The sequence below is a fragment of the Paraclostridium benzoelyticum genome (genome assembly GCF_001006285.1).
Classification (GTDB): Bacteria; Bacillota; Clostridia; order Peptostreptococcales; family Peptostreptococcaceae; genus Paraclostridium; species Paraclostridium benzoelyticum.
The window spans coordinates 1-42,830 of the sequence record NZ_LBBT01000013.1 but is presented as its reverse complement, the minus strand read 5'-3'; the positions used below and the strand labels follow the sequence as shown (position 1 = coordinate 42,830).

The following is a 42,830-nucleotide window of genomic DNA, read 5'->3' as shown; positions in this document are numbered from 1 at the left end:
TTATCATCTTATCTATAAAAATTCCATATCCTATTTTAGAGTTATCTATAAAAACATGCGTCACAGCTCCAATTATTTTATCATTTTGTATAATAGGTGCTCCACTCATTCCTTGAACTATACCTCCAGTATAATTTATCAATCTCTTATCTACTACTTCAATCACCATATCTTTATCATCTTTTTTGTTATTATATTTAATTTTTTTTATGTTTATTTGATATTGACCTATTTTTCCATCTTTATTTTGAAATAAAATTATTGCTGGTCCAAGCTTTATATCTTTACTGTCACCAACTTCTAACATTTTTTCTTTTCCTTCATTATCATATGTCGTTAAATTGCCACTTATTCCAAAACTGTTATTTTTCTTAAAATTCCCTATAGATTTATCGCCATCAAATTCAGCTTTTATTTGCCCCACATGTTTAACTCCTCCCTTTTCAATCGAAATGTCTTCAGCATTATATATATTTCCACTCTTAACTTTTATCAGTTCATTTGTATCTACATCTTTTATTGGATGTCCTAATGCCGAAAATGTATTGTTTTTCGGGTTATAAAATGTCATAGTTCCTATTCCAGAAATTTTATCTCTAATCCAAATTCCAAGTTTATATTCGCTATTTTCTTTTTTAACTGGAACTTGCTTTGATATTCGCTCTCCATCCCTGTCAATTATTATCTCAACTAAATCTTTATTATAGTTGCTTAAAATCTTTTTTACATCTTTACTACTATATACATTAATTCCATTTATACTTATTATATTATCTCCAGCTTCCACTCCATCTATATAATCAACACTTGAATCTTCATTATCTAATACTAACATTCCATCTGTGTTAGCTCTTATGCCTACCACATTACCAAGTGGAACTAAATATCTTGTTTCTCTTTTATTTTCTGACTTCGATATTCCCAATATAAATATAGGTATTATTAAGACTAAAGATAAAACTATATATATTTTTCTCATTTTATATCGTCCCTTCATAAATTTATATACATATAGTTCCATTCTTCATTTATTTTTATCCAACTTAATCCAAATATAATTTTACGAAAAAAAGCACCTAATTAATTAGGTACTTTTTTTGCCAGTTCTATTATTTCACTAGCATGTTCCATTGTTTTTTCAGTTATATTACTTCCTGCTATAAGTCTTGCTATTTCATCTTTTCGTTCATTATCATCAAGTCTACTTATAACAGTAAATGTTCTTTCATTAGATGTCTTTTTCTCAATGCAATAGTGAGTATCTGCATTTGCTGCAATTTGTGGTAAATGTGTTATACAAATTATTTGCTTTTTCTTAGCTATCAATGATAATTTTTCTCCAACAATCTGAGCTGCTATACCACTTATACCTGTATCTATTTCATCAAATACAAGAGTGTCTATTTCATCTATGTCTGCTAAAATCGTCTTAAACGCTAGCATAAATCTAGACATTTCTCCACCTGATGCTACCTTATATATAGGCTTTATATCTTCTCCTAGGTTAAATGAAATCATAAATTCTATATCATCTTGTCCTTTTGTATTAAATGTAGATTTTCCAAACGACACTTCAAATACTACATTTTTCATGTTTAAGCTTTTAAGCTCATACAATAGTTTTTCTTGAAGGTTTCTTGCTACTTCTTTTCTTTTATGAGTTAATTTTTCAGATTTAATTTCTAAAACATCTTCCACTTTTTTAAGATTTAATTTTAACTCTTCAACCTTTTCATCTCTATTTAAAATTTCATCTAATCTTTCATTTATTTTATCTTTATATACTAGAATTTCTTCTATTGTATCTCCGTATTTTCTTCTAAGAGTATTTATTTCATCCACTCTCTGCTCTATTTGTTCTAATTCATAAGGTGAAAAATCAATATTTTCTTTATAACTTCTAATGTCTCTAGATATATCTTGAAGCTCATACATTATTCGCTCTATTGTATCATTATAATCATTTAATTTTTCATCATATTGAGCTATGGCACCTAAATCACCTAGTGATTTAGATATAAGATCTACAGAATTTATACTTCCATCATATAAATTTAAATATGCATTATTTAAGTTAGTAAAAATCTTTTCACCGTTTCTATAGACGTCTCTTTGTTTTAATAAATCTTCATATTCATTTTCATTTAAGTTTGCTGATTCTATTTCATTTATTTGAAATTTTATCAAGTCTATCTCTCTTTGAATTTGCATATCATCTTTATTTTCCGTTAGTACATTTAAAGCCTTTTTTACTTCATTGTATTCAATATATGTCTTTTCATAATCACTTTTAGATTCATATAAGAGTTCTTCTCCAAATAAGTCTAAAAAGTCAATATGAGTATCTTTATCAAGTAAAACTTGATTTTGATGCTGTCCATGTATATCAATTAAATAGTTAGAAATTTCTTTTAAAAATGATACTTTTACATTTCTTCCATTTATTCTTGATATACTTTTTCCATCATTAAATATTTCTTTACTTATTATTATTTGATTATCCTCTTCTATATCTATTCCATTTTCTAGTAGCTTCTCTTTAAGTTTTTGATTATTAACATCAAATAAAGCTTCTACTAAGCCTTTTTCTGTGCCTTTTCTTAAAAAGGATCTATCATATTTTCCACCTAGACATAAACCTAAGGCTCCTATTATTATAGATTTACCTGATCCAGTTTCTCCAGTTAATATGTTTAGATTCTTGTCTATATCTAGCCTTAGTTCCTCTATTAATGCACAGTTTTTCATATATAATTCAAGGATCAATTTAAATCCCCCTCTTTATTACATTAAATTATGTGAATTATCTACAACTTTATCTATAGTTATTTTAAACTCTTCTTTATTGTATTCATAACCTTCATTAGAGTTTTTTAAATGAATTAAATATTCAATGTTACCTTCAGGTCCTTTTATAGGAGAGTAATCTAATCCTAATATTGCAAACCCGCTTTCTGCTGCAAAATCTGCTATTTTTTCTATAACTTCTATATGTGTAGATCTTTCTCTTACTACACCTTTTTTACCAACCTTTTCTCTTCCGGCTTCAAATTGAGGTTTTATTAATGCTACTACTTGTCCACTTGGATCTAATAATTCTTTCGCTTTTGGTAAAACTAATTTAAGAGATATAAAAGAAACATCTATTGATGCAAATTGTCCAAATTCTTTAGTATCTTCTATAGTTACATGTCTTATATTTGTTCTCTCCATACATACAACTCTATCGTCTTGTCTAAGTTTCCAAGCGAGTTGTCCATATCCTACATCTATCGAAAATACTTTTTTCGCTCCATTTTGAAGCATACAGTCAGTAAATCCACCTGTTGATGCTCCTATATCTAAACAGACTTTATTTTCTAATGTTATGTCAAAGTTTTTCATTGCCTTTTCAAGCTTTAGCCCACCCCTACTAACATACGGTATAGGATTCCCTTTTACTTCTATTTTACTATCTTCTTTAACCTCTGATCCAGCCTTATCACATCTTTGATTGTCTACAAATACTAACCCAGCCATTATAGCTTTTTTAGCTCTTTCTCTACTGTCAAAATATCCTTGTTCAACAAGTAATACATCTATTCTTTTTTTCATATAAATTACCTTTCTATCTTAATAAACTCTCAATTTGTTGAGCTATACCTGAAGATGAGATTCCACATTGTTCATATAATATGTTTACATCACCATGAGGAATAAATTCATCTTTAATACCAATATTTATAACCTCATTATCAAGTTTATTGTCTATAATAAATTTATTTATCCTACTTCCAAATCCTCCAGTAAGTACATTGTCCTCTACAGTAACAATATATTTATGATTTTTTACTAAATCAATTATTAGTTTTTCATCTATAGGTTTTAAAAATCTTGCATTAACTAAAGTCGGATTTATGCCTGATTTATTTAATATATTTACCGCTTCCATTGACTGTTTAACCATATTACCTATTGCTAATATAGCAATGTCTTTACCTTCATTTAACAATTCATAAGTTCCAACTTTTATAGGTTTGTACTTACCCTTATCCACAAAGTAACTACTTCCTCTTGGATATCTAATAGCCATAGGTCCTTCTATTTCTAACGATAAGTCCATCATTAGTTCTAATTCCTTTGTATCTTTAGGAGCCATTACAGTCATGTTAGGTACATTATTTAAATAGCTTAAATCAAATATTCCATGATGTGTTTCTCCATCATTACCTACAAGCCCCGCTCTATCTATAAGTAATGTTACATTCTTACTAGTTATAGCAATATCATGTATTACCTGATCATATGCTCTTTGCAAGAAAGATGAGTATACTGCAAAATATGGTTTCATTCCAGCTTTTGCTAGTCCTGAACTAAATGTCACTGCATGCTGTTCTGCAATTCCAACATCATAATATCTATTTGGATATATTTCAGAAAACTTATTTAAACCTGTTCCTGATGGCATTGCAGCTGTTATAGCAACGACATTTTCATCTTTAGTTGCAAGATCTATCAACTTTTCTCCTACTACTGAAGATATACTCTTTGATGAAGATGGCTTTAATCCAGTTTTTATATCAAACTTAGAAACTCCGTGGTATTTATGAGGCTCATCTTCTGCAAACTTATAACCTTTACCTTTTTTTGTTATTACATGAAGTAATATAGGACCATTTTGTTGTTTTGCTTTTTCTAATGTTTTTACTATTTCATCTATATCATGTCCATCTATAGGTCCTACATAAGTTATTCCTAAAGAATCAAAAAAAGCACATTCTTGCAATGTAAAATTCCCCTTTATACTATCTTTTACTTTGCTTGCCGTTTTAGATAGTATATTTCCTCCAGGAGTAACACTTAATATTTTTTCAACTTCATCTTTAACCTTGTTTACAGTTGAATTTTTTATAATAGCTGATAAATGTTTAGACATTCCTCCAACATTTTCATCTATAGACATTTCATTGTCATTTAATATTACTATCATATTAGTATTTATGTATCCTAGATGGTTAAGAGCTTCTAAAGCCATTCCACCTGTTATAGATCCATCTCCAATTATAGATACTACAGAAAAATCTTCACCTTTTATATCTCTAGCACATGCAATTCCACTTCCTACAGATATAGATGTACTACTATGCCCTGTATCAAATATATCATGTTCGCTTTCACATTCTTTAGGAAATCCACTTAACCCATTAAATTGTCTCAATGTGTCAAATTGATCTTTTCTTCCTGTAAGTATCTTGTGAACATAAGCCTGGTGTCCTACATCCCATATAAATTTGTCCTTTGGACTATTAAATACTTTGTGTAGTGCTAAAGTAAGCTCTACAACACCTAAATTAGATGCTAAATGTCCACCTGTCTTAGAAACTGATCTCACTAAAAATTTTCTTATGTCTTTAGCTAATAAATCTAGCTCTTTAGTGCTCATTTTTTTTATATCTTTAGGAGAATTTACATTATTTAAATAATTATACATAACTTTCTCACCTTTTATCTAAGTAGTTTTTAGCATTAGTACTTTAACTAAATACCAATGCTGTAATAATTCCTAAAATAGCGCCAAAAAAAACTTCTACTGGCGTATGTCCTACTAATTCCTTTAATTTTTTTTGTTCAATATGCTTTTTATGCTGTAAATCATCTACAATTTGATTTAATATTACTGCTTGCTTTCCAACTGCACGTCTTACTCCAGATGCATCATACATTATTATCATAGAAAACACTGCAACTACCGCGAATTCTGTTGAATTAAATCCATACTCCATTCCTACTAATGTAGATAAGGATGTAACAAAAGAACTATGAGAACTTGGCATACCCCCAGAAGTAAATATCCTAGATATTTGAATCTTTTTTTGATCTCCTGTAAAAATCTTAAAAAGTTGTGCCAAGAAACAAGCAAACATACTTATAAGCAACACTTTGTTGCTAAAAATTTCTGAAATAAAGCTCATCGTTCCTCCTTAATACTCTCTATCTACTATATAATCAGCTAAGTTGTTTAAAAACTCACTATCTTTATTTATATAATCAATACTCATTTTAGCTTCTGCTATTAATTTATTAGCAGTTTCTTTTGACTTTTCAAGTCCTATAAGTGATGGATAAGTAGATTTTTCATTATCTATATCACTTCCTACTTTTTTGCCAAGTTTAGCCTCATCTCCAACAATATCTAATATATCATCAACTATTTGGAATGATAACCCTATGTTTTTTGCATATTTAGTTACATTTTCTAACTCTTCTTCACTTGCTCCACCAATTATAGCTCCTGCTCTCATACATCCAATGATTATTGCCGCTGTCTTATTCATATGTATAAAGTCAAGTTTTTCCATATCTATTGATTTACCTTCACTTTCAATATCAACAACTTGTCCACCAATCATACCATATATCCCAGAAGCTTTAGCGATTTCATTTATAGCTTTTAAATATTTTTCTGGTTCACCTTTACTTAAAGACTCTCTAAGCATTATTTCATAAGCATAGTTTAAAAGTCCATCTCCTGCTAAAATAGCCATAGCTTCTCCATATACTTTATGATTAGTTTTTCTTCCTCTTCTAAGATCATCATTATCAAGAGCTGGAAGATCATCATGTATTAAAGAATATGTATGTATCATTTCTATAGCTACAGCGAATGGATATGCATCTTTTTCATTTCCCCCAACTAGTTTACAAGCTTCTAATGTAAGTATTGGTCTTAGTCTTTTTCCTCCAGCTTTTAAACTATAATTCATTGAGTCAAATATAGTTTTTTGATATCCTTGAACTTTAGGCATATAATCATTTAATAAATCTTCTATATTTGCAACTCTATTTTTTAATTCTTCTTTAAAATTCATAACTACTCCTCCTCTATACTAAAGGGTACCTCTTTCCCATCTTTGCTAAACTTATCTATTTTTAAATTTGCTTCATCCAATAATTTATTACAATGACTATAAAGTTTTATTCCCTCTTCATATAAATTAAGAGAGTCATCTAAGCTTGTAGTTCCAGACTCCAATTTATTTAAAATTTCTTCCAGTCTTTGATAAGCTTCTTCATAAGATAAATTCATTTTTATACCTCTTTAATCTTTAATTTTTTCAATTATACAATCAGCTGTACCATCTTTAAATTTAATTGCTATACTATCCTTTTCTTTTAGGATATTTATTGTATTTATAGTAGTTTTATCCTTTTGTACTATACTGTACCCTCTATCTAATGTAGCAAGTGGACTTAAGCTATGCAAAAGAGATCCACTACTATCTAAACTTCCTTTTTTAAGTTTTACTACATCATTAATCTCATTAGTTATTTTATCATATATTATATCGATTTGTATAATTTTATCTCTTATTATATAGGACTTAACAATAGTATTTAATCTATCATAAACATTATTTAATTTATTTTTATCTAGCTTAGATTGATTTATAAGAGCCTTATCTAATCTATCTTTAGAGTTTTTTAACTTGTATAATAAATCATCTAATTTTGGGGTTGCTATTTCTGCAGCTGCAGATGGCGTAGGTGCCCTCATATCAGCCACAAAGTCAGCTATTGTAAAGTCTGTCTCATGTCCTACAGCTGAAATTATAGGTATGTGCGAACTAAAAATTTCTCTTGCAACGCTCTCTTCATTAAAAGACCATAATTCCTCTATGGATCCCCCACCTCTTCCAAGTATTATTGTATCTACATTATTAGCATTATTAAAAAATTTAATTCCTTCACATATCTGTTCAGAAGAGTTTTTTCCTTGAACTGAAACAGAATAAAGCTTTATATTTACTTTTGGATACCTACGCTTTACAACATTAATTATATCTTTTATAACTGCTCCTGTCTCAGATGTTATTATACCTATGTTTTTAGGCATTTTAGGTATAGTCTTTTTATATCTATAGTCAAATAATCCTTCTTTTTCTAGCTTTTCTTTTAATTTTAGAAATTCTATATACAAATTTCCAACTCCATCTAATTCTACATTTTCTATATATAATTGATATGATCCATCTCTTTCGTACACAGATATATATCCTGTTGCTATAATCTTCATCCCATCTTCTAAGTTTAGTGAACTATCATAATTGTTTTTGAAAATTACGCAGTTTATTTTAGATGATTTATCTTTCAGGGTCAGATATACATTTTTGCTACTATGAACTTTAAAATTTGAAATTTCACCTTTTACTTTTAAGTTATATAAAACTGCATCATTAGTTAAGATTCTTTTTACGTATGAATTAACTTCACTTACATCTAAAGCTCTTAATTTCATAGCTATTCTCCTATAAATTTATTTAATCCTATAAGTGCACAACCTAATGCATTATCTGTGCTATATTCAGGTTTTGTAAAAAAGCTTGTTACTTTATCTTTATATAGTTTTTGACTTAAGCTTTTTTTTATATATTTGCTTGATGCAACCCCTCCAGCAAATACAACTTCGCTTATATCATACTCTTTACATAAAAATTTAAGCGCTTTATACAAACTTCTCACTATCGAGTCCATTAGTGACTTAGATATATATTTTTCATCAAAATCATTTTTCAGCTTAGTGATTTGATTTTCTATTCCAGATAGATTCATATACCCATCTTTTACAGATGTCTTTATTCCTACATCTATATTTTGATTACATTCTGAAGCATTTTTATCTATATATTTTCCACATGGAAATTCATACCCTAATTGAACACCTAATCTATCTATTAATTGCCCAAAACTTATATCTTTACTTCCACCTATTATTGTAATGTTTGAGTCATCATTATTTTTTTCAACTAATAATATTTCTGTTGTTCCTCCGGACATATGAACAGAAATAAATTTATTACGTTTTAATTTTTTTTCATACAAGCTGGCTTCAATATGATTTTCTTGATGAGTTGTTGAATATAAATTAATATTATTCATACTGCTAAATAATTTTGCAAAATTATATCCTACTGTAAATGCAGGCATATATGAATCTTTTATGGGCCTTGGCTTTTCAGATGCACATATTGCACATATATTATATCCGTTCATTATATTTTTTAATTCTTCACTTATTTCCCCCAAATTATTTACATGTTGAAATACCATTTCGCTTTGTCTTAACCCTTTTGAATCTTTCTTTACTTTTAACATGATTTTTTTATTAAACACTATACTTTTTTCTAAAGATATAGCTGCTATAGAAGTTGTATAGCAGCTAGTATCTATTCCTATTATTATATTTTTATTTTTCTCCAATTTCACTTACAACACTTCCTAATATTCCATTTATAAATTTAGGAGATTTGTCATCACAGTAAAGCTTAGATAATTCTATCGCTTCATTTATAGAAACTTTAGTAGGCATTTCTGCCATGTATAGTATTTCACAAATAGCAAGTCTAAGTATTGCTAAGTCTACTTTAGCCATTCTATTTATAGTCCAGTTTTTAGCATATTTATTTATTAAAGAATCTATGTTTTCTTTATTTCCGTTAAAGCTTTCAACTAGTTCTTTGCTATATTTTAAATCAATAAACTGACTTAAATCTGTTTCTCCTAATTCAACGTCCGCTTCATCTGAAAATTGTAATTTTAATTCCTCGTATCTATTCTTTATGTATTCAAAGTTATCATTTAAGAAGTTTTCTAATTTAACATTTAAATCAGTTAAATCCTCTTTATTCATGTCTATTTGGTATATAAACTTCATCATATACTCTCTCGTCGTTATCATTTTAGCTTTTCTCATTTGCTTATTCCTCCTTTGAATTTAGTATATACATATTTACTCGTAAAAAATTCGCTCCGCTCATGCCGCTCAAATTTCATGTCGTCAACGTCCACTCGGTAAACTCGTGTCCCATTACTCAGACGACTTCGTCCGTTGCTCAAAAACTTTTTTTACGCTCAATACGAAATAATTGATATGTCTATATCTTATAGTTTATCCACATTTTTTTGTTTAATGTAATTTCTTTAAGCGTAAAAAAACCCTCTGATTTTCAGAGGGAAATATTAATTTATCGTAGATGATTACTTTGCTTCTGCCTTATCAACTTTTTCTTTTTTAAAGTTGATTCCTTGAACATGTATATTAACTTGAGAAACTTTTAATCCAGTCATTGTTTCAACTGTATTTTTTACATTTTCCTGTACTTTAAAAGCTATATCAGGTATAGATATTCCATAATCAATTATTATCATAACATCTAGGATAACTTCGTCTTCCTCTATTTGTATCTTAACACCATTATTCTTTAGTAATTTATCTGTGAATGTCGATGTAGTTCCTACTCCTTCTACTTCAATAGCTGCTAATCCTGCTATAGTAGCGATGACATCATTTGATATCTTAACTTGTCCAAAGTTATTATTTTCCATCATATATCACATCCCTATATAAACTATTTTATTATATAATAATACCAAATAGAGCTTTAATTTGCAATAAAAAGTTCGATTTGCTTAATCTAGTATTTATGTCACTCATTTATTTCTCCACATAAAAAAGCCCCAGTATAACTGAGGCATTTATACTTATTTAGAATTACTGCTCATAAGTTTTATATTATCATAGTTAACTTTTGACTCATTTGCAACTAAATCGAATATTTTAGCTGCATCTTTTTGTTGCAATTCTTTGTTTACTACTACATTAACAGTTTCTTCACTTATGTACACTAATGAATCTTCAAATCCTTTTGCACCTAATAAATCTTCTATTTTAATTTCTAATTCTTGATCTTTTACAAGCTGTAATTTCATATTAGAGGCTTGCTTTCTAGTTTCTTCTGATGTAGATGGATTATTTATTATTTCATTTAAATCTTCTGTTAATTCATTTCTTTGTTTTTCTCTATTCATTTTCATATCTACTGCATATGATGCTTTTTTCATGTTTTTATCAGAAGTCATTTTCTTTTCTATCTCTTTGCTAGTTTCTTTAGCTTTTTCATTAACTATAGTGTCTTTACTATCTACAACTTTAACATCTTTTTTCGAATCCTTTTTGTCATCATTTTTTGATAATTGAGCGTCTTCATACATTTCCATTTCTTTAGATGCTTCTAATACAGATTTTTTACTTAAATTATAATTTACTGTCCCAACCACCACTAACATAAGTGTTAATGACATTACGACAAACCCTCTACTTTTAAACATACTTTTGTTAAATTTCATTTATACTCCCCCTAATTAATAATTATATTCTTGTAATATTTATATGTACGAGCTTTTTTATTATGAATATTTTTTTAACTATTTAGAATAAATTTCAACTTGGTGTCCTGAAACCTGAAGTGATGTTTGAACTGCTGAGTATAGACTTTGTTTTACAGTTGGGTCACTAGCCCCACTAGAAACTACTATAACCCCTTTTATTTCTGGCTCTGATGTTTTTATAACTACAGGCTTACTTTCTCCTGAAGTTATCATTGTTTTATTTTCACTTGACGTAGTAACTGTTCTTTCTCCACCTTGAGCATCTTTTTCAGTTGTCTCTTCCTTTGTAGCATTTGAGTTAAATGCTGGTTCTATCTGTTCCCCAGATGAAAAAGTAATCATCACGTCAACTTCTCCCGCTCCCTCGATTTGAGATAATATATTTTTAAGTTGACTTTCTAAATCATTATCTTTTTTTACTTCTACTTGTGCAGACTTTTGATCTTTGTTTTCCTCAAAAGTTTCTTTGTCTTTTTTGTCAACTGGATTTTTTGTAAATATAGCTAGTCCCATAATACACACAAACGACAGCGCGGCTAGAGTGTATATCTTTTTCTTATCGTCTTCCTTTAAGTTTTTAAACATACCTATTCTCAACCCCTATTTATCAATTTCTATATTTTCAACGGATATATCAAGTATGTCTACTAAGCTCTTTTTAACTTCATCTTTTGATTTTGTATCTTTATCATTTGAGCTTTCTTTAAATACTTGTTTATCTTTTTCACCCTCACTAGATTGTATGTCCTTTTTTTCTTCTTTATTACTATTTTTTTCTTTAACCTTAACTTTACTTACATCTGATCCGTCTAATTCAATATCTTCAAGTTCATAACCATATTCATCTAGTTTTAATTCTAATATGCTTTTTAATCCATCTTCATACCCAGACTTTATGCTTTTTCCCCCTGTGTCTTTAGCTAGACTATTCATGCTATCAACATATTGTTGATTATATTTCGTATATGTTTTTAATAATTTGTCCTCTAAACTTGTTCCATCTGAAAAAAAATTAATGACTGGATTTATAGCAATGAATATAAATATAAAGTTTAAAACTAGATTAATATATGACTTTAACTTTGAAGAAGGAAGAATCATATTAACTATGTTAACTATAAAGGCTGCAATTAAAATACTTATTATCCAAGCTTTAATACTCTCTAACATATATTCCTCCTTTTACTGTGCAACAACACTAATAGAAACTACTATTGCTATAGTAACGAAAAACATTATTGTTATAGCTATGATACATGCTAACATTATTGCCATAAGATTTGAAATCTCATTTAAAAAGTTTGAAATGCTATCTTCTCCAACTGGTTCTACTATCATTGCTGAGGTTTTATAAACTAATATTATTGAAATGATTTTTATTATAGGAATTAAGCATATCCCTACTAATATTATTAGCCCCACTCCTCCAAATAAGTTTTTTATAAGTTGAGATGAAGATAATATTATATCAAATGAGTCTGATACAAATCCGCCTACAACAGGTATAAAATTTCCTATCGCAAACTTAGTACTTTTAACTGCAAATCCATCTAAACTCTTAACATACATACCCTGCATAGATACTAAAGCTAAATATATAGTAAATATGGCTCCAATTGTTATCAGATTTATTTGCTTTATAAAAGATGCCAATTTTTTAAGTTTTATACTATTAGATAAATTATTTATAACAAGTATTGCAAACCCTATGGTAATTGACACAAATAGAAAGTTTTTAAAAACTATATTTATAAATGTTACTCCTCCCATAAATATAGGGGTCATAACAGTAGATGTCATAGGAAATCCCATTACCACTAAAAATGTTATTAATATTGGCATTAGTATCTGCATCAAATTGATCATGCTATCAATTGTGGTGTTACATATATTTAAAACATCTTTAAATCCTACTAATGTTAAAGTTACCATTACTATAAATACAATATAGGTTGTTACTTGGCTTATTGCTCCAGATGAAAATGAATTATCTAAACTTTTTAAAATAGATGATAATAGCGCTAAGACAAATATTATTGATGCAACTTTTAAACTTGCTCTCAATTCATCGAATAAGAATAGTTTAAGGCCCTCTTTATCAAATAAATCTAGCATTGTTTTCTTACCAGATATTAAATCTTTCATAAATGTCTTAAGATCTACATCTTCTATAAATTTTTCATCTTTTATTTGGTTTTGAATTTCTTGTAAATTAATTTTATTTAATTGTTCACTTATATATGTATCTACACTTTCTTTTACTTTTTTATCATTTTCTTCTTGTGCAAATGAAACATTTGCAAATGTTAGCCCCATTAGTATACATAAAATTATACTAGTTACAATTTTTTTCATAAGTAATCATTCTCCTATGGAATCAAATTTAAAATCATATCAACAATAGATATTAATATAGGGAATGACATAGTCATAACTATAATTTTTCCTCCGAATTCAAGCTTAGCTGCAATATTTCCTTCCCCACAGTCTTTACATATCTGAATAGCAAACTCCATTAAGTACGCTATTCCTATAAGTTTGATTATTAAAGATATATATATAGTAGGTATGTTAGCCTTATTTGCTAATTCATTTATACTTTCAATTATAAAATTGAATTTATAGGTTACAGAAAGTAAAATCATAATTCCTGTTAATATCCCTATAAACATAGCCATTTCTGGTCTATCTTTTTTTATAATTAAGCATAATATAGTAGATATAAGCGCAAGACCTACCAATTTCATTACATCCAAAAGATCTCCCCCTTAATATAACTGAAACATCGTTCTAACTGCATTAAATAGATCATTTATTTCAGTTATTACCATCGTAAGAACAATTATCACACCTGCAAGAGTTGTTAAGGTAGTCCAATCTTTTCTATCAGTCTTCTCAAGAACCATATTTAAAACAGATATCAATAATCCAATCCCTGCAACTTTAAAAATCAAAGTTATATCCATATTAACCCTCCTATATTAAAAGTATCCCTATAACTAACCCAATTATAGTAGATAGTTTTCTGTATACTATACCTTTTTTCTCTACATCTTCTTTACTTTCTGTTGTGAGTTTTTTTAAATTTTCAATAGATAAATCAATCATCCTCTCTTGAGAATAAACATCTCCTTTTCCAAGAGTAAGTATTAATTTTTTTAATTCATCTACCTCCTTATCTTGAAAGTAACTTTCTTTAATCATAAAATCAGCATTCTTTGATAATATAGTTTCTAATGTTTTGCTATTATCTTCTTTTAGATCTATACTCATATGTTTAAAGAAAGATCCAAGTGAAAATTCTTTATTTTCTCCTATCCTATAAAATATTTCTTCCAATGTGTACAATCCAAATGATAAGTCCATTCTCATTACCTCTAATATCCTTATGAGCTCATTTAACTGTTTATGCCTTTTTGTATAAGCTTTGTATAAATACTCTCCAATCAGATAGCTACATGCTACTAAAATACTTATTAGAGCTATTTTAATTTGCAAAATACCACCTCTTTTCTTCTAAGTCATATATTTTTTCAATTGTCCCTGGTCCATTTTTAGCCGAAAGTATTATTACTTTTTTGAATAATTCTTTATCAAGTAATTTGCTTAATTCCTTTCTTTCCCTTATATCTTCTATGGAATTCCCATGTACTGTCGTTATTAAGCTAACTCCCCCATTTAAAGCTGTGTACAGAGCTTTTATTTCCTTTTCACTACCTATTTCATCCGTTACTATTAAGTTAGGTGACATAGCCCTAAGTAACATCATTATCCCTATATCTTTTGGGCATGTTTCTATTATGTCTGTTCTTATTCCAACGTCCATCTGAGCTATTCCTAAATATGATCCTGAAATCTCATTCCTTTCATCTATAAGAGCTACTTTAATTCCATTAAACCCTTTTTCTTTGTTCCCATTACTTAAATTTCTAACTATATCTCTAAGTAATGTTGTTTTACCACATTGTGGCGGTGAAATTATTAAAGTATTATTTACTTCATTAGAACTCTTAATTATGTGGTTTAATACTTTTTCAGAGCAATTTAATACCTCTCTAGAAATCCTTATATTTAAAGATGATATGTGCTTTATATTTTTAACTTGTCCATCTTCAATTATTACCTTTCCAACTATTCCAACTCTATGCCCACCTTTTAATGTTATAAACCCTTTTTTAATGTCATCTATAAATGAATGAATTGAATATTTGCACATAAGTTGAAATGTCTGTTCTATATCTTCTTTTTTTACAACATACGAATTTGAATTTTTTATATCTAGCTTGTTCATAGAGTTATTATAAAAATAGTCTCTATTATTAGAATTTATTATTAATGGTTTCTCTACTCTAAGTCTTATTTCTTCTATATTTAGATCTTCATATTGTACATTTATTATTTTTTCTCTTAGCTTAGGCGGTAGAGAATTTAAAATTTCATCTGAAAGTTTATTCATAGCCCTTGTCCTCCTTTGTTTATATAATTATATTTTCAAGGTTAAATATTTATGACAAAAAAAACAAAAAGAGTTGCCTATTTTAGGCAACTCTTTTAATAATTATTTATTCATATTTTTTAAATGCTAAAGTTGCATTGTGTCCCCCAAATCCTAAAGAATTTGATAATGCATATCTAACATCTCTTTTCTTACCTTCATTTACAACGTAATCTAAATCTAACTCTTCATCTAAGTTTTCTACATTTATAGTAGGAGGAACATATCCATCACTTATAGCCATAGCACATACGATAGCTTCAACTGCTCCTGCAGCTCCTAATAAATGGCCTGTCATAGACTTTGTAGATGATACGCAAAGTTCATATGCTTGGTCTTTAAAAACACTTTTGATTGCCATTGTTTCAAACTTATCATTATAGTAAGTAGACGTTCCATGAGCGTTTATATAATCAACTTCATCAAGAGGAATATTTCCATCTTTCATTGCCATGCTTATAGATCTAGCTGCGCCTTCTCCATTTTCTGCTGGAGTTGTCATATGATATGCATCTGCTGTTGCTCCATATCCAACTATTTCAGCATAAATTTTAGCACCTCTTTTTATAGCATGATCTAAATCTTCTAGTATTAATATACCTGACCCTTCTCCCATTACAAATCCATCTCTATCTTTATCAAATGGTCTTGAAGCAGTTTTTGGGTCATCATTTCTAGTAGACATTGCCTTCATATTACAGAAACCTGCAAATGAAAGTGGTGTAACACCAGCTTCACTTCCTCCTGCTACCATTATATCTGCATCGCCTCTTTGTATAGCTTTAAATGCGTCTCCTATAGCATGAGACCCCGATGCACAAGCAGTAGATACATTAGTATTTGGTCCTTTTGCTCCTAATGCAATAGATACTTGGCCTGCTGCCATGTTAGAAATCATCATAGGCACGAAAAATGGACTAACTCTTCTATTTCCTTTTTCTAGTAAAATTTTGTGTTGCTCTTCTATTGTAGCAACTCCTCCTATACCAGAACCTATTATAACTCCCATTTTTTCGCTATCTACTTTGTCTAAATCAAGATTTGCATCTTTTACTGCCATTTGCGAAGATGCTATGGCAAAATGAGTAAATCTATCCATTCTTTTTAATTCTTTTTTATTTATATAATCTTCTGGATTAAAATCTTTTACTTCTCCAGCTATTTGTGTTTGAAATGAGGATGCGTCAAAGCTAGTTATTTTATCTATACCACAAACTCCATCTTTTATGTTGGTCCAAAATGTTTCTTTTCCTGTTCCAACTGGAGTAACACAACCTAATCCAGTTATAACAACTCTTCTTTTCATAACATTTCCTCCACTATTTGTTTGCTTCTATATATTTAACTATATCTCCTATGCATACGAACTTTTCTGCTTCTGTGTCTGGTATTTCTATTGAAAATTCATCTTCAAGAGCCATCATTATTTCAACAGCGTCTAATGAATCTGCTTCTAAATCTTTCATTAATGAAGTCTCCATAGTTACTTCTTTATTGTCTATTCCTAATTGATCCTTTATTATTTCTACAACTTTTTCAAACATAATTTAATTCCTCCTAAATTTTATTTAAACTTATATTTTTACTTTTTTATTGCATTACCATTCCACCATCTACATTTATAACCTGGCCTGTTATATAACTTGCCATGTCACTTGCTAAAAACAATACTGCATTAGCTACATCATCAGGCTCTCCAAATCTATTTTGTGGAATGTTTTTTAACATATTAGATTTTAAATCTTCATTTAAAACACTAGTCATATCTGTATCTATAAATCCTGGAGCTATAGCATTTACACTTATGTTTCTTGATGCCAATTCTCTAGCACTTGATTTTGTAAGGCCTATTACACCTGCTTTAGATGCACAGTAGTTTGCTTGCCCTGGATTTCCTATTATTCCAACTACAGATGATATGTTTATTATTTTCCCATATCTTTTTTTCATCATATATTTAGTAGCTGCTTTTGTGCAGTTGAAAACACCTTTTAGGTTTATATCGATAACTTTGTCAAAGTCATCTTCTTTCATTCTCATTAAAAGTCCATCTTTTGTTATACCAGCATTATTTACTAATATATCTACTTTTCCAAACTCTTTAACTACAGATTCTATCATATTGTCAACTTCGCTACTTTTAGATACATCACATTTTACTATCATACTTTTAACACCATATGATTCTATTTCTTCTTTAGTTTTTAAAGCATGTTCTTCATTTGATGTATAGTTTATTACAACATTTGCTTTTTGTGATGCTAGTTTTTTAGCTATAGCTTTACCTATACCTCTAGATCCTCCAGTTACAATTGCTACTTTATCTTGTAAGTTAACCATTATATTTCACCTCTTTTATAAGCCTCAACAAAGTCATTCATAGATTCCATATTATCAATGTTATAAACTTTAGTATCAACTTTATTCTTTTTGGAAATTTTATTTATAAATCCTTTTAGCACTTTTCCTGGTCCGATTTCTATAAATGTATCAAATCCTTCATTTATCAGTTTTTCTATTGAATCTTCCCATAAAACAGATGAGCTCACTTGACTAACTAAAAGATCTTTATAGTTATCTGTATAATAATCTGCATTTACATTTGAAATTACAGATACCTTACATTTTCTTAGTTTAATTTCATCTAATTCTTTTTTTAGCTTTAATCCAGCGGGTTCTAACATAGATGAATGAAAAGGTGCACTTACATTTAACACAACGGCTTTTTTTGCTCCGTTTTCTTTAAATAAACTTATACTATCTTTTACCGTACCTGTCTCCCCTGATATTACAATTTGACCTGGAGAGTTATAGTTTGCAACCTCTATTATTCCATTATCAACTTGTTCTATAACCTCATTTACTTTTTCTCTATCTAACCCTAGTATAGCTGCCATAGTTCCCTTTCCTAAAGGTACACTTTCTTGCATATACTTTCCTCTTTTTTTAACTACTGCTACAGCATCATTAAAATCCATTGCATCTGCTGCTACTAAAGCACTATATTCTCCTAGTGATAGTCCTAAGCATGCATCATATTTCAAATCTATCTTATCTTTTAAACTTTCAAATAGTGCTATACTATGAGTAACTATAGCTGGTTGAGTATTTTCTGTTTTAGCTAGTTCTTCATCACTACCTTCAAACATTATCTTTTTTAAATTTATTCCAACTGATCTTTCTGCTTCATCAATAATCTTTTTAGCTATGTCATCATTATTATATATATCATTTGCCATACCTACATATTGAGCTCCTTGACCAGGAAATACTAATGCAACCTTACCCATACTATACCTCCAATCTTTTATTTATTTTAGATAATATAGATTTTGATTCTTCCATTATATCTTCTATTATTTGTTTGCAAGGCTTCACATCATTTATATAAGATGCTATTTGGCCTGCCATAAATGATCCATTGTCTACATCTCCATTTACAACTGCCATTCTTAATGACCCTACACCTTTTTGATCTATATCTAAAGGATTAGCTCCTTCTTTTTCCATATTTAAAATATCTTTAGCTAATTTATTTTTTAATGTTCTAACCGGATGCCCAGTACTTCTTCCTGTAACTATAGCATCTCTGTCTCTTGATTTTAAAATAAGATTTTTATAGTTTTCATGAGCTATACATTCATCACTACAAATAAATCTTGTTCCTATTTGCACACCACTAGCCCCTAAGCATAGTGCTGCTGCCAATCCTTTACCATCAGCAATTCCTCCTGCCGCAATTACAGGAATATTTACATTATCTACAACTTGAGGAGTTAGAACCATTGTTGTTAGCTCACCTATATGTCCTCCTGCTTCTGTTCCTTCAACTATTACTGCATCTGCACCATGCTTTTCCATTCTTTTTGCTAGTGCAATAGTTGGAACTACGGGTATAATCTTTGTATTTACTTCTTTTAATCGCTCTATATATTTCGCTGGATTTCCAGCTCCTGTAGTTATTACTTCTACTCTTTCTTCTACTATTAAATCCATTATCTCCTCTACAAACGGAGATAATAGCATAACATTAACTCCAAATGGTTTATCTGTTAATTCTCTACACTTTTTTATTTGCTCTTTTATTACTTCTTTTGGTGCATTTCCTGCTGCAATTATTCCTAATCCTCCAGCATTTGATACTCCTGCTGCTAATTCAGCAGTTGCTACCCAAGCCATTCCACCTTGGATTATAGGGTATTTTATATTTAATAATTCACATAAATCCTTCATAATTTCCTCCTTATATACTCCATCTAACTAAAGAAGCTCCCCATGTCAATCCGCCTCCGAATCCTACTAGAACTACATTATCGCCTTTTTTAATTTTTCCTTCTCTATAGGCTTCATCTAGAGCTACTGGAATTGATGCTGCTGACATGTTTCCATATCTATCTAAGTTCACATATACTTTATCCATACTTAAGTTTAATCTTTTTGCTGAAGCTTCTATTATTCTTATATTAGCTTGGTGTGGTATAAGGTAATCTACATCTTGTATACTCAAGTTAGCACTTTCTATACATTTAACAGATGCATCTTGCATTATTCTAACAGCAAATTTAAATACGTCACTTCCTGCCATTTGTATATAATGCAATCTATCTTTAACAGTTTTTTCACTAGCTGGCAACTTAGAACCTCCAGCTGGTACTTTAAGATAATCTTTACCATTTCCATCAGAGCCTAAATTTGTAGATAATACTCCGCCGTCTTCAACTGGTCCCATAACTACTGCTCCAGCTCCATCTCCAAATAATATTGCTGTAGATCTATCTTCATAATCTAATATTGTTGATAAAGCTTCTGCTCCTATTACTAATACATGTTTATATGTTTTAGTTTCTATAAATTGTTTTGCTATTGTTATACCATATATAAATCCTGAACATGCCGCTTCAAGGTCAAAACCTGCTGCTTTAGTTGCATTTATGTTTGCTTGAACTAAGCATGCTGTAGATGGAAATACCATGTCTGGTGTAATTGTAGCTACTATAATTAAATCTATATCTTCTGGAGTCAAGTTTGCATTTTCTATTGCTTTTATAGCTGCTTTAGTTGCAAGATCTGATGTTGCCTCATTTTCATCTACTAATCGTCTTTCATTTATTCCTGTTCTTGTTCTTATCCATTCATCTGATGTATCCATTATCTTTTCAAGGTCGAAATTAGTCATTACCTTTTTAGGAACATAACTTCCAACCCCTAATATACCAGCCTTTGTATTCATAAATTAACCTCCAAGTGGTACTTTTCTATTCTTCTTCGCTATTTTCTTCTATAGTCTTTATAAATTCTTTAATATCTTCGACTACATCTCCCTTTGCAAATTTTATTGCTTGGTTTATAGCATTTTTTATTGCTTTTGCATCAGAACTTCCATGAGCTTTTATAACTCCTCCATTAACACCTAAAAGAGGCGCTCCTCCATATTCTGAGTAATCCATCATAGTTTTTAATTTTCTTAAATCGTCTTTTAACAGCATTGCTCCTAATTTACCTTTTGTACTAGCTAGGAAAGTTTCCTTTAAAAGGCCTAATATTGACATCGCAATACCTTCTGCTGATTTTAATAAAATATTTCCTGTAAATCCATCACACACAACTATATCTGTATATGAGTTTATTAATTCTCTTGCTTCTATATTTCCAATGAAGTTTAAATTTAATTTTTTAAGTTCTTCATATGATTTCTTTGCTAAGTCATTTCCCTTGCCTTCTTCTATTCCTACATTCGCAAGAGCAACTCTAGGGTTTTCGATTCCTAATACTTTGCTTGCATAAATATTACTCATACCTGCAAATTCAACTAAGTTTATTGGCTTACAATCTGCATTAGCTCCTCCATCTGCAATAAGTGTCATTCCACCTTTTACATTTGGTATAGCTGGGCATAAACAAGGTCTATCTATTCCTTTTATTCTACCTACTACAAATAAACCACCTGCTAATAATGCTCCTGTATTTCCTGCTGATACTATTGCATCTGCTTTATTTTCTTTTACCATTCTTAAAGCTACAACCATTGACGAATCTTTTTTAGATCTTATTGCTTTAACTGGTTTATCTTCATTCTCTATAATTTCAGTAGTATGAACTATTTCTAATTTACTTTTGTCAAATTCATGCTTTGCAAATTCATTTTCTAATATTTCTTTATCTCCAGTGATTATTATATCTACACCATATTCTTTTATAGCGTTAACTACACCTTCTACATTAGACTTTGGTGCGTTATCTCCGCCCATTCCATCAATTACAATTTTCATATTATTCTCCTCCTAAACTAACTCTTCAAATATAAATTTTCCTCTAAAAATTTGCTCTTGCGCTTTATTATTAACAACAACTTTTACATAATGTTTTTTATCTATGTTTTTATAAATCTCAGCTTTTGCTATAAGCCTATCTTTTTGTTGTATATGTTTTAGCGTTTTTATATTAGCAAATCTCATTATTACCTTAGGCGCATCTAAAATCGCCATAGCTAATGAATTAGCCATTGAAAATATATATTCATCCTTAAGAGTTCCCGTTTTGGAGTAGATCATATCTTCGGTAATATCCAACATGGATATGCCTAATTGACCTACAGATAAGTCAATTATCTCTCCTGTTATCTCTTTTATACCTAAAGTTTTAACTTTAGATGTTTCAGTTTCAGCTATTTGTTTAACTCTTTCCCTAAGTTCAGGGATATTTAATGCAAGTCTATCAAGTCTTATGGTTTGTATACTTACATCAAAGATGCTTGCTAATTCTTCATCTGTATAAAAAGGATCGTCTTTTAGCATTCCAACAAGTTCTTCTTGTCTTTGTGCTTTGCTCTTCTTTTTCATATTACCTCCAAGTTTTTATAGTTGGAATTAGTACCAACTACTAATAGTAGTATATAATATTAATTATAAATAATCAACTACTTATTTATTTTTTATTTATAATTTTTGCGTACACTTAAATATTATCACAATTTTTTTCATATTTAAGCAAAAAAAAACATGTAGAGTATTCTACATGTTTTTTAGAAGTATTACTTAGAAACAACTTCTTTACCTTTATAATATCCACAATCTGGACATACTCTATGTGGTAACTTTGGCTCATGACATTGTGGGCAACTTACGAATCCAGTTGCTACCATCTTTGAGTTAGCTGCTCTTCTCATTTTTGTATTTGATTTAGATGTTTTACGCTTTGGTACTGCCATTTACGCCACCTCCTTAGTCATTTTTAAACATTTCTTTTAATTTAGCAAAACGGGGATCTATTGTCTCCTCGTCGTTCGCAGTTTCATCACAAGAACAAACTTCTTTATTTAAGTTTGTCCCACAAGTAGGGCATAGGCCTTTACAATCTTCATCACAAAGAACTCTTTGAGGCAGATTAAAATCTAATGTTTGTTCTATTAAATCTATGAAATCAACTTCATCATTTTTATAAGTATAAACATCAAATTCTTCTACTTCATTTTCATCCACTTCTTGTTTAACTAAAAATCCTTGAATAGGATAACTTAATTTTACTTCTACTTCACTTAAACATCTAGCGCAATTGTCAACTATATTAAATTCAACATCGCAATCTAAGAATAAACCTTTATTAGTTTTACTTATTTTTCCGTTTAAATTAAGTGGAGAAGTTAATTTATAAGTATTATCACAATAATTAATACTATCAATTTTTTCGCAAAAATTCAAGTGTAAATTATCAGTTTCTCTTCTTATAATCTTATCTAAACTAATCTTCATTAAGTTCACCTCAATTTATTGCCAAATTTATTATACAAATATAAGCTTTGTTTGTCAAGTATTTTTACTTGATAGTTAATTTATTTCTTGGCAAAAATTAAGGTAGGTTTTAACCTACCTTAATTATATTATATCCAATTGCAATTATTTTACTAATGCAACAGTATCTCTTGCTATCATTAACTCTTCGTTAGTTGGAACTAATAATATCTTAACTTTTGAATCTGCAGTAGATATTACTGTTTCTTTTCCTCTAACTTTGTTAGCTTCTTTATCTAAGTTCATTCCTAAGAATTCCATGTTAGAAGCTATAGATTCTCTTATTTCTATACCATTTTCACCAACACCAGCAGTAAATACTACAGCATCTACACCGTTCATTTCTGCAGCGTAAGCTCCTATATATTTTTGAACTCTTTGAACGTAAGCATCTAATGCAACTTGAGCTTTTTCATCTCCCTTTGCAGCAGCTCCTTCTATATCTCTGAAGTCACTTGATATACCAGTCATTCCGTATACCCCAGATTGTTTGTTCATTAAGTCAGATAATCCTTTAGCGTCTAATCCTTCTTTTTCCATTAAGAATGGTAATATAGCAGCATCTATATCTCCACATCTAGTTCCCATTATTAATCCTTCTAATGGAGTGAATCCCATTGAAGTATCTACACATTTACCACCATCAACAGCAGCTACAGAAGCTCCGTTTCCTAAGTGACAAGTTATTATTTTTAAGTCTTCTACGTTCTTTCCTAACATTTCTGCAGCTCTTTGAGATACATACTTGTGAGAAGTTCCGTGGAATCCGTATCTTCTTACTCCATACTTAGTGTATAATTCATGAGGTAATCCATATAAGTATGACTTCTTAGGCATAGTTTGATGGAATGCAGTATCGAATACTCCAACCATTGGTACTCCTGGAAGTATAGCTTCACAAGCTTCTATTCCCATTATGTTAGCTGGGTTATGAAGTGGTGCTAATTCAACACACTCTTCTAATGCTTTCATAACTTCATCATTTATTTTAACTGAACTAGCAAATTTCTCTCCACCGTGTACAACTCTGTGTCCTACAGCTTCAACTTCGCTTATATCCTTAACTCCACCGAATTTAGGATCAACTACACCTTCTAATACTAATTTTATAGCATCTTGGTGATTTTTCATTGGTTGCTCTACTACAAGCTTACCTTCTACTCCATCTTTTTCTTGCTTTAATATAGAACCTTCGATTCCTATTCTCTCAACTAATCCTATACATAAAACTTCTTCATTTGACATATCTATTAATTGATATTTTAATGAAGAACTACCACAGTTTAATACTAATACTTTCATTAGTATACCTCCTTAAATCTTTAACAATAATATGTAATTATTTTTAATTAACAATTTTAAAAATCGATATCATTACTTGTATACATTAAACAAATTTATCACTATTTACTATACCATTTTTTTTCATAAAAGTACATAGTTTATGATATTTTTTAAGTTATTTATATTTAACTCAAGAATTATTGTTCTCAATTTTGTTTAATATTATAATAGGATATAACTTATTTTTATAAAAAGCAAACAATAAATAATTCTATATATAAACAATAAATCCTTTGTTTTTGTATATATTTAGTATAAAAGGAGGTTTTTATGAATATTTTAGGTCTTATAGTCGAGTACAATCCATTTCATAATGGTCACTTATATCATTTAAAAGAATCTTTAGAAAAAACAAACGCCACCCATAGTATAGCGGTGATGAGCGGCAATTTTTTACAAAGAGGAGAGCCGGCTCTATTTGATAAATATAAAAGAGCTGAAATTGCAGTTTCAAACGGAGTAGATTTAGTTGTAGAGCTTCCTACTCTTTTCGCGTGCCAAAGTGCAGAAATTTTTGCTCACGGAGCGGTAACTCTCCTAAACTCGTTAAATTGTATAGATTCTATATGTTTTGGTAGCGAGGAAGGTGACATAGATTTACTAACTGAGATATCAAAAGTATTAGTTTCTGAACCTGATGATTTTAAATTGCGTTTAAAGAAAAACCTAGATGAAGGAATTTTATTTGCTACAGCGAGAAGCAAAGCTTTGTGTGATTATTTAATTACAAATAATGTTATAGATAATCTAGATAAACAAAATTTAAATACAATATTAAATTCTTCTAATAATATCCTAGGAATGGAATACATAAAAAGTTTATTGAGACATGAAAGCGACATAAAGCCTTTTACAATAACTAGAATACAGGCATCTTATAACTCTGAAGATATTAGTAGTGAAATTTGTTCTGCTACCGCAATTAGAAAATCACTTAAAGATTCAAGAAATATAAATGACATATACTCAGTTGTTCCAAAAAAAACTTTCAATCTAATATCTGATTCTATAAATACAGGATTTAATCCTATGTTTGATGAAGTTTATTTTGATACTATAAGAGAATTAGTTATACGAGATTTTGATATATTAAGCAGCTATTTCGATGTTAATGAAGGTATAGAAAATAAAATATACAAATCAATTTTCACATGTAATAACTTATACGAACTTCAACAAAGCGTTAAATCAAAAAGATACACATTAACTAAAATAAAAAGAATATTGAATAATATATTACTTGGAATATCAAAGAAAGATATGGCGTTAGTAAAAGATATAAATGAAATGCCTTATGTTAGGATTTTAGCCTTTAACGATAAAGGGAGAGAGATAATAAAACAAATAAAATTAAACTCTGATATAAAAATTGTAAATAAATTTTCAGATATAAATTTTGCTGAAAATGAAACTTTCAAAACACTAATCAAATACGATATAAAAGCTACGAACATGTATAATATTCCTTATTATAAAAACAAAAAATCTTCACTTAAAGGTCCTATGGATTATTATATATCACCTAAATACGTAAAGTAACTAATAAAAACCTACCTTTCTTAGGTAGGTTTTTATTAGTTTCAAAGTTAATTTTTTGCTATATGAAGTAATTCAAATGTTTAACTCCTCAAAACAAATGAATTTTATCATAGTTCATAATCACTTTTAATATACTTATTAAAGAGTATATTAAAGTAGGTGATGTTTTGAAAAAAGTAAAGATTATAAAATTTTTAACTCCATCTTTAATAGTTATGTTACTTATACTAGGTATTATTTTATTTCCTAAAGATTCTATTTTAGCAGCTAAAAATGGCTTTTCAATATGGGTAGACACATTGATACCATCCTTGTTGCCATTTATAATAGCTGCCAATTTGATAGTTAGACTTAAATTTGTAGATGTTTTAGGGTTAATAATCAATCCTGTTACAAAAAAACTTTTTAATGTGTCTGGTAAAAGTTCTTTGGTTTTTGCCATATCTACAGTGTCAGGATATCCAGTTGGTGCAAAACTAGCCTCCGAACTTAGACAAAACAATGAAATTTCTAAATTTGAAGCTCAGAGGCTAGTTTCATTTTGCTCGACCTCTGGTCCACTTTTTATAGTCGGCGCAGTTTCCATCGGAATGTTTAACAACCCTTCATTAGGATATTTAATGTTACTTTGCCATTACTTAGGTTCTTTAACTGTTGGAATATTGTTTAAAAATTATGGCAAAGAAAGCATAAGTAACGATAACTTCAATTTTAAATTTGAAGTAAAAAAAATTATGGAATTTAGAAAAAAAGAAAATAAAGGATTTTTTGTTTTATTTGGAGATGCTGTCTTCAGTGGGGTAAATACAATACTTATGGTTGGCGGATTCGTCATAGTATTTTCAGTTGTATTTAAAGTTTTATCTATATTTAAGTTTATAAATTTGATTTCTTACATAATTTACATTCCATTATCTATATTTGGATTTTCTCTTGATTTATGTTCTTCTTTTATAAGTGGTTTATTTGAAATAACAATTGGATGTAATCAAATATCTAGCGTATCTAATATACCTGAAATAATACGAGCTTCATTATGTAGCTTCATAATAGCATTTAGTGGTCTTTCTATATTAGCTCAATGTTGTAGTTTTTTAGCTCAAACAGATATAAATACAGGTACATATATAATTTCTAAATTTTTACACGGAGTATTCGCAGCCGTTTTCACTTTTGCATTTTATCCATTAATAAATTCTAGTAATTTATTTATAAAACTATCTACTACATCTAATGTATTTTATAATAGCTCAATTTGGAGCTTATACATAAATAACTATCATATAATTTTACCTTTACTAGTAATAATTTATTTTATTTCTTCTTTTATGATTTTTAAAAAAATGAAAAATAGCTGACTCAATCGCATTTTGAGTCAGCTATTTTTTATTCACTTAGTTCACTTCTATTTGTTGATATTTCATCCATTATACTTTGAAGATTGTATTGTAATCCCTCTAAAACATCATCTGCATATCTTATAGACCCTATTTTAATTTCTTTAGCCATATATTCTGCTTTCTCCACTATAGACTTAGCTTTTTCTTCGGCTTCAACTACTAAACCATCTGAGTCTATATATGATTTTATTATTTCTTCGGAATTTTTTTTCATATCTTCACTTTCTTTATTTGCTTTTTCAATTATTTGGATAGCTTCTTTTTTTGCTTGTTCTATTAAAATTTCTGCATCTTGGTTTGCATTGTTAAGTATTTTTTGTCTTTCTTTATTTATCCATACAGCTTGTTTAACTTCTTCTGGAAGTATAACTTTTATATCTGATATAATACTTAAAACTTCTTCTTTGTCTATTCCTGATTTATGCGAAAAAGGAATTGAACTTGCATTATTTATAGCACTTTCTAACTCCTCTAATAGTTCCATTATTTCTAAATCTATATTCATGTTATTTCCCCCTATTAGTTTTTCTTTTTAATTCTTCTAAAATCACCTTAGGCACTAAATTCTCTATATTTGCATCAAAATTTAATACTTCTTTTATAAGAGATGAACTTATGTATGAATACTTAGTAGTCGTAGGTAATATTACAGTCTCTATATTTGGATTTAATTCTTTATTCATATGAGCCATTTGAAGTTCATACTCTACATCCGCTCCATTTCTTATACCTCTTACTAGAGTCTGGATACCATTTTTTTCACAATAGTTGACTAAAAGCCCATCAAAACTAACTATTTTTATATTAGAAATATGGTTTGTGCATTCTTTTATTAACTTAACTCTTTCTTCAAATGTAAATAGTCCCTTTTTATTCGGATTATAAAGTACCCCTATTTGTAATTCATCGAATAATTTAGAAGCTCTTTCTATTATGTCTAAGTGCCCATTTGTTATGGGGTCAAAGCTTCCTGCAAATATAGCTTTTCTAACTGTATTTTCCATTATTAATCCTCCATACTATAAAATGTAAGCGTAGTGTTTCCATATTTTTTATTTCTGTTTTTAACTAGGTTCCCCACATTCTCTGGAAATTCTTGTTTTGTATCATGTTCAACAACTATAATACCATCTTCTTTTAGTATGTTTGACTTATCAATTCTCTCTAATGCATCTTGGAACATATCTTTGTAATATGGAGGGTCCATAAATATAACATCAAACTTGTACGAATTATTTTTAACTCTTTCAATTGCCGACTTAAAATCAACATTCATGACTTCACTGTTTTCTTCTACCCTAGCTTTTTTTATATTACTTTTTACTATATCAATACTACTTCTATTTAAATCTACAAATACACATTTGTTAGCACCTCTTGATAAACACTCTATACCTAGAGACCCTGTACCTGCAAATAAATCTAAAATATCTCCATCCATTATGTATGGGTTAATTATATTAAATAAAGATTCTTTAACTCTATCAGTAGTTGGTCTAACATCTTCACTTTTAGGTGTATTTAATTTTAGTCCTCTGGCTTTTCCTGAAATTACTCTCAATATAATTTCTCCTTCCATTTTATTTTATCACAAATTATTTCCTAATTTAATGATATTTCTTCCAATCTATTTTCAAATTTCTTCAATATTTCTTTTTTTATTTTTTCATTTTCATAATTATTAAGTTTTGGATCTTCACTTATTATATATCTAGCCTCTTGTTGAGCTATTTTCAATATTTTCATATGCTTAAATATATTAGCTACTTTTAGCTCTGGCAACCCATGTTGTCTTGTTCCAAAGAACTCACCTGGACCCCTAATCTCAAGGTCTTTTTCTGAGATTTTAAATCCATCTGTTGTTTCTTCCATGATGGACATTCTTTGAGAGCACACTTCTGATTTAGACGAATAGATCAATATACAATAAGACTTATGACTTCCTCTACCAACTCTACCTCTTAACTGATGTAGTTGAGCTAATCCAAATCGTTCTGCATTTTCAATTATCATAAGGGTTGCATTAGGTACATTTACTCCAACTTCAATAACAGTTGTCGATACTAGTATATCTAATTCTTTGTTCTTAAATTTTTTCATTGTTTCATCTTTTTCACTAGGTTTCATTTTACCATGCAAAAGACCTAATCTCAAGTCACTAAAAAATTCACTCTTTAGCTCCTCTACTAAATCTACAGCAGCCTTAGCCTCTATAGCTTCACTTTCTTCTACCAAAGGGCATACTATATAAACTTGTCTACCCTTTTGAACTTCAGACCTTACTAAACTATTATACGCTTTTTCCCTCTTATCCTTATACACAGCTAAAGTTTCAATAGGTTGTCTTCCTGGTGGAAGTTCATCAATTATAGATATATCTAAATCTCCATACAAGATTAAGGCTAAAGTTCTAGGAATTGGAGTAGCTGTCATAACCAAAATATCAGGATTATATCCTTTTTCAGAAAGTTTATTTCTTTGTCTAACTCCAAATCTATGTTGTTCGTCGGTTATTACTATTCCTAAGTTGTTAAACTCCACCTTATCTTCTATAAGCGCATGCGTTCCAATTAAAATATCAATTTCATTCTCTTTTACTCTTTGTAATACATTCTCTTTTTGTTTTTTCGTTAAACTACCTACCAGTAATCCTACATTAATTCCAAACGGTGATAGCGTTTCATTTAAAGATATAAAGTGTTGTTCTGCTAATATCTCAGTAGGTGCCATCAAAGCCCCTTGATAGCCATTTAAAACACAATTTGCCAATGCTAAAAGTGCTACTACTGTTTTACCACTTCCTACATCTCCTTGAACCAATCTATTCATTACTTTTTCACAGTTCATATCATCAATAATTTCATTTAATGCTCGATTTTGCGCGTTTGTAAGTTTAAATGGTAAAGAGTTTAAGATTTTAACAAGATTTTGCTCTTTTTCGAACTTAACACCACATTTTTCAGTAACACCATTTTTGAATAGAAATAGCCCTAGCTGAAGCATTAAAAATTCTTCAAATACTAATCTGTATAGTGCTACTTTTAAACTTTCTTTATTAGTCGGCGAATGTATATTTTTAACTGCAAAATCAATACTGCAAAGTTTATACTTTTGTATAATTTTATTTGGAAGGTATTCCTTAATATAAATTTGCTCATTACTAAAAACAGTTTTTACTATGTTTATAAGCTCTTTATTTGTTAATCCATAGGTCAATGGGTATATAGGCATTATTCCACATGTATTTTTAGGATTGTTGCTCATTTGTTCAACTTCACAAGAACTCATCTCAATTCCATAAGAAGTTTTCTTAACCTTTCCAAATACAAATACAGTATCTCCTTTTTTCAAAGTAGAACTTATATACTCTTGGTTAAAAAATACTAATCTAGCGAAACCCGTTTCATCCCTTACTCCTACTTTAGTTATCACTAGACCCTTTCTAACATTAGACGTCTCTATACTACTTACAATAGCTCTTATAGTTACTTTTTCTTCATCTTTTAGTTCAAATATTTTTCTTAGATTATTTCTATCTTCATATTGTCTCGGAAAATAAAAAAGCAAGTCAGATACAGTAAATATACCTAATTTACTTAGTTTATTAGCACGTTTTGGACCAATTCCTTTTACATATTTAATTTCTTTATTTAAATTATTCATATTTATCACCCTAAAAAAAATCCTGTATAATTTAACTTACCTAATAGTAAGATTATACAGGATTTCTGAAATATTATTCAACAGATATTAAATAATAGTATATTGGCTGGCCGCCATAATAAAGTTCTATATCTATATCTTCGTATTTTTCTTCTAATATCGATTTAAACTCGTTAGCTTCTTCTTCAGTTACTTCTTCTCCATAGAATAAAGTTATAATTGCGCTGTCTTCGTCTACTAATTTTTCTATTAATCCTAAAGTTATATCTTCTTTCTTTTCTCCTGCCGATAATAGCTTTCCTTCACCTATTCCTATGAAGTTTCCTTCTTTTACTTCTATATCATTCATAACAGTATCTCTAACTGCATAAGTAACTTGCCCTGATTTTACCATTGATAAAGCTTCTACCATTGTAGCTTCATTTTCTTCAACACTTGCATCAGCATTAAAACTTACAAGAGAAGTAAATCCTTGTGGTACGTTTTTACTTGGTATAACTATTATGTTTTTGTCACTTAATGCTTTAGCTTGGTTTGCAGCCATTATTATATTACTATTGTTTGGGAGTATTATAATATTTTCTGCATTTATAGACTCTATAGCTTTCATGAAATCCTCTGTACTAGGATTCATTGTTTGCCCACCTTCTATTATGTAGTCAACTCCAAAGTCTTTAAATATATCTGCCAATCCACTACCCATTGATGTAGCTATAAACCCGTATTCCTTAGCAGGTTCTTCTGATACTGCTGTCTGATTTTCAACTAAAATATTTTCATGCTGAACTTTCATGTTCTCTATTTTTATAGTAACTAATTGTCCATATTTTAAAGCCTCTTGAAGTACTGCTCCAGGTTCATTAGTATGAACATGAACTTTTATTAACCCTTCATCTCCAACTACCGCTAAACTGTCTCCATAATCTAGCATTATATCTCTGATTTTGTCATAAGTTACTTTATTGCTTTCTAATATAAATTCTGTGCAATAGGCAAACTTTATATCATCAGTGTTTATTTCACCTTGTGCAACTTCTACTGAAGAGGAATTTGAAGATCCAGATCCATTAGCTGTAATCATATTACCTTTTAATGCTTCATACATACCTTCATATATAAGTACTAATCCTTTACCACCTGAATCAACAACTCCAGCATCTTTTAAGTTTTTAAGTAAATCCGGAGTCCTATCTAAAGACTCGTTAGCTTCTTTTATAACTAACTCTAAAAATTTCAGGATATCTTGCTCTTTTTTAGCAGCTTTGATAGCGTACTCTCCACTTTCTCTAACTACTGTTAATATAGTCCCTTCTATTGGTCTTATAACAGCCTTATACGCTGTATCTGATCCATTTTTAAATGCTTGAGCTAAATCCATAGAACTTAGTTTTTCTTTTCCTTCTATAGATTTTGTAAACCCTCTTATTATTTGAGATAATATAACACCTGAGTTTCCTCTAGCTCCCATTAAAGACCCTTTTGCTAAAGACTTACCTATATTAGTTATATCATCATCACTAACTTTTGATAATTCTTTCATAGCATAAGATATCGTAAGAGACATATTTGTACCTGTGTCTCCATCTGGAACTGGGAACACGTTCAGTTTATCTACATAATCTTTACTGTTTTGAAGATTATTTGCACCAGAGACAAACATGTCTCTTAAATTTTTCCCATCAATATATTGAATCATATTTTTCCTCCTAAATTACTTAACTCGTATACCTTGAACATTAACATCTATTTTACTTACTTTTAACGCAGTTATTTTCTCAATTGTATATTTTACTTTATCTATTATGTTATTTGCAACAGTTGATATATTTGTTCCATATTGCATTATTACGTAAAGCTCTATAGCTATACTGCCGTCTTCTAGTTCTTGTACGCTAACACCTTTAGTAGCATTTTCTCCTTTTAATAGTTCAACTATGCCTTTTGTCTTATATGCTAGTCCTACTAATCCATAACTTTCCATAGCAGATTGATATACTATTTGTGCTATAACATGCTTGTCTATTTCTATTGTTCCAAATTCGTTGTTTATTTTAGCGCTCATGGTTTGACCCCCTAAAATTATTTTTAATTTTATTTTTAACTTTAATATTTACTTTATATAGAATTATATATATAATTTTATATGATAACAAGAATTTCTTCAATATGTGTAAGACAAATATATATTTCTATTGCATTTTTTAGAGATTTATGTTAATATAAACTGTGTTTTCAGTGTTATAGTTATCATTTAAGGAGGTGTACGTAAAATGGCAAAGGTATGTAACGTATGTGGTAAAGGTAAAGTTTCAGGAAACCAAGTGAGCCACTCAAATAAACATAGCAGAAGAACTTGGTCTGCTAACTTAAGAAACGTTAGAGCGATAATAGATGGTACTCCAAAGAGAATAAAAGTTTGTACTAGATGTTTACGTTCTGGAAAAGTTGAAAGAGCTTAGTTTTAGTAAAAAAGCCTACACGCAGTAGGCTTTTATTTTTTTGTCTCAAGACTATTTTTTTCTCATAAAAAAAACTATTATCTTGGATAAAAATTTTGGACATTTAACAGTTATTACCTTCATTCCAATATCCCCCTTAAAAATAATATTTATTTTACATAAATAACATTACTCCACACCCTATAAGGACAATAGCTAGTAGTATCATCCACATCCAATTTGGAAGTATCAACGCTAAAATTACAGTTAATCCCGTTGCTAAGCATAAAATTCCAAGTAAATTTCTGTATTGATTCCTCAAACTATTCCCTCCTATAAATAACTTCCTACAATATCATATTCATGATTTCTTTTCTTTAATACAAATTACTAAAAATAGGCCAAGCTATACGATATTTTATTAAAAATATAGAGCCAGCATAGCTTAAACTATACTGGCTCTATATTTTTAACTATCAACAAAGTTCCTTTCTCGACAGTTATTCTACATTTATCACTTTCCATTACATTTGATACACCTATCGGATCTCCATATTCTATAGTTGCATCTTTAAGTGGGTATTCAAGACCTTCCAGAGTTATACCTGTCGTATCTCCATTAACAGGTATAACAGATATCGTATCTCCTTTTTTACCGAATATATCGATATACTCACTTTCTATCATATGTAAATCTTCTTTATTGTTTTTTATTACAGGATTTAACCCTAATTTTTTTATATAATACATAAGGTTTATATTAGCAATAGTATGGTCTATACGCCCTCCTAATGCCCCTAGAAGGTCTATATCAACAACCCCTAATCCTTTAGCTAAATGTATACATAATTGAGTATCTGTTTCGTTTTTTCTTTCAGGGAATTTTTTAAAATCCACACCTTTTTCTTTGAAGTAGTTTTTAACTTTTAATTCTAAAGAATCTAAATCTCCTAATATATAATCCGGAACTACTTCTATTTTATATAAAAAATTAGCTCCTCCATCTGCACAGATTATATAATCGTAATTTTCTTTATCAATTGTCTTTTTTAAAAAGTTTAAATCTTCTATTTTACCGTTTAATAAAATACACGCTTTCATAATATCCTCTTACTTAGATGCATTTAACCTGAACTCTTTAACAGTAGCTTCTATATCATCACTATTAAATATAGCTGAGCCTGCTACTATAACATTAGCTCCTGCTTTTACAACTTCGCTCACGTTTGAAGGTTTTATTCCTCCATCAACTTGTATATCTACATCTAATCCTTTTTCATCTATTAATGTTTTTAACTCTTTTATTTTATCTACCATAGTTCCTATAAATGATTGTCCCCCAAACCCTGGATTAACTGTCATTATAAGTACCATGTCTATATCATTTAGTATATATTTAATATTTTCTATAGGAGTTGCTGGGTTTAATGCAACACCAGCTTTAACATTAAATGATTTAATATTTTGTATAGTTCTATGTAAATGAGTACAAGCCTCTTCATGAACTACTATCATATCACATCCAGCATCTACAAAATCCTTTATGTAGTTATCTGGATTCTCTATCATTAAATGAGCATCAAATACCATATTTACATCTTTTCTTAATGATTTAACAATAGCTGGACCTAAAGTTATATTCGGAACAAAATGTCCATCCATAACATCTATATGTAAATATTCACAACCTGCTCTTTCCACTTTCTTAACATCCTCTAATAACCTTGCAAAATCTGCTGATAAAATTGATGGTGCCATCTTTATCATTTTTAATACCTCCTCTTTGATTGTCTCTTTTCTTTTAGCAATTGTAAGTAGCTTTCATATCTTTCTTTAGCTATTTTACTTTCATTTACCCCTTCTTTAACTCCACATATAGGCTCATTTTCATGCATACATCTTCCTCCGAATTTGCATCCATCTGAAAACTCATCAAATTCTATGAAGTATTCCTTTAATTCATCTTCTTCTATATCATCTAAAGTTAATGAACTAAATCCAGGAGTATCTGCTACCATACCTCCACATTCTAGCTTTAAAAGCTCTGCATGTCTTGTTGTATGTTTTCCTCTTTTTATTTTATCACTAACTTCACCTGTTTGCAGTTGAAATTTACTATCTATATTATTTAATAAAGTTGATTTTCCTACTCCAGAAGGACCCGCAAATACAACTATATTGCCTTTTAATTCCTCTTTTACCTTATCTATATTTATTTTAGCTTCATTACTAACGGGTATTACTTTGTAACCACTCGTTTCATATATACTTTTTAATTTGTTTAGTTCTTCATCTGTAGCTAAATCAGCCTTTGTAAGTACTATAACAATATCTAAAGATTCTCTTTCTGCTAAAACTATAAATCTATCTAGCAATGATAAATTTGGATTTGGATTTTTTATAGCAAATACAATTATCGCTTTATTTACATTAGCTATTGGAGGTCTTACTAATTCTGTATCTCTATCCTCTATTTCTTCAAGTACACCTTTTTTATTTTCCTCATCAATTATGTTTATTTTTACATTATCTCCTACTAAAGGAGTAATTTTTTCTTTTCTAAATATACCTCTAGCTCTACATTCGTATACCCCTTGATTTGTGTCTATATAATAAAATCCCCCAATACCTTTTGTAATAATTCCTTCTATCATTTAATTCCTCCTATAAAATTTAGTTAAACTTATAATTAATATTATCTATATTAATTTACATAAATATTACAAAAAAGTCCAATAATTATTAATCATTGGACTTTTTATAATTATTATTTATTACATGTTTAATTTGAAGTACTAATGTTTTGTTACATTACTCGCACTTTGATGATCTGCAGCTTGAGAGGGAGTTTCTGAATTTCCCGTTCCTGTCCCTGAATTATTTCCTCCTTCACTTGGATTAGTTGTTTCTTCTCCATCTGGATTAGTTGTTCCTCCTTCATTCCCAGATCCTCCTGTCCCTGGGTCAGTTGGTTTTTCTGGTTCTGTTGGTTTTTCTGGTTCTGTTGGTTGCTCTGGTTCTGTTGGTTGCTCTGGTTCTGTTGGCTCTTCAGGTTTAGGTTCTGGCTTTTGTTGAGGTCCTTTACTAACTTCTAAGATTACCTTATCTCCTGGTTTTATATTTCCAGAACTTGGAGATTGAGATAGAACTATATCTTTAGCTTCGTTACTATCTACATATTTAGAAGTAAATTGTAGTTTATTTTCTTTTAAAATATTTTCAGCTTCTCCTAACGTTTTACCTACGACATTTGGTATAGAAGCTTGATTTTGACCCTTACTTATAGTAACAGTAATTGTATCTCCTGGATTAACTGGAGTTCCAGCATTTGGAGTTTGTGATATTACATGATTTTTCTCAACACTATCACTATATTCTTCTATACTAACCCTTACATTTAATCCCAAATCATCAGCTTTCTTTTGTGCTTCATCAAGTGCCATATTTATTAAATTCGGAGCAGTTCCTTCTGCTGTATCCTTATTTTTAAATCCTAAAGCAATTTTAGCTATAACTGCGATTTGTATTATAAGCACCAAGGTTAAGACTATAGCTGCTATTTTCCATCTTTTTTTACTTTTAGGATTATCCTCTTTTTTATTCTTTTTCTTATTTTTTCTTGAAGAAGATTTAGTAGGAACTACATTGTCTAGTTCTTCTTCTACTTCATCATCTTCATATATATTTTGTGGTTTAGTTTCTGCTAATTTTAAAGCTTTATTTAACTCAGCTTCATCTATTTTCTGAGTAGCATAATTATCATATTCTTTTATAAAATCTAAATCTATATTTTTTTCTATATACTCGATATCTTCTATTAATTCATCTGCACCTTGATATCTATCATCACTAGACTTTGAAGTCAGTTTCTTTATTATATTCCTAACACTTTGAGGGATAGCAACTTTTTCTTCTTGAGTAAACTCTATCTCTTCATTTATATGTTGAAGTGCTATAGATATAGGACTTTCTCCCGTAAAAGGAACTCTTCCTATTATCATTTCGTATAGAACTATGCCTAAAGAATATAAGTCGGTTGTGTTTGAAACGAATTTACCTTTAGCTTGTTCTGGAGAAAAATAGTGCACAGAACCTATTACACTTCCAGTACTTGTTATAGTTGAACTCGATACAGCCTTAGCTATACCAAAGTCAGCAACTTTAACAATTCTACCTTCATTAGATATAAGTATGTTATGAGGTTTTATATCTCTATGTATAATCCCCTTTCTGTGTGCCGCACCTAATGCCTTTGCTATTTGCTTAGCTATATCTAATGCTGTATATTCATCTAAAGTACCTTCATTTTTTATTATATCTTTTAAGTTTTGTCCTTCTATTAGCTCCATTACTATGTAATGAACTTTTCCATCTTCTCCTACATCATATACATTTACAATATTAGGATGAGAAAGACTTGCAACGGCTTCGGCTTCTCTTTTAAATTTAGTTAAAAATTCTTCATCATCCACAAACTCCGGTCTTAAAACCTTTATGGCTACAGTTCTGTTTAAAAGCTTATCTCTAGCTTCATATACAAAAGCCATACCTCCATCGCCTATTTTTTTAATAATTTCATATCTATTACCTAAAACTGTTTCTCCCACTATATCACCATCCTAATTATAATTAACTAATATAACCGATACATTGTCTTTCCCTGATAGTTCATTAGCCTTATTTATTAAATTTTCAGCTATAACTTCTACTTCCTCATCTTTAGATATAATTTCATTTATTTCACTTTTATCTACAAATCCTGTTAATCCATCAGTAGCTAATAAAACTTTATCATCTTTATTGATATCTTTTTTATAAATATCAACGAGTATAATTTGTTCCGTTCCAAGAGCTCTTGTTATAATATTTCTATTTGGATGTGTTTTTGCTTCTTCTTCAGTTATAGCATGTTTTTCTATAAGTTCTTCGACTAAGGAATGATCTTTTGTAATTTTTTCAAACTCTCCATCATGTAGCATATAACATCTACTATCTCCTACATTCGCAATATACACTTTGCCTTTATGTATTATTACAGTTGTTAATGTAGTTCCCATACCAGTACATATTTCATCATCTTTAGACTTTTTGTATATTATAGAGTTTACGTTATTATAAGCTTGTTTAAGAATATCATCTATATAATTTATTTTTACAAATTCATTTTGAACCAAGTTATTTTTCAAAAATTTCACTATATTTTCTACAGCTAATTCACTTGCAACTTCACCCTTATTATGGCCACCCATACCGTCAGCTATTGCAAATATTCCTATATCTCCCGAATTTGTTGATATAATTTCACCTTTGCAATAGTCTTCGTTATTTTTTCTTATTCTTCCAATATGGGAAATACAACTATATTTCATAATTTTCCCCCTTCATCTATTTGTGTTTTCTTCTTAATTGACCACAAGCTCCATTTATATCCGCTCCCATTTCTCTTCTTATAGTAGCTGGTATATTTTTTTCATTTAACATATCTCTAAATTTATATACATAAGTTTTATCTGGTTTTTCATAATCTCTTTCTTCCACTTTGTTTATAGGTATTAAATTAACATGACATAACATACCCTTTAAAATTTTAGATAATTGATTAGCATCATCTATAGAGTCATTCACACCTTTTATTAATGAATACTCAAACGTAACCCTTCTATTAGTACTTTCTATATAGTATTTACACGCATCTATAACTTCTTTTATTGAATATGCATTTGCTATTGGCATTATCTCTTTTCTTGATTTATCAAAAGGAGAATGCAGTGACAACGCTAAATTTATAGGAATTTTCAAATCTGCTAATTCATACATTTTAGGAACTACTCCACATGTTGATAATGTAATATGTCTATATCCTATATTAAGCCCATTCTTTTCATTTACTAGTTTTAAAAACTGCTTAGTATTATCAAAGTTATCAAGAGGCTCACCACTTCCCATCAATACAATATTTGACACTCTTTTACCTATATCCTCTTGAATTTGTATTATTTGATCTAATATTTCCCAAGGTTCTAAATTTCTTAGTAATCCATCTATAGTAGATGCGCAAAATCTACATCCCATTCTACATCCAACTTGATTTGATATACATACGGTTACGCCATGTTCATATTCCATCATTACACTTTCTATTATATTCCCATCATTAAGTAAAAATAAATACTTTCTAGTTCCATCAATTTTAGATTCTAATTTTAATTCAACATCTAAATTTCCTATATATGAAACCTCCTCTAATTTTTCCCTTAGAGCTTTTGGTATATTATTCATATCATCAAAAGATTTTGCTCCTTTATAAATCCAGCTAAATATTTGAGATCCTCTAAAAGCTTTCTCTCCTATACTTTTTAAAAACTCTTTTATTTCTTCTTCAGTTAAATTTTTTAAACATGTCTTATTATCCATATAATTGCCTACCTTACTCTCTTAAGTTTTGCTATAAAAAATCCATCCATCCCGTGTATATTTGGATAAATTTTTATATATCCTTTATCTTGATTATCTAAATCAATCTTAACTTCATCAATAGGTTCTAATTCAAATTTTTCATTATCTTGTAAGAATTTATTAATTATATCTATATTTTCTTCATCATGTATAGTACAAGTACTATATATTAAGTGACCACCAACTTTAACATACTTAGCTGCATTATTTAAAATAGTGCCTTGTATAACCGGTAAGTCTTTAATTTCTTCTTCTTTTTTAAACTTTATCTCTGGTTTTCTTTTTATTATTCCCATTCCAGAACAAGGAACATCCGATACTACATAATCGAATTTACCTATACTATTTCCATCTATTTCTAAGGCATCGAAATTTTCTACTTTTACATTTTTTAGTCCCAGTCTTCTAACAGTATTGTTTATAAGTTTTAGTTTATGTTCAAATACATCTCTTGCTATAACTTGTCCAGTGTTATTCATTAAAGTAGCTAAATGTGTTGTTTTACCTCCTGGTGCACTGCACATATCTAAAACTAAACTACCTTCTTTAGGATTAGTTACTTTACCTACAAGCATAGAACTTATATCTTGAACTGTGAAAAGACCATCCTTAAATAACTTATTTCCTTCTATATTTTTAAGATTTTGTACCATTATAGCTTCATCAATTCCATTAACTTTACTGCATACAATTCCTTGAGCCTTTAACTTTTCGATTAATTCTTCTTTGCTTATTTTAGTTGTATTTACTCTTATATATAAATTAGGTTTTTCAGAATTAGCTTCTAATAAATCCTCTGTAAATTCTTCTCCAAATACATTCATCCACTTTTGAATTATCCATGGGCTATATGAATACTTTATAGATAAAGTATCTACCTTATTTTCTTTTTCTATATCCATTATAGTCTCTTTGTTTCTTAGTACATTTCTAAGTATAGCATTCACAAATCCAGATGACTTTTTATCATATTTTTTAATAAGAGAAACGCTCTCGTTTACTGCTGCATGCTCTTTTATGCTATCTAAAAATAGTATTTGATAAATTCCTAACCATAATGATATTTTAACATAGGTTGACATTTTTTTGGATTTTATCTTAGATAATTTATCTATTATATAATTTAAATAATATTTATTTTCTATAATTCCATAAATAAGTTCTGTTGCAAGACCTTTTTCCTGATCACTTATATTTACGTTTTTAAAATTTTTGTTAATAGATAAATTTGAATAATTTTTATTTCTTTCTATATCGTATAGTGTTTTAAATGCTAATTCTCTTGCGTTCATTAAATACCTCCATATATTTAAATAGAAAAAGTCCTAGAAACCCCTAGGACAATCTCTATTAATCATCACGTCTTTGTGATATTGCAATTAATCTTAATAATTGAAGCACTGATGCTAATGCTGCTGCAACATATGTCAAAGCAGCTGCTGTTAGTACTTCTCTCCCTTGTTTTATCTCTTTTCCTTCTAATATACCTTCATTCCCAATTTGAACCATAGCTCTACTAGATGCATTGAATTCTACTGGTAAGGTAATTATTTGGAATAATACAGATGCTGAAAATAATAATATCCCAATTTTTAAGAAAGGACCTGTCATAAATAATCCTATGAATATTAAAAACCAAGATATATTAGACGCAAAATTTACTACAGGAACTAAACTGCTTCTCATTTGAAGAGGCGCATATCCCTTAGCATGTTGAATTGCATGCCCACATTCATGTGCTGCAACCGAAACAGAAGTAATAGATGTCCCATAGTAAACATCTTGTGATAACCTAACTACATTACTTCTTGGATCATAGTGGTCACTAAGACTTCCTCTAACCATTTCAACATTAACATTATAAAGTCCATTTGCATCTAATATTTTTCTAGCCGTTTGTTCTCCTGTATAACCTAATCTACTTTGAACTCTAAAATATCTACTTGTTGTACTACTTACTTTGAACTGAGCATACATAGTAAATAATATACCTGGTATTAAAATAAACAATGTCGGATCAAACATATATCCATAGCCATAGTGCATCATATTTAACACTCTCCTATAAAGAATTTTATTGCATTTTCAACTTCATTTGCATCAATTTTTGTATCTACGCAAGGCCCATTAGGTCTTTTGTTAAATACTCCTAAAACTGGTACTTGTCTTATATCTTGTACTCCTGCAGTTAAATCTCTTTCGCAAGCTACAGCAACTACAGCCTTAGGTCTAGTTTCTTTTATTTTCTTTCTAGCTAATGTACCTCCAGTTGCTATAAATACATGTACATTGTACTTATCTTGTAAATCTATTAAATCTTTTACATTACAAAGTCCACAACTTTTGCAGTTTCTTACATTTGTAGTTATCTTTAACTTACATTCACTTTTTTGAATACAATGTGGTATTAAAATAAGTATGTCTTCAGCCTTTATCTTATACCTATTACTATATATATAATTATTATTTAATTTTATATATACTTTTCTTATTTCATCTTTAG

At 29.3% G+C, this 42,830-nt stretch carries 49 protein-coding genes; 3 read left to right on the top strand and 46 right to left on the bottom strand.

The genetic code is table 11. The annotated features are described in order from the left end of the window. The 30 genes from VN21_RS00685 to VN21_RS00540 form a co-directional block, all read right to left on the bottom strand. The coding region (locus tag VN21_RS00685; protein ID WP_064503589.1) for a SpoIVB peptidase S55 domain-containing protein at window positions 1–979 on the bottom strand (979 nt) is incomplete at its 3' end. Window positions 980–1,080: 101 nt separating this feature from the next. Beyond that, window positions 1,081–2,766 carry a DNA repair protein RecN gene (gene recN, locus VN21_RS00680; protein WP_046821563.1) on the bottom strand — a complete coding sequence of 562 codons (1,686 nt, stop codon included), beginning with the start codon at window positions 2,764–2,766 and terminating at the stop codon, window positions 1,081–1,083. A gap of 18 nt (window positions 2,767–2,784) precedes the next feature. Next, window positions 2,785–3,594, bottom strand: a complete 810-nt coding sequence (locus VN21_RS00675; protein WP_046821562.1) for a TlyA family RNA methyltransferase — start codon at window positions 3,592–3,594, stop codon at window positions 2,785–2,787. 13 nt (window positions 3,595–3,607) lie between these two features. Beyond that, window positions 3,608–5,470 (bottom strand): 1-deoxy-D-xylulose-5-phosphate synthase, encoded by a 1,863-nt coding sequence (dxs, locus tag VN21_RS00670; protein ID WP_046821561.1) that lies wholly within the window; start codon window positions 5,468–5,470, stop codon window positions 3,608–3,610. A gap of 43 nt (window positions 5,471–5,513) precedes the next feature. Next, a complete protein-coding gene (locus tag VN21_RS00665; protein ID WP_021429973.1) occupies window positions 5,514–5,951 on the bottom strand; it encodes a divergent PAP2 family protein in 438 nt (145 codons plus the stop codon). Between the two features lie 9 nt (window positions 5,952–5,960). Then, window positions 5,961–6,848, bottom strand: coding sequence for a polyprenyl synthetase family protein (locus VN21_RS00660; RefSeq protein ID WP_046821560.1), 888 nt, complete (start codon window positions 6,846–6,848; stop codon window positions 5,961–5,963). A 2-nt stretch (window positions 6,849–6,850) separates the two neighbouring features. Continuing rightward, window positions 6,851–7,066, bottom strand: coding sequence for an exodeoxyribonuclease VII small subunit (xseB, locus tag VN21_RS00655; RefSeq protein WP_046821559.1), 216 nt, complete (start codon window positions 7,064–7,066; stop codon window positions 6,851–6,853). Between the two features lie 12 nt (window positions 7,067–7,078). Then, complete coding sequence (gene xseA, locus VN21_RS00650; protein ID WP_046821558.1) at window positions 7,079–8,275, bottom strand: exodeoxyribonuclease VII large subunit; 1,197 nt, start codon at window positions 8,273–8,275, stop codon at window positions 7,079–7,081. 2 nt (window positions 8,276–8,277) lie between these two features. Beyond that, window positions 8,278–9,243, bottom strand: a complete 966-nt coding sequence (locus VN21_RS00645) for an O-sialoglycoprotein endopeptidase (protein ID WP_226896652.1) — start codon at window positions 9,241–9,243, stop codon at window positions 8,278–8,280. After that, on the bottom strand, window positions 9,224–9,730 hold the full coding sequence (gene nusB / locus VN21_RS00640) for a transcription antitermination factor NusB (protein ID WP_046821557.1): 507 nt from the start codon (window positions 9,728–9,730) through the stop codon (window positions 9,224–9,226). Before nusB ends, VN21_RS00645 begins: the two co-directional genes overlap by 20 nt. Window positions 9,731–10,014: 284 nt before the next feature. Beyond that, window positions 10,015–10,362: an Asp23/Gls24 family envelope stress response protein gene (locus tag VN21_RS00635; RefSeq protein WP_046821566.1), complete on the bottom strand. Its 348-nt coding sequence runs from the start codon at window positions 10,360–10,362 to the stop codon at window positions 10,015–10,017. A 156-nt stretch (window positions 10,363–10,518) separates the two neighbouring features. Then, window positions 10,519–11,163 carry a SpoIIIAH-like family protein gene (locus VN21_RS00630; protein WP_046821556.1) on the bottom strand — a complete coding sequence of 215 codons (645 nt, stop codon included), beginning with the start codon at window positions 11,161–11,163 and terminating at the stop codon, window positions 10,519–10,521. Window positions 11,164–11,241: 78 nt separating this feature from the next. Then, entirely contained in the window at window positions 11,242–11,790 is a 549-nt protein-coding gene (locus tag VN21_RS00625; protein ID WP_021430047.1) for a stage III sporulation protein AG, read from the bottom strand. A gap of 15 nt (window positions 11,791–11,805) precedes the next feature. After that, entirely contained in the window at window positions 11,806–12,375 is a 570-nt protein-coding gene (locus tag VN21_RS00620; RefSeq protein ID WP_046821555.1) for a stage III sporulation protein AF, read from the bottom strand. 12 nt (window positions 12,376–12,387) lie between these two features. Further along, on the bottom strand, window positions 12,388–13,560 hold the full coding sequence (gene spoIIIAE / locus VN21_RS00615; protein ID WP_021433824.1) for a stage III sporulation protein AE: 1,173 nt from the start codon (window positions 13,558–13,560) through the stop codon (window positions 12,388–12,390). 14 nt (window positions 13,561–13,574) lie between these two features. Then, window positions 13,575–13,952 carry a stage III sporulation protein AD gene (gene spoIIIAD / locus VN21_RS00610; RefSeq protein WP_226896653.1) on the bottom strand — a complete coding sequence of 126 codons (378 nt, stop codon included), beginning with the start codon at window positions 13,950–13,952 and terminating at the stop codon, window positions 13,575–13,577. Between the two features lie 21 nt (window positions 13,953–13,973). Next, entirely contained in the window at window positions 13,974–14,171 is a 198-nt protein-coding gene (gene spoIIIAC, locus VN21_RS00605; protein WP_021122904.1) for a stage III sporulation protein AC, read from the bottom strand. A gap of 10 nt (window positions 14,172–14,181) precedes the next feature. Next, window positions 14,182–14,703, bottom strand: a complete 522-nt coding sequence (locus VN21_RS00600; protein WP_046821553.1) for a stage III sporulation protein AB — start codon at window positions 14,701–14,703, stop codon at window positions 14,182–14,184. Beyond that, window positions 14,693–15,661 carry a stage III sporulation protein AA gene (gene spoIIIAA / locus VN21_RS00595; RefSeq protein ID WP_046821552.1) on the bottom strand — a complete coding sequence of 323 codons (969 nt, stop codon included), beginning with the start codon at window positions 15,659–15,661 and terminating at the stop codon, window positions 14,693–14,695. The genes VN21_RS00600 and spoIIIAA overlap by 11 nt, the downstream gene beginning before the upstream one ends. A 106-nt stretch (window positions 15,662–15,767) precedes the next feature. After that, a complete protein-coding gene (gene fabF / locus VN21_RS00590) occupies window positions 15,768–17,006 on the bottom strand; it encodes a beta-ketoacyl-ACP synthase II (RefSeq protein ID WP_021433826.1) in 1,239 nt (412 codons plus the stop codon). A gap of 13 nt (window positions 17,007–17,019) precedes the next feature. Continuing rightward, on the bottom strand, window positions 17,020–17,244 hold the full coding sequence (gene acpP, locus VN21_RS00585) for an acyl carrier protein (RefSeq protein WP_021429992.1): 225 nt from the start codon (window positions 17,242–17,244) through the stop codon (window positions 17,020–17,022). Window positions 17,245–17,290: 46 nt separating this feature from the next. Then, complete coding sequence (fabG, locus tag VN21_RS00580; protein ID WP_021430005.1) at window positions 17,291–18,040, bottom strand: 3-oxoacyl-[acyl-carrier-protein] reductase; 750 nt, start codon at window positions 18,038–18,040, stop codon at window positions 17,291–17,293. Continuing rightward, window positions 18,040–18,990, bottom strand: a complete 951-nt coding sequence (fabD, locus tag VN21_RS00575) for an ACP S-malonyltransferase (RefSeq protein WP_046821551.1) — start codon at window positions 18,988–18,990, stop codon at window positions 18,040–18,042. Before fabD ends, fabG begins: the two co-directional genes overlap by 1 nt. A 1-nt stretch (window position 18,991) precedes the next feature. Continuing rightward, window positions 18,992–19,933 carry an enoyl-[acyl-carrier-protein] reductase FabK gene (gene fabK, locus VN21_RS00570; RefSeq protein ID WP_046821550.1) on the bottom strand — a complete coding sequence of 314 codons (942 nt, stop codon included), beginning with the start codon at window positions 19,931–19,933 and terminating at the stop codon, window positions 18,992–18,994. 10 nt (window positions 19,934–19,943) lie between these two features. After that, window positions 19,944–20,930 carry a beta-ketoacyl-ACP synthase III gene (locus VN21_RS00565; RefSeq protein WP_046821549.1) on the bottom strand — a complete coding sequence of 329 codons (987 nt, stop codon included), beginning with the start codon at window positions 20,928–20,930 and terminating at the stop codon, window positions 19,944–19,946. A 25-nt stretch (window positions 20,931–20,955) separates the two neighbouring features. Further along, window positions 20,956–21,969: a phosphate acyltransferase PlsX gene (gene plsX, locus VN21_RS00560; RefSeq protein ID WP_046821548.1), complete on the bottom strand. Its 1,014-nt coding sequence runs from the start codon at window positions 21,967–21,969 to the stop codon at window positions 20,956–20,958. A 12-nt stretch (window positions 21,970–21,981) separates the two neighbouring features. Further along, a complete protein-coding gene (gene fapR, locus VN21_RS00555) occupies window positions 21,982–22,539 on the bottom strand; it encodes a transcription factor FapR (RefSeq protein ID WP_021430034.1) in 558 nt (185 codons plus the stop codon). 191 nt (window positions 22,540–22,730) lie between these two features. Beyond that, on the bottom strand, window positions 22,731–22,907 hold the full coding sequence (gene rpmF, locus VN21_RS00550) for a 50S ribosomal protein L32 (RefSeq protein WP_021430121.1): 177 nt from the start codon (window positions 22,905–22,907) through the stop codon (window positions 22,731–22,733). A gap of 13 nt (window positions 22,908–22,920) precedes the next feature. Next, complete coding sequence (locus tag VN21_RS00545) at window positions 22,921–23,448, bottom strand: YceD family protein (RefSeq protein ID WP_052951929.1); 528 nt, start codon at window positions 23,446–23,448, stop codon at window positions 22,921–22,923. Window positions 23,449–23,592: 144 nt separating this feature from the next. Beyond that, a complete protein-coding gene (locus tag VN21_RS00540; RefSeq protein ID WP_046821547.1) occupies window positions 23,593–24,789 on the bottom strand; it encodes an acetate/propionate family kinase in 1,197 nt (398 codons plus the stop codon). A gap of 312 nt (window positions 24,790–25,101) precedes the next feature. On the opposite strand from VN21_RS00540, the gene VN21_RS00535 reads away from it, so the two are divergent. Both VN21_RS00535 and VN21_RS00530 read left to right on the top strand, forming a co-directional pair. Next, window positions 25,102–26,370 (top strand): nucleotidyltransferase, encoded by a 1,269-nt coding sequence (locus VN21_RS00535; protein WP_046821546.1) that lies wholly within the window; start codon window positions 25,102–25,104, stop codon window positions 26,368–26,370. Between the two features lie 167 nt (window positions 26,371–26,537). After that, the gene (locus VN21_RS00530; RefSeq protein WP_046821545.1) at window positions 26,538–27,728 is read left to right on the top strand and encodes a nucleoside recognition domain-containing protein; all 1,191 of its coding nucleotides are present in this window, start codon (window positions 26,538–26,540) and stop codon (window positions 27,726–27,728) included. Window positions 27,729–27,756: 28 nt separating this feature from the next. Here VN21_RS00530 and VN21_RS00525 read toward each other — a convergent pair whose 3' ends face one another. From VN21_RS00525 to VN21_RS00500, 6 genes are all read right to left on the bottom strand, one after another. Continuing rightward, a complete protein-coding gene (locus VN21_RS00525; protein ID WP_021430105.1) occupies window positions 27,757–28,275 on the bottom strand; it encodes a hypothetical protein in 519 nt (172 codons plus the stop codon). Between the two features lies 1 nt (window position 28,276). Continuing rightward, window positions 28,277–28,774 carry a pantetheine-phosphate adenylyltransferase gene (gene coaD, locus VN21_RS00520; protein WP_021433837.1) on the bottom strand — a complete coding sequence of 166 codons (498 nt, stop codon included), beginning with the start codon at window positions 28,772–28,774 and terminating at the stop codon, window positions 28,277–28,279. Window positions 28,775–28,776: 2 nt separating this feature from the next. Then, complete coding sequence (rsmD, locus tag VN21_RS00515) at window positions 28,777–29,331, bottom strand: 16S rRNA (guanine(966)-N(2))-methyltransferase RsmD (protein WP_021430067.1); 555 nt, start codon at window positions 29,329–29,331, stop codon at window positions 28,777–28,779. Window positions 29,332–29,372: 41 nt separating this feature from the next. Continuing rightward, window positions 29,373–31,433: an ATP-dependent DNA helicase RecG gene (recG, locus tag VN21_RS00510; RefSeq protein WP_046821544.1), complete on the bottom strand. Its 2,061-nt coding sequence runs from the start codon at window positions 31,431–31,433 to the stop codon at window positions 29,373–29,375. Between the two features lie 73 nt (window positions 31,434–31,506). Beyond that, on the bottom strand, window positions 31,507–33,129 hold the full coding sequence (locus tag VN21_RS00505) for a DAK2 domain-containing protein (RefSeq protein ID WP_046821543.1): 1,623 nt from the start codon (window positions 33,127–33,129) through the stop codon (window positions 31,507–31,509). 15 nt (window positions 33,130–33,144) lie between these two features. Further along, window positions 33,145–33,495: an Asp23/Gls24 family envelope stress response protein gene (locus VN21_RS00500; RefSeq protein ID WP_046821542.1), complete on the bottom strand. Its 351-nt coding sequence runs from the start codon at window positions 33,493–33,495 to the stop codon at window positions 33,145–33,147. Window positions 33,496–33,703: 208 nt separating this feature from the next. Between VN21_RS00500 and rpmB the strand changes: the two genes are divergently transcribed. Next, window positions 33,704–33,892 (top strand): 50S ribosomal protein L28, encoded by a 189-nt coding sequence (gene rpmB / locus VN21_RS00495; protein ID WP_021122933.1) that lies wholly within the window; start codon window positions 33,704–33,706, stop codon window positions 33,890–33,892. Window positions 33,893–34,046: 154 nt separating this feature from the next. Here the strand turns inward: rpmB and VN21_RS00490 are convergent, their stop codons facing one another. From VN21_RS00490 to VN21_RS00445, 10 genes are all read right to left on the bottom strand, one after another. After that, a complete protein-coding gene (locus VN21_RS00490; RefSeq protein ID WP_021430102.1) occupies window positions 34,047–34,193 on the bottom strand; it encodes a hypothetical protein in 147 nt (48 codons plus the stop codon). Between the two features lie 128 nt (window positions 34,194–34,321). Beyond that, on the bottom strand, window positions 34,322–34,972 hold the full coding sequence (locus VN21_RS00485; protein WP_046821541.1) for a thiamine diphosphokinase: 651 nt from the start codon (window positions 34,970–34,972) through the stop codon (window positions 34,322–34,324). A gap of 9 nt (window positions 34,973–34,981) precedes the next feature. After that, window positions 34,982–35,638: a ribulose-phosphate 3-epimerase gene (gene rpe / locus VN21_RS00480; RefSeq protein WP_046821540.1), complete on the bottom strand. Its 657-nt coding sequence runs from the start codon at window positions 35,636–35,638 to the stop codon at window positions 34,982–34,984. Between the two features lie 2 nt (window positions 35,639–35,640). Further along, window positions 35,641–36,525 (bottom strand): ribosome small subunit-dependent GTPase A, encoded by an 885-nt coding sequence (gene rsgA, locus VN21_RS00475; protein WP_046821539.1) that lies wholly within the window; start codon window positions 36,523–36,525, stop codon window positions 35,641–35,643. Between the two features lie 141 nt (window positions 36,526–36,666). Continuing rightward, entirely contained in the window at window positions 36,667–38,478 is a 1,812-nt protein-coding gene (gene pknB, locus VN21_RS00470) for a Stk1 family PASTA domain-containing Ser/Thr kinase (RefSeq protein ID WP_046821538.1), read from the bottom strand. Between the two features lie 12 nt (window positions 38,479–38,490). Beyond that, window positions 38,491–39,240 (bottom strand): Stp1/IreP family PP2C-type Ser/Thr phosphatase, encoded by a 750-nt coding sequence (locus VN21_RS00465; protein ID WP_046821537.1) that lies wholly within the window; start codon window positions 39,238–39,240, stop codon window positions 38,491–38,493. 16 nt (window positions 39,241–39,256) lie between these two features. Then, complete coding sequence (gene rlmN / locus VN21_RS00460) at window positions 39,257–40,285, bottom strand: 23S rRNA (adenine(2503)-C(2))-methyltransferase RlmN (RefSeq protein ID WP_046821536.1); 1,029 nt, start codon at window positions 40,283–40,285, stop codon at window positions 39,257–39,259. 8 nt (window positions 40,286–40,293) lie between these two features. Then, a complete protein-coding gene (rsmB, locus tag VN21_RS00455; RefSeq protein WP_046821535.1) occupies window positions 40,294–41,619 on the bottom strand; it encodes a 16S rRNA (cytosine(967)-C(5))-methyltransferase RsmB in 1,326 nt (441 codons plus the stop codon). A 58-nt stretch (window positions 41,620–41,677) separates the two neighbouring features. Beyond that, entirely contained in the window at window positions 41,678–42,376 is a 699-nt protein-coding gene (locus tag VN21_RS00450; protein WP_408633616.1) for a zinc metallopeptidase, read from the bottom strand. 2 nt (window positions 42,377–42,378) lie between these two features. Continuing rightward, window positions 42,379–42,830: DUF116 domain-containing protein (locus VN21_RS00445; protein WP_046821534.1), on the bottom strand; the 452-nt coding region annotated here is incomplete at its 5' end.

What these genes read in the sequence shown, in the direction of transcription:
- VN21_RS00535 (WP_046821546.1), top strand. Translation starts at nt 25,102, where the DNA reads ATGAATATTTTAGGTCTTATAGTCGAGTACAATCCATTTCATAATGGT.
- rlmN (WP_046821536.1), bottom strand. Translation starts at nt 40,285, where the DNA reads ATGGATAATAAGACATGTTTAAAAAATTTAACTGAAGAAGAAATAAAA.
- VN21_RS00620 (WP_046821555.1), bottom strand. Translation starts at nt 12,375, where the DNA reads ATGTTAGAGAGTATTAAAGCTTGGATAATAAGTATTTTAATTGCAGCC.
- spoIIIAD (WP_226896653.1), bottom strand. Translation starts at nt 13,952, where the DNA reads ATGAAATTGGTAGGTCTTGCGCTTATATCTACTATATTATGCTTAATT.
- fabG (WP_021430005.1), bottom strand. Translation starts at nt 18,040, where the DNA reads ATGGTTAACTTACAAGATAAAGTAGCAATTGTAACTGGAGGATCTAGA.
- fabK (WP_046821550.1), bottom strand. Translation starts at nt 19,933, where the DNA reads ATGAAGGATTTATGTGAATTATTAAATATAAAATACCCTATAATCCAA.
- VN21_RS00625 (WP_021430047.1), bottom strand. Translation starts at nt 11,790, where the DNA reads ATGTTTAAAAACTTAAAGGAAGACGATAAGAAAAAGATATACACTCTA.
- dxs (WP_046821561.1), bottom strand. Translation starts at nt 5,470, where the DNA reads ATGTATAATTATTTAAATAATGTAAATTCTCCTAAAGATATAAAAAAA.
- VN21_RS00465 (WP_046821537.1), bottom strand. Translation starts at nt 39,240, where the DNA reads ATGAAATATAGTTGTATTTCCCATATTGGAAGAATAAGAAAAAATAAC.
- spoIIIAC (WP_021122904.1), bottom strand. Translation starts at nt 14,171, where the DNA reads ATGGATATAACTTTGATTTTTAAAGTTGCAGGGATTGGATTATTGATA.
- VN21_RS00630 (WP_046821556.1), bottom strand. Translation starts at nt 11,163, where the DNA reads ATGAAATTTAACAAAAGTATGTTTAAAAGTAGAGGGTTTGTCGTAATG.
- VN21_RS00675 (WP_046821562.1), bottom strand. Translation starts at nt 3,594, where the DNA reads ATGAAAAAAAGAATAGATGTATTACTTGTTGAACAAGGATATTTTGAC.
- rpmF (WP_021430121.1), bottom strand. Translation starts at nt 22,907, where the DNA reads ATGGCAGTACCAAAGCGTAAAACATCTAAATCAAATACAAAAATGAGA.
- rpmB (WP_021122933.1), top strand. Translation starts at nt 33,704, where the DNA reads ATGGCAAAGGTATGTAACGTATGTGGTAAAGGTAAAGTTTCAGGAAAC.
- plsX (WP_046821548.1), bottom strand. Translation starts at nt 21,969, where the DNA reads ATGAAAATTGTAATTGATGGAATGGGCGGAGATAACGCACCAAAGTCT.
- spoIIIAA (WP_046821552.1), bottom strand. Translation starts at nt 15,661, where the DNA reads ATGAATAAACTTTCAGATGAAATTTTAAATTCTCTACCGCCTAAGCTA.
- recG (WP_046821544.1), bottom strand. Translation starts at nt 31,433, where the DNA reads ATGAATAATTTAAATAAAGAAATTAAATATGTAAAAGGAATTGGTCCA.
- VN21_RS00565 (WP_046821549.1), bottom strand. Translation starts at nt 20,930, where the DNA reads ATGAATACAAAGGCTGGTATATTAGGGGTTGGAAGTTATGTTCCTAAA.
- rpe (WP_046821540.1), bottom strand. Translation starts at nt 35,638, where the DNA reads ATGATAAAGATGGCACCATCAATTTTATCAGCAGATTTTGCAAGGTTA.
- rsmB (WP_046821535.1), bottom strand. Translation starts at nt 41,619, where the DNA reads ATGAACGCAAGAGAATTAGCATTTAAAACACTATACGATATAGAAAGA.
- fabF (WP_021433826.1), bottom strand. Translation starts at nt 17,006, where the DNA reads ATGAAAAGAAGAGTTGTTATAACTGGATTAGGTTGTGTTACTCCAGTT.
- spoIIIAE (WP_021433824.1), bottom strand. Translation starts at nt 13,560, where the DNA reads ATGAAAAAAATTGTAACTAGTATAATTTTATGTATACTAATGGGGCTA.
- fapR (WP_021430034.1), bottom strand. Translation starts at nt 22,539, where the DNA reads ATGAAAAAGAAGAGCAAAGCACAAAGACAAGAAGAACTTGTTGGAATG.
- rsgA (WP_046821539.1), bottom strand. Translation starts at nt 36,525, where the DNA reads ATGATAGAAGGAATTATTACAAAAGGTATTGGGGGATTTTATTATATA.
- VN21_RS00500 (WP_046821542.1), bottom strand. Translation starts at nt 33,495, where the DNA reads ATGAGCGCTAAAATAAACAACGAATTTGGAACAATAGAAATAGACAAG.
- VN21_RS00505 (WP_046821543.1), bottom strand. Translation starts at nt 33,129, where the DNA reads ATGATTCAATATATTGATGGGAAAAATTTAAGAGACATGTTTGTCTCT.
- VN21_RS00540 (WP_046821547.1), bottom strand. Translation starts at nt 24,789, where the DNA reads ATGAAAGTATTAGTATTAAACTGTGGTAGTTCTTCATTAAAATATCAA.
- VN21_RS00450 (WP_408633616.1), bottom strand. Translation starts at nt 42,376, where the DNA reads ATGATGCACTATGGCTATGGATATATGTTTGATCCGACATTGTTTATT.
- VN21_RS00635 (WP_046821566.1), bottom strand. Translation starts at nt 10,362, where the DNA reads ATGGAAAATAATAACTTTGGACAAGTTAAGATATCAAATGATGTCATC.
- xseB (WP_046821559.1), bottom strand. Translation starts at nt 7,066, where the DNA reads ATGAATTTATCTTATGAAGAAGCTTATCAAAGACTGGAAGAAATTTTA.
- xseA (WP_046821558.1), bottom strand. Translation starts at nt 8,275, where the DNA reads ATGAAATTAAGAGCTTTAGATGTAAGTGAAGTTAATTCATACGTAAAA.
- VN21_RS00525 (WP_021430105.1), bottom strand. Translation starts at nt 28,275, where the DNA reads ATGAATATAGATTTAGAAATAATGGAACTATTAGAGGAGTTAGAAAGT.
- VN21_RS00545 (WP_052951929.1), bottom strand. Translation starts at nt 23,448, where the DNA reads ATGAAGATTAGTTTAGATAAGATTATAAGAAGAGAAACTGATAATTTA.
- acpP (WP_021429992.1), bottom strand. Translation starts at nt 17,244, where the DNA reads ATGTTTGAAAAAGTTGTAGAAATAATAAAGGATCAATTAGGAATAGAC.
- fabD (WP_046821551.1), bottom strand. Translation starts at nt 18,990, where the DNA reads ATGGGTAAGGTTGCATTAGTATTTCCTGGTCAAGGAGCTCAATATGTA.
- nusB (WP_046821557.1), bottom strand. Translation starts at nt 9,730, where the DNA reads ATGAGAAAAGCTAAAATGATAACGACGAGAGAGTATATGATGAAGTTT.
- VN21_RS00665 (WP_021429973.1), bottom strand. Translation starts at nt 5,951, where the DNA reads ATGAGCTTTATTTCAGAAATTTTTAGCAACAAAGTGTTGCTTATAAGT.
- VN21_RS00485 (WP_046821541.1), bottom strand. Translation starts at nt 34,972, where the DNA reads ATGAAAGCGTGTATTTTATTAAACGGTAAAATAGAAGATTTAAACTTT.
- coaD (WP_021433837.1), bottom strand. Translation starts at nt 28,774, where the DNA reads ATGGAAAATACAGTTAGAAAAGCTATATTTGCAGGAAGCTTTGACCCC.
- VN21_RS00660 (WP_046821560.1), bottom strand. Translation starts at nt 6,848, where the DNA reads ATGAATTTTAAAGAAGAATTAAAAAATAGAGTTGCAAATATAGAAGAT.